Raw genomic sequence first — 42,569 nt, forward strand, 5'->3', positions numbered from 1 at the left:
TGTTACAATGGATAAATCTTTAAGATGTATGGCCATTCTTTTTAAAGTTTTTTCATTTCTATTTTTCTCAATATTTGCCATTAACGGGGAATGTTTGTTGGAACTTTTCATTTTTGCCACTGCATCGAATGGACTTTTATTTGTGGATATCACTCCGTATCCAAGTTTTGATAAATCATTAACATCATCTGAATATTCAATATCTTCTTTTTGGGGCTGTTTTAATAAGTCAATATCTAATGTCACTTTGGTATTTAATATTTCTTCAAGTATCATTGCAGTTTCTGTATTTGCACGAACAATTCCATTTTCATATTTGTACATTGTAGCACGAGATACATGTGCAAGAGTTGCTAAATCCTTCAGGGACATTGAATACTCTTCACGATATTGCTTAATGACATTTCCATCAATTTTAACAAAGTATCCTCCACGGTCTGCTAAGATTTCAGGGTATTCTCCATATAATATCATGTTTTTGAGAGTTTCAAAGCCAATTGTAGGAATATCATATCTTTCATAGATTACTCCATCTTCTAGAATGCCATTTCTTGATTTTTCACCAATTATGATGGGGGAAGCGAGGAATATGTTAGCTAATTGCTTCATTTCATGAGCGTTATGTTCATTAATACTATCAATGTTTTGAAATGTTTTTAGAAGGAGTATTAGTAGATTTTTCCTTGCTACAATATCAAAAGAACCTTGATCATAAATGTCTGAGGTTTTAAAACCCTGTGAAGTTAATAAATTTTCAATATTGTGCAATAGTTGACTTCGAGTTAACATTTTCAGCACCTCTGTTAAACTATTTATTAGTTTAACTTTAAATATATTTTAGTAGGTGATTTTGATTAAATATTTATATATTGGTGTAGATGATACCGACTCTCCTGATGGTATGTGTACAACTTATCTTGCAAGTCAGATTATTAATAAATTCAAAGATAATGGTATTGATTTAGTCGATTATCCTAGATTAATACGCTTAAATCCTTTTGCTCGTTTTAAAACACGTGGTAATGGAGGGGTGGCTTTGAAAATATTAAATGATTCAAAAGCCAGTTTAGCAAAAGAGATTGTTCTTGGTGAAGTTGAAAATCTATCCATGTTTGACTGTGACAATACAAATCCGGGCGTAATCTTTTATGATGGTGAAATTACAAAAGAAATGGAAGACTATGCATTTAAAGCAATTTATGAGTTTATAACAATCGAGGAAGCTGAAAAATTTGGCAGGTCTATTGGCTGTGAAATTCATAAATTTAAAAAAGGCAGAGGCATAATAGGTTCCATTGCTTCTATCAGCCTGCCTTTAAGTGATTATACTTATGAACTGTTGACTTACAGAGTGCCTGAAAATTTCGCCACTAAACGGCAGATTGATTATGATTCAGTTTATGAAATGGATAGAAATACTTTTCCAGACACTTTTGAAAATATTGATTATTCAGAAGACTACATTGCTATTGAGCCAAAAACACCATGTCCAGTTTTATATGGAATCAGATCAAACAGAGTTGATGCTTTAAAAATAGCTAAAGACCTTGTTAGAGTTTCAGAGCCAATTGGTGATTGGTGCATTTTTAAAACAAATCAACATACTGACATGCATATTCAACATGCTTCTAGAATTTCAGACATGAAGCAATTTGGATGTTATAAACTCACGGCAACTGTTAAAAACAAACCTACAATCATCAGTGGAGGGCACATGTTCTTTTACCTTGCTGATGAGTCTGGTAAGATTGAATGTGGAGCATATGAGCCAACTAAGAATTTCAGAAAAACAATCTCTTATTTAAGGCCAGGTGATGTCATTAAAGTTTATGGGGGGATTGGGAAGCATAATACTTTTAATATTGAGAAGTTTCAAGTAGTTAAATTAAATGATGTTGAGTATAAAAATCCGGTCTGCAAATGTGGTAAAAGAATGACCTCTGCAGGTAAAAATAAAGGTTTTAAATGTAAGAGATGTGGGAATAAAATCGAATCAAATAAAAAAGTTCCTACTATAATTTCACGTAATTTAAAAAATGCTCAATTTTATGAAACACCAGTTTCTGCAAGGCGGCATCTGTCAAAACCTCTTTGCCGTATGAATTTAGACTAGATTCATATGTTAGATTTCTTAATTTTTGATTTAACTCATTATTGTGGTTAATATTTTATTCTCATTTTGTGAAATAATTTTAAATTTTTTTCTATTTTTATTCATATTTTTAGAATTTTTGAGAAATAAATCATATGAATTTATATACTACAAATTTGAGAGTATACATTATTTAAGAAATTTTCATGTTACATTTGGAGAGGGTATTATAAATAATGATGAATTTACCACTGAAATCGAACACCCGTATCGTGAAAAAACGGATAAACGTATTTTAAAGAGAAATCCGTGGAGAGATTATGGATTACATTTTACGGTTCTTATTTTAGTTATTATTGCCGAATATATTGGGCCGATTCATATTAAGTTGGCTGAAGGAGTTACAGTTTCAATAATGCCTTTACTTTATACAATGGTTTTAGGTCTTACTTTTTATCTAGCAAAGTCCGTTACATGGATTAAAAGAAAACAAGCCCGTATTGCGGAGGGGGCAATGATGCTTTTTATAGGGGTTTTAATAGCTAAATTGGCGGTAGCTAGTGGTCAGTCTATACACTTATTATTCGAAATGGGTCCCGCTTTATTATTGCAGGAATTAGGGCACCTGGCAACAATTTTAATTGCACTTCCAGTTGCTTTGCTTTTAGGATTCAAACGTGAAGCTATTGGTATGACCAGTTCTATTGGACGTGAACCTGAAATTGCAGTTGTTGTTGATAAATATGGTTTTAATTCTCCTGAATCTAGGGGAATTTTTGCACTATTCATTGTTGGAACAATAATAGGTACAGTATTTATTAGTTTCCTGGCCAGTATTAGTGTTTCAATTTTGCCATTACATCCTTATGCTTTTGCCATGGCTAGTGGTGTAGGTAGTGCAAGTATGAATGCAGCTTCTTTAGGCCCTACTATTGCAGCATTTCCAGATTTAAAAACTCAAATTGAAGCTTTCGCTGGTTTCAGTAATTTACTGTCATTTTCTATAGGAATCTACATTGTAATTTTTATTGCATTGCCTCTAACAGAAAAATTGTATAAAATTTTAGAGCCTAAAATTGGTAAAAAATCCATTGTAGGAGAAAAGGGGGATGAATAATGCCTGATTTAATTGATGGATCTGAAAATGTATCTGTTCACGGTATTTTCAATTGGATTTTATTGTTGTTCATATTTTCAGTTATAACAGTAATTGGTAATTATGTTGGTTACCAACATCCTATAGCGGAATCTCTTGTTGGAATAGGCATATTGTCATTTATTACTCTTCTTGGTGTTTGGATGGAAAGATATCTGCCGTTTAATGTTTCATCTATTATTTACATAAGTGTCATAGGTATTGTTATTGCATATCCTTCAATGCCGACTTCTGATTTTGTTACATATTATGTTTCACACATTGAACTTCTATCTATTGTAACTGTATTCCTTGCCTATGTGGGAATAGGTATGGGTAAAAGTTGGAATGAGTTTAAAGCACTTGGTAGTAGGGCAGTTATTATTACAATACTGGTTATCGCTTCTACTTACTTTGGATCTGCAATTGTAGCTCATATTATTTTAATTATCACCGGCGTTCCAATATGAACCATTTTTTTATTTTTTGAAATTACTATTCTATTTTTTCTGATTTCATCTTCTTTTATTTTCTGCGGTTGCTGTAATATAAATTGTTTTAATGGGATTTGAAGCTGTTTAAATCAATTTTATAATTTCAATCTTAAATATTTAATACTACTTTTTACATATATTATATTTAGGTGTTTTATGTTTTTGCAAAATATTTCTAAATTTATTTCAAACTATCGCTATGAACAAGCAACGGTAGAGTCAGTTACTACTGTAAAAGCAGCATTTTTGGACTTTTTAGGAGTAACCTATCGGGGAGTAGGTGAACCGGCTTCCCAAATAGCTTGCAATACTATTAATGAAATATTTCATGGAAACTTAAATTTAAATTTAAAGGCATCTGTCATTGGCACCAATATTAAAACAGGCATATTGAATGCAGGATTAATAAATGGAATTTCTGCACATGCCATGGAATTGGATGACGGTCACAGAGGGGCTCAGATTCATTTAGGTTCAGTAATTTTTCCAACAGCTCTTGCAATAGCTGAAGCTTATGATTTAACTGGTAAAGAGTTTTTAGAAGGTGTTATCGTAGGCTATGAAGTTGGAATCCTTTTAGGTCAAATTGTCAATCCGGAACACAGAAATAAGGGATTTCATACGACGGGAACTGTGGGCACGTTTATTACCGGAGCAGTAGCATCTAAACTATTAAAATTAGATGATGGGCAGGTATTAAATGCTTTAGGATTGTGCGGAACTCAGGCAGCGGGATTGTTGGAATCAGACCATGGGGGGTCAATGGGAAAACCTCTTCATGTGGGGAAAGCAGTTTATAATGGAATTTTATCGGCATATCTTGCAAGAAACGGATTCACAGGCAGTATCACAATCTTTGAAGGTAATGAAGGATTTTTGAAGACAATGGTAGTTGATGGGGAGGAGTATAATATTGACGATTTCTCACTTGAAAATGTCTTAAAAGACATCGGTAAGGTAAGGGTTAGAGACATTTACTTTAAAAAATACCCCTTCTGCAGACACCTGCATTCATCAATAGACACTGCATTAAAACTAAAATCCAGTATTGGAGAGGAATATGATCATATTCAAAATGTAGCCATTAAAACATATTCTGTTGCAGCTGACCACAATAATTATAATCCTAAAAACATTGAAGAGTTAAGACAAAGCCTTCCTTATGCTGTTGCAATTGCACTTGTTGTTGGTGAAGTTAGTGCTGATGATGTTAATCAATTAATAGAATATGGGCTTTTAGATAATTATTCAACAGTTGATAAGGTGAATAGCATTAAAAATCTTGTTGATCATATGGTTATTGTTTGTGATGATAAATTGAATGAGTTGTATCCAGATAAGCGACCATCAAATGTCATTATTAAATTGGATTCCACATTTAGAAATGGGGTATTTCAAAATATCACATTCATTCCAAAAGGAGACTTTGAAAACCCCTTCCAGCTACGTGAACTGGTAGATAAATTCAAAGGATTAAATCCTCAATATGACATTAAAAATTTAACGGTAATTGATTCACTTGAAGATTATACAATGAAATATGTTGTTCAAAAATTAAACAGGTAGATAGTATGAACAATACAAAAAGATATCTTAAGCAAATTGGCATTGAAGATGTTTCTCCAGATTACACTTCACATAAAAGGTTCGGCGATGGAGGGCAGTTCCGTTTTGAAGTTCCAGGAATTCAATCTCCAAAAACAATGAATGCATTATTAGATGAAGCCGACAAAGACGACATTTTTATTCATCGTGTTACTCAAACAAAAGGTATAATGATGCTAACCGATGAAGAAATTAATGAAATGGTTAGCTTAGCTAAAAATTATGCCTGCGAATTATTCTTATCTGTAGGTCCAAGAGCAACATACGATACCTCAGCAACAGTTCATACAAAAGAGGGAACTAGAATCGGCTATAGATTAAGAGGTTATGACAATTTAGTTTATGGTATTGAAGATGTAAAAAGGGCATGCAGGCTAGGCGTTCGCGGAATTTTACTTTATGATGAAGGTTTGCTTTGGGTTTTAAATCAAATGCGCAGAGACAGTGAAATTCCAGAAAATGTCTGTTTCAAATTATCTGCTCATGCAGGCCATTCAAATCCTGCTTCAGCAAAATTACTTGAATCTCAAGGGTTAAATTCACTGAATCCTGTTCGTGACTTGCAAATCCCAATGATTGCAGCTATTAGGAGTGCAACTGATATGTCTTTGGATTTACATACTGAAAACCCTAAATCAACAGGGGGTTTTATAAGGCATTATGAAGTTCCGAAATTTGTTAGAGTAGCATCCCCGGTATACTTGAAAACAGGAGGTTCAGTTGCAGCTAATCATAATTGGGATACAACAGATGCTGAAGCTAAAGCTCGTATAAAACAAGTTAAACTTGTAAAAAGGATGATTGATGAGTATTATCCTGAAGCTATTGTTTCACCAGATAAATCTAGTGATTTGGCAGTTCCTGAGTGATTATATGGATATTTTAAATGATATTTCAGATTGCATAATTAAAGCTTCAACAACACTTTCAGATGATAAATATGCCGCTTTAAATAATGCTATTGTTATGGAAGATAATGACAATGCATGTTGGGCTTTAAATCAAATTTTAGAAAATTATCAAATTGCTCAAAAAACTAATTTTCCTTTATGCGATGATACCGGAATCCCTCATGTAATAATTGAAATAGGTGAAGAAAGAGAAATTTCCGGAGAACTGTTGAATCAAATTCATGAAGGTATTGCATTAGGCTTAAATAATCTTCCAGCAAGGCCGATGGCTGTAAAAGGTGGGGAAATTCAACGTATTGAGCAAAGTGAAGGTTTATTTGAAGAACCTGGAAAACTTCCCCCTGCATCTATATTAATAGACAGTGTTAATGATGAATCGACATATAAAAGAGATATTTCTCCAGATACTTTAAATATTCATTTTTTACTTGAAGGTGGAGGTCCTGAAATTCGGTCTAAAACATTTAGGGTTTATCATAAACGTTCTTTTGAAAATGTGATTGATGCTGCATGCGGATGGTTGGAATCATCCCTTCAGATGTTGGGCTGCACTCCATCAATTCCCTCAATTGGAATTGGAAGAACTCACTTTGAGGCAACGTCACTTTTACTTAAGGCAATTGCTTATGGAAACCTGAACAATCAAAGTGAATTTGAACAAGAAATCACAAATAGATTAAATAAAACAGGTATTGGGCCTTTAGGTTTAGGTGGTAAATCCACTGTTTTCGGTTGTTATTTAAATATCGGAAATCAAAGAGCCAGTGGAGTTAGAATAGTATCTATTAGGCCATCTTGTTTTGTTGAACCAAGAGTTGCTTTGTTAAAATTATAATGTTTATATATCATTTTAAATTATATTATATTATTAAGTTCAAAAGGTTTTAAAAATGCATGAAAATAATTTTAAAGTTAATCCCAAATCTTTAAAAACTGCTATTACTCGGGTTGAAGAAAATAAAATTGTAACTCGGGAATATAATCAAAGAGATTTAATTGAAAAAATAAGGTATAATGACCTAGTATTTTTACTTCTTAAAGGCAGATTACCTTCTATAAATGAAAGTAAGGTATTTAATCATGTTTTAGTTTCTTTTTGTGACCATGGCGTAACTCCACCAAGCACTCAAACAGCACGTTTAATAACTTCTTCAGGTTCACCTATGAACTCGGCAGTTGCAGGAGCATTGTTATCTTTTGGACATAAACATGCAGGAGCTATTGAAAAAACTATGGAGTTATATCAATCTAAAATTAATTCTACACATTTAATTGGAGACTCAGACATTGACAACAAGCAAATTGCAAGTTTGGCCATTGAAATTCACAATGAGTATGTCCTTAAAGACAAAAAAATCCCCGGTTTTGGCCATAGGTATCATAGAATTGATCCAAGGGCAGATAAATTAATAGATGTTGTTATTAATGCAGGATGTGTAGGTCCTCATATCAAATTGGCATTGGCGCTTCAGGACTTAGTATTTGAAAAGAAAAATATTCGTCTTAATGTTGATGGTGCAAATGCCGCAATATTGTCTGATTTAGGGTTTGAACCGGAATTGGGTTTAGGAGTGTTCATGATTGGAAGGCTTCCAGGATTAATTGCACATATTCATGAAGAAAACATGGAAGAAGAAGAGTTTAGAAGATTCTGTGACCTTGATGATGTAGAGTATATGGGATGATAAAATGGAATTTATTGATGTTATTAATGAAAGATACAGTGTAAGGGGATATTTGGATAAGCCTGTAGAGAAAGAAAAACTTGAATACGTCTTAAAAGCAGCTACAATAGCACCAACTGGTGTAAATGCACAAGCATTTAAAGTATATGTGGTTGATACTAAAAAGCATAAAGAGGATTTGTCTAAAATTTACGGTGCAAAATGGTTTGTTGAAGCCCCATATGTATTATGTGTTGTTGGAATTAAAAACGAAGCATGGACTAGACCGTGGGATATGAAAAATATTGCCGATATTGATGCAACTATTGTAATGGATCATATGATTCTTGCAGCAACTGATGTAGGTCTTGGAACATGTTATGTTGGAGCGTTTAAGAAAAATATGGCTCATCAATTCTTGAACCTAGAAGAAAATGAGGAGGCCATACTATTTTCGCCTTTAGGTTATGGAAATGCCGCTCCAAGAGATACTCCAAGAAAAGAATTAGATGAATTCGTAGTTTACATTGATTAAAATGAGTTTATTTATATTAAGTGCAGATAATTCAAAAGAAATGGAGAAAATTTCCAGGGAGTTATCTCAAAATAAATTTAAAACAATTGAAAAACAGGATAACTATATATTAATGAAAAAAAGAAGATACGGCAATCCATTAATACATGCAATTTGTCTAATCATCGCATTGTCAGTTTTCGGTATTTTAATTTTTGTTAATGTAATTTATTTTACCTATTCGTTTCTTTGGGCTTCGCCTAATGTTTTAATCACAACAGAAAAAGTTGGCGATGATGATGAACCTTTGAAATTCAATAATATGGATGAAATATTAAAACAGGCAACAGCTATTTTATAATTTCATCTACGCTATACTCTTCTATTTTTCTAATTAACAATGGGGTTTTACAACTGATATATTCGGATTCCTCACCAAGTTTAGCATCAATAAGGACTTCATTTACACTAGGTTCTGAAAATAATGCTAATAAATCTGAATTAAACTCATCGTAATCTTTTTGAACTTGTTCATTACTGAATCCTAAACGAGGAATCTCTTCTGTCCAGATATCATTGCCCGGTGAGAATTTTTTATCAATTACATTTCCATTTTTTATTTCACCATCTAATGTAAGTGAAAAATTTTTATTTAAAATTATCCAAACTGCTCGCTCCATATACATTAGTTGGTGTAAAATGATATAAATATTATGAAGTTTAAACTGTTATTATGGCTAATGTTAAAATGTTTAAATTATTAGGTGTAATGTTGGCTTTAATGTTAATTGTTTGGGCAATTTCTCCATTCTTGAGACATCAACCTATTACAAATGAAGTTTTGACCTCTGTAATTATATTAATTTTAATTGCTGCTGCATACTTGATAATATTATTTAATCCAAGTTGGACTAAAGCGGTGTTCTTTTTTGAAGGTATTGTTATTGGTGTAAGTGGTTATATGTTACTTGCCTATCCTTACAATTTGGAATTTGCAATAGTCGGTATAATCATCATTGTAATAGCAATTCTTGCTTACTTGCAAAAATTACCGCTTAGTATATTAAAATGGTTTTATAGATAATTTATTTATCTGTTATTCTTTTTTTTATTAACTATTTCTATCTAATTATTATCTTTTAATAACTTTTATTTATTTAAAATTAAATTTTACGAATTCTAAACAAAATGGATAGTAAAAGATATATATATTACTCAACAAAAATAGATATACCATGGTGATTAATTATGGCAGAGATATCAGACGCAATCGCAATGATAAAAAAAGCTGAATCCGATGCTGAACAACTTATTATTGATTCAGAAGCTCAATCTAAAAATATGATTGCTGAATCAGAAGTTAAAGCTGATGAAATTATTTCAACAGCCAAATTACAAGCTGAAGACGATGCTAAAGATACTGTTTTTGATGCAGAAGATAAAGCTAAAAAAGAAGCACAAACAATTGCTGAGCAGTCTAAAGTTGAGGTTAAGGCCTTAAAAGACAAAGCTATGGTAAATGTTAAAGAAGCGGCTTCTATTATTGTCAATAATATTATGTAGTGTGAGATTATATGTTCAAGACAGCTAGAATGCGCAAAATTAGAATTGTTACACTGGATAAGTATGTAGCGCCTACAGTGGATGCTCTCCACGAATCAGGACTTATACAAATCAGTGATATTTCTGACAGCATTCAGCAAGATCCTGAATTAGCGGAATTAGTAACTCCTGCTAAAGCTACTCCATACACTGGTAAATTATCTTCACTTCTCATGAAAACAAACGGTATATCTGAACTATTAGGAAATTCTTTATCAGAAGGCCATGGGTTAAAAGATACATTGATGTCTTTTATTAGTCCAGATTTACCTGTTCAAAAAGAAGTTGATAGGTTAGACACTGAAGCTTTTATTGAAAAAGCCGAAGACACTCTATCCCAGGTGGAAGCTAAAACAAATGTTATAGAAGGAAAACTTGCCGCACTCGACGCTGAAACAAGTGAACTCAAGTCTAATAAAAGTTTGGCTAAGCGTTTATATAATTTTGACATGGATTTAGCTGACTTAAAAGATTCAAAGTACACTTCTACTACTGTTGGAAGGATTAATGCTGAATCTGCTTCAGAAATCAAAAATGAATTAAGTAACTTGACAGATGAATTAGATATTTTTACTGTTCCTATGGATGATAAAGAAGGAGAAATTATCGTCGTAGTAACATTAAATGAATTTAGCGATGATGTTTATTCAATTCTTCGCAAATTCGACTTTGAGAGAATTGAAGTAGGTGATGTTGAAGGATATCCTCAACAAATTATTTCAAATGCTGATGCAAGGTTATTAACCATTGAATCTGAACGCAGCTCTATTAAAACTGAGTTAAGAGCAGTTGCAGAACAATGGGATGATGACATATTAGCACTCAAAGAACAATTAGAAAATGAAAAAGAAAAAAATGAAATACTTTCCTCATTTGTTCAAACTAAAGATGCTTACGTCCTTGAAGCATGGGTACCTATAAAAGATACTGTAAAAGTTGAACAATTAGTTGAAATAAGTTCCGATGGACATTGTGCCTTTGAAACAGTAGAGGTTGAAGGTACGGATGATGAAAGTGTCCCAGTTTTACAACAAAATGGATGGTATGCAAAACCTTTCGAATTCCTTGTAGATATGTACTCTCCAGTACGTTACAATGCAATGGATCCAACTATATTTGTTGCAATAACATTTCCATTTTTCTTCGGTTTCTGTTTAACCGATGCAGTTTATGGTTTAGTTGTATCTGCTCTTGGTGTAGTATTAATTAGGGGAATGGGTAAAGTTAAGGAATCTATGAACGCATTTGGTTGGATTTTAATCTGGTCTGGTCTGTGGGCCTGTGTACTGGGTTTGATAACTAATGGTTTCATTGGAGATTTTCCAGAAAGAATAGTTGGGTTCCGTTTACCAACAGTTTATGGTTCAGTTGAATCATTTGTACATCCAGATACTATTTTATTAATAGCTATTGCAGTTGGTCTGTTATACACCAACATCGGATTTATCTTAGGTGCTATTAACAACTTAAGATACGGAAATGTTAAAGAGGCAATAGGTTCTCAAATTTGTTGGTTTGTTTTCGAAGCTGGTATTATCTTACTTGCTTTAGGATTTATGATGCCTGGAATCGGTATGATATGCATGATTTTAGGTGGAATCTTAATACTTGCAACTATTGGAATGTTAGTATGGGCTAATGGTGCCTATGGTGTTATGGATATATTCGGTTATATGGGAGATATTTTATCCTACGCACGTCTTTTAGCATTATGTTTAGCTACTGGTGGTATTGCTATGACTGTAAACATCTTATCAGTTATGGTTAATAATATGGTTCCGTTTGCAGGAATTGTACTGGCAATAATCGTATTCATTGGTGGTCATATTGCAAACTTCGCTTTCCAGGTATTGGGTGCATTTATTAATGCTTTACGTCTTAACTATGTTGAGTTCTTTTCACAATTCTTTATGGAAGGTAAAGGTAAATTTGAAGCTTTCAAAGCAAATAGGACATTTACAAAACTTAAAAATTAAAAATTTTTCATTTATATCTTAAATTAAATTTAAAAATCAATATTATTTCAAAGGTGAATTAAATATGGTAGAAATTGCTTTAGGTACTGCTTTAGCAGCTATTGGTGCTGGAGTAGCAATTGGATTTGCTGGATTAGGTTCCGGTTTAGGGCAAGGTATGGCAGCTGCTGGTTCTGTAGGGGCAGTTGCAGAAGACAATGACATGTTTGCAAGAGGTATTATTTTCTCTGCATTACCAGAAACTCAGGCTATTTATGGGTTCTTGGTTGCAATCTTATTATTAGTATTTTCAGGATTATTAGGTCAAGGACAAGGATTAACAACCGAAGCAGGTATTGTAGCAATCGGTGTAGGTGCATCAATTGGTTTTGCTGGTTTAGGTTCAGGTATGGGTCAAGGTATAGCAGCAGCATCCTCTGTTGGCGCTATTGTAGAAGACAATGATATGTTTGCTCGTGGTATTATTTTCTCTGCATTACCAGAGACACAAGCTATTTATGGTTTCTTGATTGCTATTTTACTTATGGTATTCGGTGGAATCTTAGGCGCAGCTTAGGAGGCAATTTATATGAGCTCAGGCACAAGTAAAATTGTTGAAAGTATTATGTCTGAAGCCCAGGAGAAAGCTGATTTAATCATTCAAGATGCAAATGCTGAAGTTTCAGCTATTCAAGCAAAAGCAGAAAAAAGTGCTGAAGCTGAAAAAACTAAAATTTTAGAAAACGGTAAAAAACAATCTGACATGAGATATCAGCAAATTATCTCTGAAGCTAAGATGAATGCTCGTAGGGCAGAATTAGGCGCTAAAGAAGAAGTAATTGAAGCCGCATTCAATCAAGCTATTGGTGAGCTAAAAAGTAAAGCTTCTTCTGGTGATGATGAATACGAAGATTCATTAAGTAAAATGATTAAAGAAGCTGCTGAGGAAATCGGTAGTGATGATTTAATTATTCAATTAAATGAAGCGGATACAAATAAATTTAAAAAAGACTTATCTTCACAAGGTTCAGACTCTTTTGAATTAGAAGGTATCAAGTTTACATTAGGTGAACCTATTGATGCCATGGGTGGTGCTGTTTTAAAAACCATTAATGGAGATATAGAAGTAAATAACACAATTGAAGCAAGATTAGATAGATTTAAAAGTATCTTACGTAGTGAAGTTGCTGAAGTATTATTTAAATAATTAGGAGGATAAATTATGGCAGATGGAATTGCGACCTTAATAAGTTCTGTTGGACTTACACAAGAAACATTTCTTGTATTCTGTATTTTAGCAGTCCTTGTTGTTGGTGCAGTAGTTGTAATCATTACATCCAGACCAATTTTGGACATTTATCCTTATCTTAATCCAAGTGCAAGAGTAAGAGCTAGAAAAGGAAGATTATTTGATGAGAAACAGATTTCTGAACTCGTTGAAACCAACGACGTTGAAGAAGTTGAAAATTATCTCAAAGGCGTTTCTGAATATGCTGACGTTTTAGATGAATATCCACTTGACAAGGCATTAGACGTAGAACGTGCTAACACTTATGATTTTGTTGCAAGATTGGCTCCTAAAGATATTAAGGACCCTTTTGTTGTAATGTCTAAAAAAGCTGACATCGACAATATTAAAAGTCTTTTAACTTCTAAGGAAGTTGGTCTTACATCTGATGAGACAAGAGAATTGTTAATTCCTTGTGGATCATTATATGACGACTTAGAATCATTAGCTGATGCTGAAAGTGTAACTGACATTATATCCAGTTTAGATAATACTGAATATGCAGCAGTTTTAGAAGATGCTCTTCCACAATACGAAGATACTAATATGATTCTCCCATTAGAATCTGCTTTAGATAAATATTATTTAGGCAAATTATTACATTCTTCTGATGTTCCTTCAGACGAAAATAAACAGATTTTATATGCATATGTTGGAACTCAAGTTGATGTAACTAATCTTAAACTGATTATAAGGGCAAAACAAGATGACCTTGATTATGATGCGATTTCCCCTTATATATTAGAAGAAGGATACCAATTACGTGAATGGAAACTTAAAGATTTAATGGAATCTCCAGATGTTACAAATGTAGTTTCTGGTTTGGAAGGAACAAAATATGCAGAAGTATTATCTGATGTAATCCCAGTATATAACGAAACTGGTTCAGTTGCTGTATTTGAAAAAGCATTAGATGTTTACGCTTCTGAATACTCAAAATCTTTAGCTGTTAAAAAACCATTGGGTATTGGTCCAATTATTGGTTATTTAAATCAAAAAGAAAACGAAATTAAGAATTTAAAAATTATTGCAAGAGCAAAAAGAGAAGCGGACTTCCCAAATTCTAAAATAATGGAGATGTTAATATGAGTTCAGTCGCAGTTATGGGTGATATTGACACTGTTTCAGGATTTAGATTAAGTGGTGTCAAAAAAGCTGAAGTTGTTACTACTTCAGAAGAAGCTATTGTAGCTTTTGATAAATTTTTAGATGATGAAATTTCAATTATTATCATTACTCAATTAATGGCTAATGAAATAAGAGATCATATTAATAGAAAAATTGGTTCAAGTGTTTTACCAATGATAATTGAAATACCTGATAAAGATGGGTCCTCAGAAGGATCATCTGATCAAATTAACGACCTTATTAAAAGAGTTATCGGGGTAGAGATGGTTAAATGATTATTGAAGGAAATATTATTAAGATTGCTGGGCCTGTTATTGTCGCAGATGGTATGAGAGGGGCTCAGATGCTTGAGATGGTAATGGTAGGTAACGAAAAGCTTATCGGAGAAATCATCGAGCTTGAAGGTGACACCGCAACTATCCAAGTATATGAAGAAACAGCCGGTATTCAGCCGGGTGAAGTAGTTGAATGTACTGGTGGTCCATTATCAGTAGAACTCGCTCCAGGTGTAATGAGTTCTATTTTTGACGGAATTCAAAGGCCTTTAAGAATCATCAGAGAAGAATCTGGTGATTTCATTGCAAGAGGTATTGATGTAGATTCAGTAAACAAGGAGAAAAAATGGACATTCAAACCAGTAGCAAAAGTCGGAGACAAAGTAAAAGGCGGGGATGTTCTTGGTGAAGTACAAGAAACAACTGCTGTTTTACACAAAATTATGGTTCCGCCTTCATTAGATGGTGAAGTAACTGAAATTGCAGCTGAAGGCGAATATACTATTCTTGAAGACATCGCTGAAGTAGCTGGTCAAAAAGTTCAGATGCTCCAAAAATGGCCTGTTAAAAAAAGCCGTCCATATATTGAAAAATTAGATCCGGACGTACCATTAGTAACTGGTCAAAGAGCACAAGATACTTTCTTCTCAGTAGCTAAAGGAGGAGCAGCAGCTATTCCGGGTCCTTTCGGATCAGGTAAAACTGTTACCCAACAGCAATTAGCTAAATGGGCAGATGCAGATATCGTTGTATATATTGGATGTGGAGAACGTGGTAACGAAATGACTGAAGTACTTACTGAATTCCCATTCCTCGACGACCCTAAAACTGGTAATCCATTAATGGATAGAACAGTTCTTATTGCAAATACTTCAAACATGCCAGTAGCGGCTAGGGAAGCATGTGTATATACTGGAATTACTATTGCAGAATACTACCGTGACCAAGGTTACGATGTGGCACTTATGGCAGACTCAACTTCAAGATGGGCTGAAGCTATGAGGGAGATTTCTGGAAGATTAGAAGAAATGCCTGGGGAAGAAGGTTACCCAGCATACTTAGCATCCAGATTAGCTCAATTCTACGAAAGAGCTGGAAGAGTAAAGACTATCGGTACTGAACCACATGTAGCTTCTATTTCTGTAGTTGGTGCAGTATCACCTCCTGGTGGGGACCTATCCGAACCCGTTACTCAAAACACATTACGTATTTGTAAAGTGTTCTGGGCGTTAGACGCATCCCTTGCAGATAAACGTCACTTCCCTTCAATTGACTGGTTACAAAGTTACTCATTATATGTGGACAGTATTGAAGGATGGTGGGCTGAAAACATTGCAGCAGATTGGAGAGCAACTCGTGACCAAGCTATGGGATTATTACAAAAGGAATCTGAGTTACAAGAAATTGTACAATTAGTTGGTCCTGATGCATTACCTGAAACTGACCAAGCTACCTTAGAAACTACCCGTATGTTAAGAGAAGATTTCTTGCAGCAAAATGCATTTGATGATGTAGATACTTATTGTGCTCCTGACAAACAATACAAAATGTTAAAGACCATTTTATTATTCTACAAAGATTCTCTTGCAGCAGTTAACAGAGGAGTTCCAATTGTAAATATTGTAGCTTTACCTGTTAAAGAAGAAATCGGTAAAATGAAATACATCCCACAAGATGAATTCGATGCAAAAATTGAAGAGATTCAATCCGCAATTACCAAACAATGCAGTGAGGCTTAAAAATGAATACAAATATTAAAACAAGAGAATATACTACTGTATCTGAAGTCTCAGGTCCTTTAATGGTTGTTGAAGGAGTAGAAGGCGTTGGTTACAATGAAATTGTAGATATTGAAACACCAACTGGTGAAAAAAGAAGTGGACAGGTTCTTGAAGTAACTAAAGATGTTGCTGTTATCCAAGTATTCGAAGGAACTAATGATTTAAACACTAAAGATACTAAAACCAGATTCACTGGTCAAACCGCAAAAATCGGCGTATCCAGAGATATGATGGGTCGTATCTTTAACGGTATTGGCAAACCTATTGATGGCGGGCCGGAAATAATTCCTGATGAAGAATTAGATATTAATGGGGCTCCTATGAACCCTGCCTCTCGTGAATTCCCTGAAGAATTTATTCAAACTGGTATCTCTACCATTGACGGAATGAACACATTAGTAAGAGGACAAAAACTTCCTATTTTCTCAGGATCTGGTTTACCTCACAACGACTTAGCTGTACAAATTGCAAGACAAGCTAAAGTATTAGGTGCAGATGATGAGTTTGCAGTAATTTTTGCTGCTATGGGTATTACAAACGAAGAAGCTAACTTCTTTATGAGAGACTTTGAACGTACTGGAGCATTAGAAAAATTAACAGTATTCATGAACTTGGCAGACGATCCTGCTATTGAAAGAATCTTAACTCCAAAAATGGCTTTAACTACTGCTGAATACTATGCATTTACATTAGGTATGCAAGTATTAGTTATCTTAACTGATATGACTAACTACTGTGAAGCTTTAAGGGAAATTTCCGCAGCAAGGGAAGAAGTGCCTGGAAGAAGAGGTTATCCTGGATACATGTACACTGACCTTGCAGGTATCTATGAAAGAGCAGGACGTATTGATGGTAAAGAAGGTTCAATTACTCAAATGCCTATTTTAGTTATGCCTCAAGACGATATTACTCACCCAATTCCTGATTTAACCGGTTATATTACTGAAGGACAAATTGTATTAAGTAGGGAACTCTCAAGGAAGGGTATTTATCCTCCTGTAGATGTACTTCCTTCACTTTCCCGTTTGATGAGTGGTGGTATCGGAGGAGATAAAACTCGTGATGACCACAGTGGTGTATCTGACCAACTTTATTCTGCATATGCAGAAGGTCGTGAATTAAGAGACCTTGTTGCAGTTGTAGGGGAAGAGGCACTTACTGAAAGAGATCAAAAATTCTTAGAGTTTGCTCAAGCATTTGAAGATCAGTTTATTACTCAAAGTAAAGATGAAGATAGAACTATCTTTGAAACTCTTGACCTTGGTTGGAATTTACTTAAAATTTTACCTAAAACAGAACTCAAAAGGGTTAAAGAAGAATTCATTGAACAATACCTTCCAAAAGATGAATAATCTCATTACAGTAATGTAGGTGATTAAATGGCACAAGATATTATAGATGGAATTAATCCAACTCGTATGGAATTATTATCCCTTAAGAATAGAACTAAACTAGCTGTTAAAGGGCATGGTTTACTTAAAGAAAAAAGGGATGCTTTAATCAAAGAGTTTTTTGATATCTTGGATCGTGTCAAAGGTATTCGTGAAAATGCAGAATTAAGTCTTAAAGAAGCAAATGATGCTTTAGTTGAAGCTCAAATTGCTATGGGGGATTTAGCTGTAAGAAAAGCATCTTTATCAGTTAAAGAATCCATTGATGTAGATATTGCATCAAGAAGTGTTATGGGTGTAGCAGTACCTGTAACTAATGTTAAAATGGAAGAAAGATCCATTATTGACAGAGGTTATAGTTTTTCTGACACTACTATTCAATTAGATGAAGCTGCAAAGAAATTTGAGGAATCACTTAAGTATTTAATCGAACTTGGTGAAGTAGAAAAAACAATTTTCTTACTTGCTGAAGAAATCGAAGCTACTAAACGTAGGGTAAATGCTTTAGAACATATTATGATTCCAAGATTCAAAAATACTGAAAACTATATTGATATGAGACTCCAAGAAATGGAAAGGGAAAACTTTGTTCGATTGAAAATGATTAGATCAACTATTGAGAAAAATGAAAAAGCAGCAGCTGCAGCTAAAGAAGCTGAAGATGCATAAGCTTAAATTTTTCTTAATTTTCTTAATTTTCTTCATTTTCTTTTATTTTTTATTATTTTTTTATTTTAAGTTCTGATAATTTGTTATTTTTAAAAAAAGATTATTTTATTTAGTTATTGTAAAAAATTTTTTTTACTAGAAAATTCGATAAAGGTTTTATAAATGAAAAGAAATCCAATTGACCAATTTATGAATGACCCAGATAATAAAGCTAAATTATTCATGTGGATTACTTATGCAATGGTTGCAACTACTTTTTTAATAACAATTGGTGTAATATTGTTTATTCTTTATCTAGTTGGTATTTTATAGATGCTTCATTGACTATTTTACTTGTTAATTCTACTTTTTTATATAACTTTTCAAAATCAATATTTTTGTCAATTATTGTAAGCAATGGTTCATCTTTTTCTGTGATTGAACCTACATGGGGCAAGTCATAAATGTTGTCTAAATCAAGGGTGTAGTATTTCATTCTGGTTTTGCTGTAAATTATCTTTTTATAAGCATAATATTTAGCTTTTGGAATTTCAATAATTTCACCTTTACATGCTTTAATATGTGCTTCAAGCATATTTATTCCAAATGCTTTTTCAACACATTCAAAGGTGCCTTGAAGTCTCGGATTTACTTCAATAACATGCAATCCATTTTTATTAAGGATATAATCTATGCCATTTGATCCAATTAATTTAAATTTTTTAGCAATATTCTCTGAGGTATCTTCCATTTCTTCATTTAGTTTTTCAAAATTTTTAATTTCTCTCATTATTGACTTTTCACTTAAAGGTAAGATATTTCCTATGTATCTAAAATCATAATTGTTTTTAAAATCATTCATTGTAAGCAATCTGGTATTTGTAATTGTTTTTGAATCGTGTTTTGTAGATAAAACTGATGAACTTAAATTCACTCCAGAAACATATTCCTGCATGATGAATTTAGTCCAATTAAATTCGATATCCTTGCTGTTATTTAAAAGATTTATATCATACCCTCCATTTCCTTGAATGGGTTTTAAAATAAATTGAATATCTGGGTAATTTTTATTTATTTCAAAAGCTTCATCTATATCATTTATATTAAAAGTCAGCGGAGTCGAAAATTCATTTTTAATGGTATTGTAAAACTTGTATTTATTTTCAATATTTTCAACATCTTTAGTTCCCAGAATCTTTTTCTGATCTCTTTTTTTAAAATCAGCTGGAGATACGCCTGAAATTGGTATGATATAGTCAACTTCGTCAATGTAATCCTTTGATAACTCTATAATACTTTTGCCATTAAAGTTATCTTCAAAAATTCCACAGCTTTCACCATCATTTTCTTTTAAAATAATTTTTTGGTTTTTGGTTTTTGGTGTATCTGAAGTTGAAAAATAGCTAGTTGAGTAGATATCATAATCTAATTTTAATGCACTTTTAAGCATGCTTCTTGTATCAATTCCAATAAGTAATAGCTTTTCCATAAAAATATCCATAAAAAAAGTTTTTAGTAGTCCCGAGCGGAGTCGAACCGCCGTCTCCGGGTCCAAAGCCTAGAAGGATTACCACTACCCTACGGGACTATTAATATTGTACTGTATACAACATTTAATATGTATTTATTAGGTACTATTTAAATCTATCGGTTATTTGATTGGCAGATAAACTATGCCTCCGTCAAATCACGAACAATATAATCTTTATATTGGAAATCTGGATATTTGCCGTATGGTTAAGGAAGGCGGAATCAATTAAAACAAGCAAAAAATAGAATGAAAAAGAAGAAAAACCTTAAGTTTCTAGGAATGCTTATCTGATAATTTTTGATAAAATAAGCATTTTTCATGCCACATGCAATTAAAACAGATTTTAGAAACGCTTTCTTTTGTGTTATATATTTCATCTACTTTTTTAAATAATTCTACGGAATTATATTCTGTTCTGCTAATTTTTTTTAACACTTCTTCATCCATCTTGATAATTGTTTCATTTTGCACTTTATTTTCACATATGTCCTCTTTTAAATTCGGACAATGGGAACATAAATCATCTGCTTTATTTGTAAGCGAAACAGTTGTAGTGCTTAACTTTCTTTTAGAATTAACTTCAATCATATTCTTTACAAAGTTTTCATCATAGCCATAACCTTGAAAACCTTTAAGACATAATAGGTGATGTCCTCTTAAAGTTAATTTCATTTAAATCAAAAATAAAAAAAAGAAAAAGGTTTTAAACCTTTTTTTAGTCTTTTGGTAAAAATACTTTAGATACACTAGCAGCAGCTAATATTTTTACAATATCTCCTGCAATAAATGGAATGAGACCCATCATTAAAAGATCCATGAATCCAAAGGCCATTCCTTGTGAGGAAAGTGATAATGCAAGACCTGTTAAACCTGGAATGTAAATTAATACAAAGTTTGCAATTCCAATTGTAATGGCCATTTTTGTAAAATTACGTGCTTTTGCATATTTTTCAGTAATTGATCCAACAAAGTAAGCTGCAATTATAAATCCTATAAAGAATCCGCCAGTGGAACCTAAAGCCACTTCAAGTCCTCCAGCCATTCCTCCAAACCATGGAATAAATGCAATACCTAAAATTAAATAGAATACTTGGCTTAAACATCCATATCTCTTACCCAATATCAAACCAGAGCAAAGTACAGCGAATGTTTGACCAGTAATTGGAACAGGGGTCCATGGAAGAGGAATAATGATTTGAGCCATAATGCCTGTAAAACATGCCATCATTAAGGACATGAGTATTTTAGTAATTGTGCTAGCATCATGGATTCTTTCAAATGCATCTTTCCTAGTGCTGTAGTAGTTATCTATGTCTATATTCATTTTCATTCTCCATTTAATCAATAGTTATAAGTTTAACATCAAGTGGTTTTTTAACTATGTTCATTGATTTAAAAGCAACTAATTTTTTAATTCCTTTTTCAGATGCTACATCAACAAGTCTTTGTGAAATTACACCGTCAAATATAACTGTATCTGCGGTTTCTTCAATATTTCTAATTTCGTCGTAAATATTTTCTACTTCAACCTCTTTGGTCATATTTAATGCTTCATCCAAAATAGCTCCGCAACCAGTTCCTTCAAATTCTTTTAGCATATCCTTCATTAAGCTAACTTCATCATCTTCGATTTCAACTTCTTCCTTTACTTGGGGTTGTTGTTTTTCGTTGCGGTTGTATTTATGATTTTTTTTATTATTTCGGTTATTTTCTTTTTTGTGATTGTTATTAGAATCATTTAAAATGTTGGTTGTAGCTAAGAATTGTGCGGTAGGGACTTTATCTCTAAGTGCAACTAGCACTTCTTCTTTTTTGAGATCTTCTACTTCTTTTCCTCTGGGAGCACGGGTAATATAGTCTACTTTACCAATTTGGAGTAATTCTTTTAAGATAAGTTCTCCGCCTCTGTCACCATCAACAAATGCGGTGGTTGTTCTTTTTTTACTTAATTCTCCAATTGAATGAGGCACACTTACTCCTTCAACAGCTACGGTATTTTTGATTCCATATTTAAGTAAGTTTAAAACATCGCTGCGACCTTCCACAACAATAATTGCATCTGATGTGTTGATGCTGGGTCCAGCGGGTAGGCGATCTTCACCGTATTCGGATATTTCATGAATTCTCATCGCCTCTCTTACTTCTTCAATCATTCTCATGCTAGTTGAGCCAACACTTTCAACCATGTTTTTATAAATTTCTTTTGCACGGTTAACAACTTGTTCTCTTTTAACAGCCCTTACATCTTCAACCTTTGTTGTGCGTATTTCTGCTTCACAAGGGCCTACTCTATTGATAGTTTCGAGTGATGCAGCGAGAATGGCGGTTTCAACTCTATCTAAACTAGATGGAATCACGATTTCTCCTTTTGCTCTTCCACTGTTTGAGTGGATGTTAACTTGGATTCTTCCGATTCTTCCGGTTCTTTGAAGTTCTCTTAAATCTAAATCATTACTAAGTAAACCTTCAGTTTGCCCAAAGACAGCACCAACAACATCTGGTTTTTCAACAATACCATTAGCTGTAATTTGAGCGTGGATTAAATATTTTGTTGTTGTTAATTCTTCACCTTTTCCCATATTTAAGCCTCCTAAGCTTATTAATCGGGATAATTTATGTAATTGCTAAAAATTGAAATTATTTTTAGGTGATTAACTTGCATAAATTACACGATAATGTGGTCTTTTAACATTATATATACTAAAAAAGAGTTTATACATTTGTGAGAGTTTTAATATTAGGTTTTTACTGTATTTTTCTTATATTATTGTGTTATTTTAAATTATAACTTTTGTTTAAACCTTAAATTTTCCTAATAATAATTTTCTCCCTTTATTGAATAAATTAATTAATTATAATAATGAATAATATATGTAAACTCTATGAGTATATAATAATTTTTAAGTATTAAATTCAATACTTTACATAATATTTTGGTTAAACTAATATATATAATCTATGAAATGTATTTTAATCATGTTTGATATAGTATAGTATAGTGGTGAAGTCATGACAATAAGTCCGAAAGATGTTTTAAATAAAAATAAAAATTTAAACAAACGTGTGGATGTTAATAAAATTAACTTAAACAATATTTCAATTGATGATTTAAGATATAATGGTAAGAATTATGATGAATATATTAATTTAATGTCCTTGCTTGAAAATGTTTCCGCTTGTCAAGTTTCAGATGCATATAATGGCATTTCTAAAAGGTCAGGGACAATTCAATCTATCAGGCCGATTAATAATCAAAAGGTTTTCGGATCTATTTTCACAGCTGAAACCTCTAGTGATGACTGGGGGACTTCCGCACTGGCTATTGATGCTGCAAATCCTGGAGATATATTATTTTTTAAAGTTGACTTGGATGATAAAGCTATTTGGGGCGAACTTGCATCCACTTGTGCAAAAGATAATGGCATTAAAGCAACTGTGATTTATGGCTCAGCTAGAGATTTAGATGCACTTTTATATATTGATTATCCGGTATTTGCTTCTAATTTCTGTCCTAATGCAGGTTCTGCTTTAGGTTTGGGAACTTTAAATGAAAGTGTTGAAGTTGAAGGAGTTAAAATTAACCCTGGTGATTTCATTATAGCAGATGAGAGCGGTATTGTTGTCATTCCTCATGAATTATTTGTTCAAACAATGGTGGCTGTTTTGGGAGTTAAACTAAAGGAATCTAAGATTATTGATGATATTGCAGATGGAAAAACATTAGCCGAAATTGTCGGACTCAAATAGAAAAACATTTAAATAAAAATCAATGTTTGTATATAAGTATATCGATAGCTTTATATACTAGTTTTCTCTAAATATATAAATGATACAGATTTGACTTTAAGATTGATTTTATGAAATTTTTAGGAAACAGTTTGCATATTGCAAGTTCTGGAAAATTAATAGCAAGGTCCACTAAAACACCTTCGCCAGGAGGGATTGTTTTTGACAGTAATAAAAACAGAATAGGGAAGGTCAATTATGTTTTTGGACCTACTAAGAAACCATACATTTCTATTCGTCTGTTTAAATCTGCAAATAGAAGGAAAATAGAAAAAAATTGTGGCGAAAAATTATTTGTATCCAAACCAAAATCCAAAAAACCTAGAAAAAGGAGGATGAAATCATGACACAAAAAATAAAACAATCTCCTAAAACCGGAATTATCGATGATTTAAAGGATAAAAGACAAAGAGGAGTTTATGATGATTCAAAACAAACAATATGTCCTGAATGTGGTTCAGAAGAATTAATTGGTGACTATGAAAGGGCAGAAGTAGTATGTGCTCGTTGCGGGTTAGTCATTGATGAAAATCTTGTAGATATGGGTCCTGAATGGAGGGCATTTGACCATGAACAAAGAGATAAACGTACAAGAGTTGGGGCTCCAATTACTTACACTATTCATGATAAAGGTTTAAGTACAATGATCGACTGGAGAAACAAAGATATTTACGGTCGTGATATTCCTGCTAGAAACAGGGCTCAATGGTATAGGTTAAGGAAATGGCAAAGAAAAATCAGAATTTCCGGAGCTACTGAAAGGAATTTGGCATTTGCTTTAAGTGAGCTTGATCGTGATTCTTCAAGACTCGGGCTTCCAAGAAGCGTGCGGGAAGCTGCAAGTGTTGTTTATAGAAGTGCAGTAGACAATAAATTAATTAGGGGAAGAAGTATTGAAGGTGTAGTTGCTGCTTCTTTATATGCTGCATGCAGACGTTGCAATGTACCGCGTACTTTAGATGAAATTGCAGAAGTTTCTCGCGTAACTAAAAAAGAAGTTGGAAGAACTTATAGGTTCTTAACTCGTGAATTGAATATTAAACTGCCGCCAACTTCTCCTGTAGATTATGTGCCAAGGTTCGCATCAGAACTTGGACTTTCAGGTGAAGCCCAATCCAAAGCTATTGAAATCATCGAAAAAGCGATGGAAAAAGGATTGACTTCAGGAAGAGGACCTACCGGTGTAGCTGCAGCCGCATTATATATTGCATCTGTTTTGCTCGGTGAGAGAAAAACTCAAAGAGATGTGGCGGATATTGCAGGAGTTACTGAAGTTACAATCCGTAATAGATACAAAGAATTAACTGAACAATTAGAAATGGGTGTAACTTTATAATTTGCCTTGGATTAATGAATCTATTACTTTATTAATCTTTCTTTTTTTTATATTGGGGATTTCATAATGGATAAATCAAGTTTAGTGGTTCTCATTGTTGCAGTCCTACTTATCGTTGTTGGAGGATATTTAATCGTCTCAAATCAACCAGGTGGTGATGTTAGTGGGGATTCTTTAAAAATTCCTTTAAAAACACAGGACTTCACACTTTTCAATGCCGATGTCCCGGAAGGTTCTAATTTCACAGTTGAATACGAAGCCAATGGGATGAAATTTTATCGGAATACAGGCAAATATTCCAGTAATCTTTCTGGAATCATTATTAATAAAAATCTAACAGATGTATTGCTTGGAAATAATTCGATACCTATTTCAAATTCAACTGATGAGCATATTTATTCTTCAGTTGTTAAAAATGAAACTGTTTATAAATATGTCTCTAATCATGGGGATGTTGATTTTATCATTATCGGTGATGATATTAACTTATTAAAAGAAGTTTCAGATTCAATTAAGGTTAAAGATCTTTCTAATCTTTAATCATATTGAATATTTTTCTATTCTATAAATTAACTCTTTTACGATTCCATCATTATTTTTATTTTTAACTTTTGCAAGTCTCTTTTGATATGTTGGAAGCTTTCTCAAAAAGTTTTTAACTCTAGGAGCATTCATTACTTCATGGTATTCTCCATAACCTAAACGTTCTACATAATATCCATTAAGGGTCTGTTCAAAGTTTCCAATAGCCGGAACTGAATAGATTGGTTTTTTCAGTGAAATTGCTTCGGAAATAAATGTAAATCCGCCATTACAAATTACAGCTTTAGAAGACGCTAAATCGTCATAAAACTCATCTTCATTAAACTTCTTATAAGTTAAATTGCCATCAATTTTATCTTCATCAAATCCATATACAATGAATTGCTCATCCTTTAGAGCTTTTAGTCTACGAACAAGTTTAACGCTTTCTTTACTTGTTTGATATACGATTACATGATTGCCGTTTTTTGGTTTTAATTTAAGTATGTCCTCACGAATAACCGGGGGGTAAATCACAGCCTTCTTTTTAGACCTGACCGGCGGGTAAAAGAAGCTTGTTAAAATGTGCACTTTTGGCTTAACAACATATGCCTTAATTACACTTTTTGCTTTAAGCATTTCCATCCGTTTATTTGGAGGATAACTAATTTTGGCTTGTGTAATCATATGGATATTGTCTAAACTAATCAATGGAATGTCAAGTAATTTGGAAATCATTGTTGCATAAAGTTCAAAATCAGTAACAATAACATTGGGTCTTAATTCTCTTGCTTTTTTATATAAGTTTTCATAGCCTATTTTTATGTTTGTCGGATTTCTTTTAATTGCATTGGCCAATGTTTGAAGGTTATTAACTTTATTGTTAATATAAACAGTATTGAATCCTCCAATTTCATAAACATTCTCAAATTTGGATTTCAAATAATCATATGCCCTATCACTTGTGAATAGGTATACGTCATATTTTTCCTTAATTCTCTCAATTATAACGCTGCTTCGAATGGCATGGCCCATTCCTTCACCACAGACACAGTAGAAGACCACATTTTTTGACCTGTTCTTGCTTACTCTGAAACGGGCTCTTGCGTTGATTTTTTGAATTGATTCATCATATTCTACTTTGATTTTATTAATTTTTTCGCTAGCTTCACTTAATCTGTTGGCTTTATTTTCAGATATTCTTTCATGGCCATGATCAAAGTTATAATTAATCTCTTCAGCTTCTGTCCTTTTTCCTAGAAAGTCATTAACAGTACTTTTACCGTATTGTCTGATTAATGTTTCAATCCCTTCTTCCTCTAATCTTCTAGTTGAAACACCAATTTTAGCATTTCTCAATACTTTAAAGCGTTCTTTACTAGCTAATCTTTCGATGTAGTCAGTATCTTCTCCAAAGGTTAGCTCTTCATCAAAGCCATTACATGCATCATGCAGTTCTTTTTTTGCAATAATTCCGTAACAACCCGCTCCATGAGGTTTTATCTTTTCAACACTTATCATGAAATAATTAGCAAAATCATGGAATAATTTATCTTCAACTTTATTGGACATTGGAAGCATTTGGGTAATGGCTATTCCAGCTCGTTCCATTCTAAATTCATATATGACATTTCTTAAATAGTCATCAGTAAGTTTCAAATCAGAATCTAAAAATAATAGATATTCCCCTTTTGCTATTTTAGCACCATTGTTTCTACCTACTGCAGGCAATCCTCCTTCAGTTACTATGCATTCATAGGATTCGGCAATTTCTCTGGTTTTATCAGTTGAGTTGGCATCAGCAACTATAATTTCATAATCGTCAAAACTCTGTTTTTTAATACTTTCTAATAAAACTGGAAGGCATGCTTCTTCATTGTAGGTAGGTATGATAATGCTTAAAATCATATTTAAAATTTTATTTTCTAAATTAATAAATTTTTGTAAAATTATGCATTCCTAGAAACTTAATGTGTGTTATGGCCAATTTGTTTAATTATCATGATTTATATCAGTATTATGTTTACTTTAAATTTGAATTTTCGTAAGTTTTTTCATATTATCTGCCAATGTAGTCAACTTAATTTTTTCTGAAAATTACTGTTTTCTATTTTATTAGTAATATCCATAAAAAATTAGTTTTATCATATCTTAAGGTCAAAAGGTGGTTTTCCCACATTTGAAATTTTTCATTCAATCTTAAAGAAATTAAACGTACCATCCAACTATTCGGATGCAAGAGACATAAGTTGAAATTATTCTTCTATTTCACTAATTTCCCTAGTTTAAAATTGAACAGAAGCTAAAACTCAATAATTTTTGCCAACATTCAAAACAATCAAATATTTTAAAAAATCTATGATGAATCTATCAGAAGAATACATCAATTCACTTCCAATTAACTTAATCAGTAACTAAAAAACTTTAATCATCAATATTAATATTTTTAGTTAATAATATTTAAAATATACTATGTTTAATTATTAAAATTAATTATAGGTAAATTAAAACTATTTAATAAAATATCATAATAAGTGAAGGTAGTATAAATTAAGATAATTGAAAACTAAGCATTTTAGTAAAAAATTAAGAATAAACACATTAAGTTTCTAGGAATGTCTGTTTTTCAGGGACTGTCAATTGTTAGGACTTTTGATAACATCTAGTGTTTATTTTTTCAAAGTCTTTTTTCCAGCCTTCTTTTAATTTTTTACTTCTTAATTTTTCGTTAAATTTATATATTGGTTATGGTTTAGTTTTTTTTAGTTTTTATATTTTTTTATTTTTCATGAAATTATTTCGTTATATTATCGTTTAATTTTGATATATATTAACAATAATTTTTAAAATTAATTATTTATGATTATAAACTTTTTATAGTTTATTTTAAGTGTAATTAACTATTTATAGTATGGAAGACAAATAATTATATATGTACAGCAAAATTAAATGCCTTCCATATCTTAAATTGGTTGGCGAAGCTTATATATTTATCGGTGCATTTAAGGATCCAGTTCGAAATGGATTTTTGGTTGAAAAAGATTTTGATGAAAAAATTTATCCTCAATTAATTTTGCCTATTGGTGCTATTCTCGACGATGATTACTTTGTTAATAGTCAGGGTATTGTTGAAGAACGTGAACCTTATTGTAAACATTGTGGTGCTAAAAAATTTTCTAGAAAAGGATATAATTGGAGATTACTTTATTTGGATGATGGAACTCCTGTTAGAATTTTAAAGTTAAGCGATATAAATGTAAAAAATGTAAAAAGAAGTTCCAAGTTGAATTCACTGAATACTGGGGAAAATTCTGCAATTATTCCAATAAAATGAAAAACAAAGCAAAAACACTCCTACAACACGGATGGAAATCACTAAGAAACATTGGAAATGATTTTAAAACGTTATTGAACTTTAGTATTTCACATGAGTCAGTTAGAAAAGCTTTAAAAACTGATGACGGACTGTACTGGTTAAACGAAGAACTAGAACTCTCAGGATATTATGGATATGATGCCCAATGGGTCAGAAATGAAGGAAAATGGATATAACAGACTAGATATATTTGATATAATCAATAATATACCCGTAGCATGCCTAATATCCAAAAAAGAAACATCAAAAATAATTTACGATTTCATTGACATATCAATCCCTTTAAAACACCGCAAAGCAATAATAACTGACTTAAAAGAAGACTATGAACAAATAATGATAAAATTAGGCTTTGCACACCAACACTGCACATTCTACCTAATAAAAAACATGACAACCAACTTAAAACCAAAAATAAACGAAGAACTCGATAAATACGAAACAGAATTACGAAAAAACAACACAAAAATCTCAGAAAACAAAATCAAAAAAATGAGAAAAAAGAAAAAAGAAGAAATATCTGATAAAATAAAAATATATGTTGGATTATTTTACGAATTATTCCACCAACAATCATTTGAAAAAGCAATAAGTTACATAGAACTATTAAAATATGAATTAAAGAATTTTCCAAAGATGATGCAAGACTACTTAAATAAAAATTTCTTCCCAGTTTACAGAAAATATCTAATATTCCTTGAAAAAGACCATATTGGAAAATTAGATAGTACAAACAACAAAATAGAAAATTACTTCGGAAATACATTAGATAAACACACAAAAAGAATCTATAGAACTCCTGAGGGAATATTTGACTATATCATGACAAGAAAAGATGGGTGGATAGAAAATCAAAAAAAAGTCCTAACAAATTGACAGTCCCGTTTTTCATAAACTTTATATATTTATTATAAGAAAATACTACATAATTAATGTATTATTTATATTTTTTAAATAAAACTTGATTTTATGGGGATTAATAACTTTGAAGGTGGTGAAAAAATCAATAAGAAATTATGTAATTGTCTTATTATTATTTGTTTTATTTTATTCTCATTAAATATGGCATTTGCATCAAATGAAACACAAATTAATGTTGATTGTTTGAAAAACTCAGATGATGTTTTAAATATTGATGATTTAAACCAAAATTCTACGATTAATTATACAAAGAGCTCTAAAACAATTGAAATTACACAAGATAATTATGAAAATTATTTTAATATTAGAACAGGGAAAATTATTGATACATCAGGGATTTCTAAGGGAGATACTTTAAAAATTGGTAATATTTCTAATAGGGCCTTTGTTATAGATCGTCAACTTACATTAATGCCAATTTCTCCTAATGATAAGATTAGTAATGGTTTTATTCATCTTATTAAAGGAAGTGATGGGTCTACTGTAACAAATCTTACTATTAATAATACAAAAGGTACACTAAATATTTTAGGTGCAAATGTAGGCCAATTACATGGTATTTGGTTATCTCATTCTAATAATAATCTTATTTCATATAATACTATAAGAATTGCAAATGCTTTTGGTGTTTATGCAATGCCTATGGGTTGGTCTAGTAATAATAGAATTATTTACAATGATATGAAAACATATATTACTTGTAATATGGTTATGGGGTTATGTCATTATAATTTAATTTCACATAATAGTTTAGAAGTTTTAAGTTATTCCGATACATCTGTTACAAATTTAATTTATTTTAATCCTTTTGGACATGCGGATTATAGTGGTTCTGGATTATGTAAAGGTAATATAATTTCATTTAATGATTTTAAAGGTTTTTGTAATGGGCCTATGTCTATTTTATTACAATTTGTTTATGAAAATCATGATGGTACGGTTATTGCAAATAACACTTTTTCTAAAGGTTCATATGCTATTAATTTAGTTGGTAAGAATATTTCTGTTTATGGTAATAAAGTACATGATAGTGGTATTGGTATTTCTGTTTTTGGAAGTAATTTTTCTGTGCATGATAATGTTTTAAAAGGTAATAGCTTAGTATCAGGTATTAAGGCTGGAAGTATTGGAGATTCACTTTGTAATGTTTATAGGAATAATATTACTTTTATAGATATTTATAATGCAATATTTATTGGTAATCAAGTTAATGCTTATGATAATTATATAAATATTAAAGAATATGGTGTAGGAATAGCTATTGAAGGTGATTATTCAAATATTCATGATAATAGGATTAATAACAAACATGATACTGGTATATCAGTAGTAGGTAATAATAACATTATAAATAATAATATTATTAATACCAAAAATATAGGTATTGTCCTATCAGCTAGATCTACTAACTACCGTTATTATAATAATACATTTACCAATAATAAAATTACTAGTGAAAGTTATGGTATTTATATTGAAGGTTTAGTTTATAATAGTACAATATTGGATAATATTATTGAAACTAATGCTAGTGTTGGTATTTATAAAGATATAACTGATGAATTGTCTAATGTTGAAGAAGATAATATGGTTAATGGTGTTATTTTAGATTCAACATATATTATTGTCAATAATGATAATTATCATAAATATTTTGATAGATATGGACATTTAACATTTAAATTTGAAGAAAATAAAACTAAAATAATATTTTTAACATTTTTAACAAATAAAAACTTAATTTTTCAGGATAAAATCAATGTAATTAGTAATAAAATGAATAATTTATTGATTAATGTCACAATCACTTTTGAGGCCGATGCTAGTGGTTCATTAATCCGCGATTTTAATTTTATTAATCATGATAAAGAAACTATTATTCTAAATGGTGTTAACGATGTTACAGTCACTAAAAATAATATTACAAATTTATTTAGAAATTAGGTAGTTTATCTAATTCAACTATACTAATTCAAGATGTTTGTGAAAATATTATAATATCCTGTAATAACATATATGTAAATTCAAAAACACATTATGCATATGCAATTAATGCTCCTTCAGCTAATCCATTTACTCATAAAATGAATAAAAAATTATCTAAGGGAGTTAATATTTTAGATAATACAATAATTATGATTTCTTCTGGTAGTACAGAAGCTATTTACACTGATACGCTATCTGAAAGTAATTTTATTTCTAATAAAATCAACATTATTTCTAAAAATTATGGATATGGTATTGTATTTAATAATGTGATTGGAAGGTTATCTGACATTAATGTTTCAAATAATGAAATTGTTATTCATAGTGAGCAAATGACATATTTAATTGAACTTTGCCAAGTGGATAATTCAACAATTGAAAATAATAAGTTATATGGTAAAAGTAATGGAATTTATGCTATTGACATATATTGGTCTAACAATATTTCTGTTAATAATAATGCCATTTCAGTATTTGGTGGAAATTTATCTAAAATTTTAGGGATATCAGATTTATTAGGTATAGGAAATTCAGCTATAGCAATATTTAAGAATTCATCTAATATTTGTATTTCAACCAATATTATTTATGCTAATTTTTCAAAAACAATATTTGACAATACTACTGATGGATTCATAAATGCCTCTTTTAATTCATTTATTATTGATAATGAAAACTATAACTGTTATTTTAATGAGATTGGAGAATTATATTCAAATGTTATAACAAAAAATAGTACTTTGCTACTTCATAATTTAACAAAAAATCAATTATTGATTATAAATGATTTAGTTAAAATTTCTTCTTATGATTTAAATCTACCCTCTTCAATTTCTATAATTTTTAAAAATAATTCCTCGAATTCAATTATTTGCAATGCATCTTTTATTAATTCTTCAATTGATTTAATTAATGTTTCAAATATTAATATTATAAATAACGCTTTTAATTCTTCAAAAAAAGTCATATATTAAATATTAATGGCGGCGAAAAAAATTTATTTAGTAATAATGAGTTATTTATTAATTCTACTGATATTTCAGTTATTAATCTCAATAATACTTTATTAAATATTATAAAACATAATAATATTAAATTTAATACAACTAACTCTAAAATTATAACTATTAATAATTCTAACTTCACATTAATTAGTAATAATGCAATACTAGGTATATCTGATTCATTAATTTTCATTTGTTCTAATAGTTCAAGTTATGATAATATTTATAAAAATATATTAAATGCTAATGCTTCATCAATATGTGGATATTTAGCTTCTAATGCAAAATGGAGTAGTATTAGTTATAATAATATTCTAATTAATAAATCCACCAATCAATCAGCTATATATTATTGTAATAATTCATCCAATAATACAATTAATGAAAACTATATTATTTCATATTCACTAAATGATAATGACTATGCAGTTTCAGTAATTTCAAATAAGAATTTATCAAATTCGATAGTCAAAAACTATTTAATAAGTTCTAATGGTTTTAAACGAGCTAATTTTGCAGTATATGCTCCATTTGATTTGGTTAAAGATAATTCTCCATTTGATCTTTATGTAGCATATAATGGAAGTGATGTTGTTGGTAATGGTAGTATAAATAATCCTTATGCTACAATTAAAAAAGCTATTGAAAATAGTTTAAACTTATGTATTATATATGTATTTGATGGAAATTATAACGAATCTAATATTACTATTGATAAGAATTTAACAATCCTTGCTGTTAATTCAGGTAAGGCATTCATTGATGTTCAAGCTAATCAATTATTCAATATACTTGAAAATAATACTTTATCTGTTTCTGGTTTTTTAATTGCTAATGCTTATAATGTTGATGGGGGATCAGTATTTATTAATAATGGCAAATTATTCATAAATAATGTGACTATATTTAACTCTTCATCTTATTTTGATAATTCTCACCCAGTGTTCAACCAAAATATAACATATCATGAGGATAATTTAATTGATAAAGCACATACAATTGATTGTTCGAATATGGGTAAAGGAGGCGCAATTCTAAATAATGGAGAATTAATTATCAATTCTTCTGTATTTTTTAATAATTTTGGACATTGTGGTGGAGTCATAGCTGATTATGGTAAAACTATTATAGAGGCATCTATCTTTTATAATAACAGAGGAATTCATGGAGGAGTTATTTATTCAAATTCAAAAAATAATTTGTCTATAATTAATTCTATTTTTAATAATAACACAGCATTAATTTCAATAGACTTTTGTAAAATTTTAATGCATTCTGTTGGTTGGTCAATTGAAGAGAACTATTTTTATCATTATAAATCTGAATGTGATTCACCAATTGGGGCTGGCGGTGTAATTTATACAAAAAATACTTGCATATTAATCAAAAATTCGTCATTTATGGATAATTCAGCTAGTATTGGTGGAGTGATAGCTACTCAGTGTGATAGTTTCACACAACTATCGAATTTTATTTCTAATGTTGATTTATATATTGATAATTGTTATTTTTATAATAATAAAGCTAATGATACTAGGTTTAAAGATGATCCACTTTATTTAGATGATTATAAACATTTCAATGGTTATAATGGTGGTGTTATCTATGGAACTTATAATAAACTATATATAAATGCTTCTAAATTTTATTATAATAAAGCTATTAATAATGGAGGAGTTTTATATGCCAAATCCAATGATGGTAAGATAATAGACTCTGTTTTGAATAATAATCGTGCTGGAACTAGTGGTGGGGCTTTAGATATTTCAAAAAATTTCATTATCATGAGATCAATTATTTCACATAATTCTGCTAGATATGGTGGTGCTATTGAATATGATTCTTATACTCATTATGGTCATATTCAAGACAATTTTAACATTTATAATTCAACTATATCTAATAATAAAGCTTTGAATGCTGGTGGTGCTTTTAACATCGGCTCTGGAAATGTTTCTATTCATGATTCAAATATTCTAAATAATTTTGCACCTTCTGGAACTACAATACATTCTCATGGAATCAAATATGCTATTGATATGAGATATAACTATTGGGGGGTATTACCAAATGGTCATATTGGACCTGATGACTCGGTTTGGAATGTGTATCATAATTTATTTAAACCATGGTACAAAGAATGGGTAGATTGGAATCCAAAAGTTATTGAATCAAATAATTCTAGTTCTAACTCTAGTAATTATAATCCTTATATTAATCCTAATTCAAATAATAATGGGAGTAATTCTGGTAATTCAGCATCTACTGGAACTAGTTCATCTACTACAACTTCAATTGGTGGAAATAATGGAAATGATCAGGGTAATGGTAAATACTTTGGTTCAGGTGATGGGAATAATTTAGGTCCAGGTAGTGGTAATGGGGGTAATGATGGTTCTTATTCAACTCTTCCAGGTTATAATAAATATAATGGGCAAAATATAAATGGAAATACAAATTCAAATAAGTCATCTAATTCGATTAACTCTAAAATTCATGGAAATGTTGATTTAAATAGTATTAGTAGATTAAATAGTTCAAACTATAATCCTAATTTAATTTCCACAGGTTTTACTGCAAATGCTGCTTCATCTCCATCAAGTTCTCAAAGAGGTATGCAAGATGATAGTGAAGGTTCAAGTTCTTCAACGGATAATTCTTATGAAATTACTAAAAAAATTAAAGAATTGTATGATGATGATAGATCTTTAACGATCTTTATTGTATTTATAATTGTTATTTTAGCTTTATTAATTTTGGGATGCAAATATGGGGTTGGTAAATTTGAAGAATAATAATTATTCTTCTTTTTGGAGATTAATTTAATAGAGGTGTTCTCAATTTTAAATAATAGATTTATTTTAATATTGTCTGTGATATTTATATTATTTACTTCAATGGCTTTTGTTAGTGCTTATGATAATAATACAAGAAGTACCGAGGTATCATTCGATTCTGAATATAATTTAGGTGATATTAATGGAAATAATAATTCTTTAGAAAATCAAGAAATTTATGTCGATCCATTAGGTAGTGATGATGCTAATGGAAGTTTTCAAAATCCTGTTTCATCTATTCACTGTGCTGTTGACATGGCGAGAAATAATTCTAAGATCATTCTAATGGATGGGGAATATAAAGGTATAAATAATACTCTTATTTTAATTAATAAAAATTTAACAATTAAGTCATTTTCAAATAATGTTATTATTAATGGGGAAAATAAATATGCATTTTTTAAAATAACTTCCGATTCCTCTTTAATATTAAATAATATTAAATTTATTAATGGATATACAGATTCTTATTCTCAATTAGGTGTTATTAACAATCTTGGAACATTGTTAGTAACTAATTCTTCATTTAATAATATGAATTCTATAATGGGGGCATTTTTTAATGAAGGAAATTTAATAATTAAAAATACTAATGTTACTAATGCGGTTTCTTTAAACATGGCTCAAATATTAACAAATATTGGAAATACTACTATATTAAATTCTCAATTAATAAAAAAATCGGTTCATCATTCAAATATCAATAATGTTGTTTATAATTATAATAATATCAGTATTATTAACTCTCAAGTTGATAATTTATTTTCAAATAAGAAATATGATGAAAATTCATATAAGATAGCTTCAATTATTATTAATAATTCTAAGTTAGATGGCATTAATTTTGAAGATGCATTTGTTTGTATTTATAACTCTAAAATTACTTTTGAATCTATTTTTAATAGTTGCAATGTGTCTATTGATGAAAGTAAATTTCTTTATCATGATAATATTATTTCGATAATGCACGTAACAAATTCAAATTTCACAGCGATTCATTCAGTTTTTAATTCTCATATTTTAACTGAATGTTCGTATGTTAATATTACATATTCTGTAATTTTAAGATCCATATCTGGAAATGCCTATAAATGTCATCTTTATGCACCTTATAATTGGTGGGGTATTAATTCTGGTCCATCTTATAAATATTTTAAAGAGGTTAATGTTAGTTATTGGGCAGTATCTACTTTTGAATATGGGTCTGATTATATTCCTATTAATCCTAATTCAACTTTTACAACAACATTAAATAAATGGAGTGATGGAAATTCTACATTTGAATTTAGAACTGGGGAATATTTACCATACAGACATTTAAAATTCGAATCTCAAAATGGTAACTTTTTATATTCATCTGCAAATATTGATAAAATTTTTTCAAATTATTTAATTGGAAACAATCTTGATTGTCATGTTTATGTTATTGTAGACTTTCAAAGACTATCTCTTAAGATTGGGAAAGGTTTATCTAACTATAATTATTTTGTCTCACCAGAAGGGCATGATGGTTTAGGTAATGGTACTTTTGAAAATCCATTTAAGACAATAAGTTATGCTGTTTCTAAAGCAGGGAATGGAAATACTATTTGCTTATTAGAAGGAATTTATAAAAGTAATTGGAATTCTAATGTTAAAATTACAAAGAATATAAATATGGTTGGATTAGGAAATGTAACTTTATTAAGATCTAATGATTATAGTATATTTGATATTAAAGAATGGGGTGCTTTGTCGTTAAAAAATATTAAATTTTCTGTTGAGATAAGGGAATATGTAGTTCCATTAATTATTTTAAATGGCGGAAATTTATCTGTTATTAACTGTTCTTTTTCAAATATAACTTCATATTGTGTTATTGTTACACAAAACGGAATAGAACATAATGGAATTGTTAATATATATGATTCTTATTTTGTAGACATTTCAGGATCAATATTAAGAGGTTCTGCTAAAATAAATGTTAAAAATTCTTTATTTAAAAGAATTCAATGTTATAAGGCTATTAAAGGTTCTGAATATTATAATGCACTATTTCCAATTTTATCTTCAATAGAAATTTATAACTCTCGATTTCAAAATAATCTAATGGGCATTGTAAATTTATATCCATTTACTTATTCTTCTTCAAAACTTAGATATTCCCAATATAATGATCTATATTCCAGATATGCTTATATTAAAAACACAACATTTGAAAATAATGTATTTTTCGATAAAAATGATTATTATTCAAGTAATGGGATTGGATTAGATATTTATAATGAAAATGGACATTTTTATGGATTTATAGATAACTGTTCATTCATTAATAATAAAGGTCAATTAGCCATAGCTACTAGTGTTAATTCCTCGATATTTATGAATAATTTTGAATCTCGTTATGATAATAGTATGGTTTATGCTGATTTAATTAATAATTCAGTTTTTATTAAGAATAAAAATCTGTATAAAGATTATAATAATGTATTTATCGGTAATGGTATAGCTAGTGCTAGATGTATATTGGAATCTATTTTTATGTATAATGAAGCTGCTTTTGGTGGGGCTATTGCAGATACAAAAGAAGCCCATTATTGTGTTTTTGTAAATAACACTTCTAAATATGGAGGTAATGATATTTATTCTTATTCAGGTGATGTAGATTATTCTAGTAATTGGTGGGGGAATAATCAAAAACCAAACTCGGATAAAGTGTTTATTTTCCTTGGAACTTTAACTTTAAGTAATTGGGTCATAATGACATTTGAATCGGTTTCAAATTCTATTATTAAAGCTTCATTAGATTATCTTAATAATGATGAAGGTAATATTTGTAAAATTAACCACAATATGCCTTCTCGTATGGTGTATTTCAAAATTGACCAAGGAATCCTTTCTCCAGAAAATACTTTACTTATAAATAATTCTGCTTATACAAACATGACTTATGATTTAAATTTAGATTTTAAAGTCTATGCAAGAATTGATAATCAATTATTAGATTTAGATATTAGAAGTACTAAAACTCTTTTAATAATGGAAGATGTTATTTTTAAAGGTAAAAATAATAATTTTGTTGTTGATTTAATCAATATTAATGGTTATAAAATATTTAATCAAACATTAGTTGTTGAGATTATTGATGAAAATAATACACAGAAGATATTTACAATTCAAACTGATGATAATGGTCATGCAGAATTTAATGTAGATTATCCAGTTGGTATTTATCAGATAAATATTAATTATTTAGGCAATGGTTTTTTCGAAAAATGTAATTCTACTTCTATAATGAAAATAATAAAATCTAATACTTATTTAATTAGTTATAATCAAACATATTATGGTAAAAATAACTTGTTTAAAGTTATATTATTTGGTGAAGGAGATAAAAAATTAAGCAACATGCTGATAAAATTTACTATTATAGATTCTAAAGGTAATTTAAGAGAAATTTATTCTTTAACAAATCAGGAAGCTACTGGTGAAATTATTATAAATTTGGATGTAGGTGAATATACAATCAAATCTGAATTTTTAGGTGATTCATGGTATTCCTATTCAATTAGTATTTCCCATATATTAGTTAATCCTGTTAATTCTACAATTATTGTTCCTGATGTTACATTATATGGTGCTGGTGATGTTTATAATATTACTTTAAAAGATATTCATGGATCATTAATATGTGGTGAAAATATTATTGTCACAATAACTCAAGGAACATTGTGCGATAAATTTATATTAAAAACAGATAATAATGGTGTTGCAAAATTAACTATAAACTATTTACCTGGAATTTATAATATTAAAGCCCAGTTTGTAGGAGATAATATATATGCTTCTACAAGTGGTGAAGGAGTTATTAAAGTTGAAAAAATCTTTACTATAATTTCAGGATTTCATCATTGTATTTTACCATTAAATGGAATATACACGGTTGTTTTAAGTGATATGTATGGTCGGCGTGTTAATAATGAATCTGTAACCTTATCATTATATAAAGGTAACTTAATAAAAAAATACACAATTAACACTGATGCTAATGGCGAAGCTGATTTTGTTATAAACCTTGAGGAAGGAACTTACCTAACAACTCTTGATTATAGTGGAAATAAGTGGTATTGTGATGCAACTAATGCAGCAACTATTGTTATTAGTAAAAAAGTTACTTTATCTAATATTTATATAAATTCAACAGATTTAGTTCAGTACTATGGAGAGAATAAATATTTCATAATAAAATTTAATGATCCGAACGCATATAGTCAATATGGTAAGAAAATCACAGTTACAATATCTTCTGGTTTGTGGTCACAAGCTTATGAGATTTTCACTGATATTTTTGGTCTTGCACGCTTAAAAATAAATTTAAATCCCGGAGAATATAATATTACTTATAAATATTCAAATAGTCATTATAACATATTTGCTTCATCTTCAAATACTATATCTGTTTATAAAATGCCAACGGTTTTAATAGCCAATAATTTGGTAATGAAAAATAATGAAAAATATTTATATAAAATAAATCTTCGAGATATTAATAATAACCCTATTAAAAACATGCTTGTTAATATTGATATTGGTGGTGTAAAATATAATTCTACTACAAATGATGAGGGTATAGCTAAAATATTACTTAGTTTGAGTGTTGGAAAACATATTATTAGTTATAATTTTACCAATCCAAATTATTTGTCCTCAAATGAATCATCTGTTATTCTTGTTGTTGATAGTGATAAGATACCTTCAAATTTATATTCACTAGATATTAATGCATTTGATAATCAAATATTAAATTTCACCATAAGATTGTCAGATATGTTAAATAATAGTATAGTAAGTTCTGAAGTAATACTTAAGCTTTCTACATTTTATGGAGAATCAATTATTAATATTACCGGTATAACAGATTCTGATGGAAAAATTACTTTTAATTTAAATTTAGATTATGGAAAATATATAGCTAATTTACACTATAATGGGAATGCCTTGTATTTAGCCAGTTATTCAACTAATACTATTAATATTGAATCAGCTGATAATCGTACAAAAACTATTTTATTTAATGGAGAAACAAAATTAACTAATTCTAAAGAGTATTATGTTGTTTTGTCTGATATTAATGGAACTTTACTTGCTAATAAAGAAATTAAATTTATCATTGGAAATAAAACAATTACTAGTATAACAGATGAAAAAGGAAGAGCTTACTTAAGTTTAAACCTAGATCCTAATTATTATATTATAAAAGCTATTTTTAATGGTGATGATAATTACAAAGCAGTTTCTAGTTTGAAAAAGATATTTATTTCAGGTGAACTAACTCAATTATATGCTATACCATTAGTTAAATATTATAGAAATGGAACTCAATTTCATGCAAGACTTGTAAATTCTAATGGAATTCCTTTAATTAATAAAATATTATCTATTTTATTGGAAGGAGTTTATTATAATTGTACAACTGATGAAAATGGGTGGATTACTTTAAACATTGATTTAAAACCAGGATTTTATAATGTGGAATGTTATTATTATTCAAATAACACTAATGAAAATTCTTTTGATAAAACAAATATTACTGTATTATCTACTGTTTTAGGTCAAAGTGAAGTAAAATATTATGGAGATTATCCTTATTTAACAATTAAATTTTTAGATGGTGCAGGGAATATAATTAAAAACACAATTTTTGTTATTGATATTGATGGTAAAAAATACTCAGCACAAACTAATAATGAAGGTATTTTTAATTTTAATCTTAATTTAAATTCAGGACATCATGTTATTTCAGTTAACAATCCTTATGATGGTTTATTTGTAACTTATACATTAGATATTTTAACCACTATTTATGCAAATAATCTAGTTAAAGTTTTTAACAATGGTGTTTCATATACTGCACAATTATTAGATAACACTGGAAATCCATTAAAAAATAAAAATGTAAAAATAATTATTAATGGTGTTTTATATTATAAAAAAACCGATGTTAATGGTATTTTAGAGTTAAATATGGATTTTAATCCTAAAACTTATCTTGTAACAGTTTTTAATCCAGTTACTAATGAATATATTGAAAATACAGTTAGAGTATTACCAACACTTATTAATAACAATAATATAAACATGTATTTCTCTGATGGTGCTTTTTATAAAGTTCTTGTTGTTGGAATTGATGGTAAAATTGTTGGATCGGGTGTAGTTGTTAAAATTAAAGTTAATGGCAAAATTTACAAAATTAAAACAAATAAGTATGGTTATGCTTTGTTTAAAATAAATTTAAAACCTGGGAAATATATAATTACTGCAGAATACAATTCATACAAAGTATCAAATAAAATTAATGTAAAAGCATTGCTAACTGCTAAAAATATTTCTAAGAAAAAATCTAAAAAGATTAAATTTTCTTCTAAATTAGTCGATACTAAAGGAAAAGCATTAAATGGTAAAAAAATAACTTTTAAATTTAAGGGAAAAATCTACAAAGCTAAAACTAATAAAAATGGAATAGCTACAATTACGATTAAGAATTTAAAAATTGGAAAATATACTATAATGTCAATATGGAATAAATTCACGATAAAGAACACTATAAAAATTAAAAAATAAATATGCATGAGAATTATAAAAAAAGTATTTGGGTTAATTAATCATAGTATTATAATCAATTGATCTTTTGTTTATTTTATATTTTGATTGATAACTATTGTTTTATTTTAATCTCATTTTAGTTTTAATCATTTTTATATTTGATTACTATATTTTGCACATATTTAATCATGATTTCTCTGTTTTT

The 42,569-nt window shown here is 29.8% G+C and carries 38 protein-coding genes and 1 tRNA gene (1 of these 39 only partly in view); 31 read left to right on the top strand and 8 right to left on the bottom strand.

The annotated features are described in order from the left end of the window. A protein-coding gene (locus Q9969_RS10180; protein WP_305512701.1) for a transcriptional regulator crosses the window boundary here: on the bottom strand, positions 1 to 789 show its 5' portion. It extends 144 nt beyond the left edge of the window; only the first 789 of its 933 coding nucleotides appear in the window; its start codon is at positions 787 to 789; its stop codon lies off the left edge, out of view. Between the two features lie 55 nt (positions 790 to 844). Here Q9969_RS10180 and Q9969_RS10185 point away from each other — a divergent pair, with 55 nt between their 5' ends. The 9 genes from Q9969_RS10185 (at position 845) to Q9969_RS10225 (ending at position 8,776) form a co-directional block, all read left to right on the top strand. After that, on the top strand, positions 845 to 2,113 hold the full coding sequence (locus tag Q9969_RS10185; RefSeq protein WP_305512703.1) for a tRNA(Ile)(2)-agmatinylcytidine synthase: 1,269 nt from the start codon (positions 845 to 847) through the stop codon (positions 2,111 to 2,113). Positions 2,114 to 2,318: 205 nt separating this feature from the next. Continuing rightward, positions 2,319 to 3,209: a DUF3100 domain-containing protein gene (locus Q9969_RS10190; RefSeq protein WP_305557515.1), complete on the top strand. Its 891-nt coding sequence runs from the start codon at positions 2,319 to 2,321 to the stop codon at positions 3,207 to 3,209. Continuing rightward, entirely contained in the window at positions 3,209 to 3,697 is a 489-nt protein-coding gene (locus Q9969_RS10195) for a hypothetical protein (RefSeq protein WP_305512705.1), read from the top strand. Before Q9969_RS10190 ends, Q9969_RS10195 begins: the two co-directional genes overlap by 1 nt. Before the next feature lie 180 nt (positions 3,698 to 3,877). Beyond that, entirely contained in the window at positions 3,878 to 5,287 is a 1,410-nt protein-coding gene (locus Q9969_RS10200; RefSeq protein WP_305557425.1) for an MmgE/PrpD family protein, read from the top strand. Positions 5,288 to 5,292: 5 nt separating this feature from the next. Further along, positions 5,293 to 6,195 (top strand): peptidase, encoded by a 903-nt coding sequence (locus Q9969_RS10205; RefSeq protein WP_305557428.1) that lies wholly within the window; start codon positions 5,293 to 5,295, stop codon positions 6,193 to 6,195. 4 nt (positions 6,196 to 6,199) lie between these two features. After that, complete coding sequence (locus Q9969_RS10210; protein ID WP_305557431.1) at positions 6,200 to 7,072, top strand: fumarate hydratase; 873 nt, start codon at positions 6,200 to 6,202, stop codon at positions 7,070 to 7,072. A gap of 55 nt (positions 7,073 to 7,127) precedes the next feature. After that, entirely contained in the window at positions 7,128 to 7,922 is a 795-nt protein-coding gene (locus Q9969_RS10215; RefSeq protein WP_305512711.1) for a citryl-CoA lyase, read from the top strand. Between the two features lie 4 nt (positions 7,923 to 7,926). After that, positions 7,927 to 8,436 (top strand): nitroreductase family protein, encoded by a 510-nt coding sequence (locus Q9969_RS10220; RefSeq protein WP_305557434.1) that lies wholly within the window; start codon positions 7,927 to 7,929, stop codon positions 8,434 to 8,436. Position 8,437: 1 nt separating this feature from the next. Next, positions 8,438 to 8,776 (top strand): hypothetical protein, encoded by a 339-nt coding sequence (locus Q9969_RS10225; protein ID WP_305557437.1) that lies wholly within the window; start codon positions 8,438 to 8,440, stop codon positions 8,774 to 8,776. Here the strand turns inward: Q9969_RS10225 and Q9969_RS10230 are convergent. Then, the gene (locus Q9969_RS10230; protein ID WP_305557447.1) at positions 8,766 to 9,095 is read right to left on the bottom strand and encodes a hypothetical protein; all 330 of its coding nucleotides are present in this window, start codon (positions 9,093 to 9,095) and stop codon (positions 8,766 to 8,768) included. The genes Q9969_RS10225 and Q9969_RS10230 overlap by 11 nt on opposite strands. Positions 9,096 to 9,148: 53 nt before the next feature. On the opposite strand from Q9969_RS10230, the gene Q9969_RS10235 reads away from it, so the two are divergent. The 11 genes from Q9969_RS10235 to Q9969_RS10285 all read left to right on the top strand — a co-directional run bounded on the left by Q9969_RS10235 (position 9,149) and on the right by Q9969_RS10285 (position 18,816). Then, positions 9,149 to 9,499 carry a hypothetical protein gene (locus Q9969_RS10235; protein WP_305557450.1) on the top strand — a complete coding sequence of 117 codons (351 nt, stop codon included), beginning with the start codon at positions 9,149 to 9,151 and terminating at the stop codon, positions 9,497 to 9,499. A gap of 164 nt (positions 9,500 to 9,663) precedes the next feature. Next, the gene (locus Q9969_RS10240; RefSeq protein WP_305557453.1) at positions 9,664 to 9,978 is read left to right on the top strand and encodes a V-type ATP synthase subunit H; all 315 of its coding nucleotides are present in this window, start codon (positions 9,664 to 9,666) and stop codon (positions 9,976 to 9,978) included. 11 nt (positions 9,979 to 9,989) lie between these two features. Further along, positions 9,990 to 11,993 (top strand): V-type ATP synthase subunit I, encoded by a 2,004-nt coding sequence (locus Q9969_RS10245; protein WP_305515861.1) that lies wholly within the window; start codon positions 9,990 to 9,992, stop codon positions 11,991 to 11,993. 64 nt (positions 11,994 to 12,057) lie between these two features. Beyond that, positions 12,058 to 12,549, top strand: coding sequence for a V-type ATP synthase subunit K (locus Q9969_RS10250; protein WP_305515864.1), 492 nt, complete (start codon positions 12,058 to 12,060; stop codon positions 12,547 to 12,549). A gap of 12 nt (positions 12,550 to 12,561) precedes the next feature. Then, on the top strand, positions 12,562 to 13,179 hold the full coding sequence (locus tag Q9969_RS10255) for a V-type proton ATPase subunit E (RefSeq protein WP_305515866.1): 618 nt from the start codon (positions 12,562 to 12,564) through the stop codon (positions 13,177 to 13,179). A 15-nt stretch (positions 13,180 to 13,194) separates the two neighbouring features. Further along, positions 13,195 to 14,349, top strand: coding sequence for a V-type ATP synthase subunit C (locus Q9969_RS10260; protein WP_305557456.1), 1,155 nt, complete (start codon positions 13,195 to 13,197; stop codon positions 14,347 to 14,349). Further along, positions 14,346 to 14,663, top strand: a complete 318-nt coding sequence (locus Q9969_RS10265; RefSeq protein ID WP_305515869.1) for a V-type ATP synthase subunit F — start codon at positions 14,346 to 14,348, stop codon at positions 14,661 to 14,663. The genes Q9969_RS10260 and Q9969_RS10265 overlap by 4 nt, the downstream gene beginning before the upstream one ends. Continuing rightward, positions 14,660 to 16,402, top strand: a complete 1,743-nt coding sequence (locus tag Q9969_RS10270) for an ATP synthase subunit A (RefSeq protein WP_305557459.1) — start codon at positions 14,660 to 14,662, stop codon at positions 16,400 to 16,402. Before Q9969_RS10265 ends, Q9969_RS10270 begins: the two co-directional genes overlap by 4 nt. 2 nt (positions 16,403 to 16,404) lie before the next feature. Continuing rightward, a complete protein-coding gene (locus Q9969_RS10275; RefSeq protein WP_305512721.1) occupies positions 16,405 to 17,796 on the top strand; it encodes a V-type ATP synthase subunit B in 1,392 nt (463 codons plus the stop codon). A 27-nt stretch (positions 17,797 to 17,823) separates the two neighbouring features. Next, a complete protein-coding gene (locus Q9969_RS10280) occupies positions 17,824 to 18,504 on the top strand; it encodes a V-type ATP synthase subunit D (RefSeq protein WP_305557463.1) in 681 nt (226 codons plus the stop codon). A gap of 162 nt (positions 18,505 to 18,666) precedes the next feature. Then, a complete protein-coding gene (locus tag Q9969_RS10285; RefSeq protein ID WP_305512676.1) occupies positions 18,667 to 18,816 on the top strand; it encodes a hypothetical protein in 150 nt (49 codons plus the stop codon). Here Q9969_RS10285 and Q9969_RS10290 read toward each other — a convergent pair. From Q9969_RS10290 to dnaG, 5 genes are all read right to left on the bottom strand, one after another. Next, positions 18,788 to 19,972 carry an ATP-grasp domain-containing protein gene (locus Q9969_RS10290; protein WP_305557465.1) on the bottom strand — a complete coding sequence of 395 codons (1,185 nt, stop codon included), beginning with the start codon at positions 19,970 to 19,972 and terminating at the stop codon, positions 18,788 to 18,790. The genes Q9969_RS10285 and Q9969_RS10290 overlap by 29 nt on opposite strands. Before the next feature lie 27 nt (positions 19,973 to 19,999). Beyond that, a tRNA-Gln gene (locus tag Q9969_RS10295) sits at positions 20,000 to 20,071 on the bottom strand. A 216-nt stretch (positions 20,072 to 20,287) separates the two neighbouring features. Beyond that, positions 20,288 to 20,686: a DUF1284 domain-containing protein gene (locus Q9969_RS10300; protein ID WP_305512680.1), complete on the bottom strand. Its 399-nt coding sequence runs from the start codon at positions 20,684 to 20,686 to the stop codon at positions 20,288 to 20,290. Between the two features lie 43 nt (positions 20,687 to 20,729). After that, a complete protein-coding gene (locus tag Q9969_RS10305) occupies positions 20,730 to 21,332 on the bottom strand; it encodes a biotin transporter BioY (RefSeq protein ID WP_342765935.1) in 603 nt (200 codons plus the stop codon). Positions 21,333 to 21,351: 19 nt separating this feature from the next. Continuing rightward, positions 21,352 to 22,593 carry a DNA primase DnaG gene (gene dnaG / locus Q9969_RS10310; RefSeq protein WP_305557468.1) on the bottom strand — a complete coding sequence of 414 codons (1,242 nt, stop codon included), beginning with the start codon at positions 22,591 to 22,593 and terminating at the stop codon, positions 21,352 to 21,354. A gap of 430 nt (positions 22,594 to 23,023) precedes the next feature. Between dnaG and Q9969_RS10315 the strand changes: the two genes are divergently transcribed. The 4 genes from Q9969_RS10315 to Q9969_RS10330 all read left to right on the top strand — a co-directional run bounded on the left by Q9969_RS10315 (position 23,024) and on the right by Q9969_RS10330 (position 25,676). Further along, the gene (locus tag Q9969_RS10315; RefSeq protein ID WP_305557471.1) at positions 23,024 to 23,761 is read left to right on the top strand and encodes an RraA family protein; all 738 of its coding nucleotides are present in this window, start codon (positions 23,024 to 23,026) and stop codon (positions 23,759 to 23,761) included. Positions 23,762 to 23,871: 110 nt separating this feature from the next. Then, entirely contained in the window at positions 23,872 to 24,147 is a 276-nt protein-coding gene (locus Q9969_RS10320; protein WP_305557474.1) for a Gar1/Naf1 family protein, read from the top strand. Further along, positions 24,144 to 25,136 carry a transcription initiation factor IIB gene (locus Q9969_RS10325; RefSeq protein WP_305557477.1) on the top strand — a complete coding sequence of 331 codons (993 nt, stop codon included), beginning with the start codon at positions 24,144 to 24,146 and terminating at the stop codon, positions 25,134 to 25,136. The genes Q9969_RS10320 and Q9969_RS10325 overlap by 4 nt, the downstream gene beginning before the upstream one ends. Positions 25,137 to 25,202: 66 nt before the next feature. Then, positions 25,203 to 25,676, top strand: coding sequence for a hypothetical protein (locus Q9969_RS10330; RefSeq protein WP_305557480.1), 474 nt, complete (start codon positions 25,203 to 25,205; stop codon positions 25,674 to 25,676). Here Q9969_RS10330 and Q9969_RS10335 read toward each other — a convergent pair whose 3' ends face one another. After that, entirely contained in the window at positions 25,677 to 27,566 is a 1,890-nt protein-coding gene (locus Q9969_RS10335) for an MJ1255/VC2487 family glycosyltransferase (RefSeq protein WP_305557483.1), read from the bottom strand. It lies immediately after the preceding gene. 1,024 nt (positions 27,567 to 28,590) lie between these two features. Here Q9969_RS10335 and Q9969_RS10340 point away from each other — a divergent pair. From Q9969_RS10340 to Q9969_RS10370, 7 genes are all read left to right on the top strand, one after another. Continuing rightward, positions 28,591 to 28,992: a hypothetical protein gene (locus tag Q9969_RS10340; RefSeq protein ID WP_305557486.1), complete on the top strand. Its 402-nt coding sequence runs from the start codon at positions 28,591 to 28,593 to the stop codon at positions 28,990 to 28,992. Beyond that, positions 28,989 to 29,210, top strand: a complete 222-nt coding sequence (locus tag Q9969_RS10345) for a hypothetical protein (RefSeq protein WP_305557489.1) — start codon at positions 28,989 to 28,991, stop codon at positions 29,208 to 29,210. The genes Q9969_RS10340 and Q9969_RS10345 overlap by 4 nt, the downstream gene beginning before the upstream one ends. Further along, a complete protein-coding gene (locus Q9969_RS10350; RefSeq protein WP_305557493.1) occupies positions 29,191 to 29,910 on the top strand; it encodes a hypothetical protein in 720 nt (239 codons plus the stop codon). The genes Q9969_RS10345 and Q9969_RS10350 overlap by 20 nt, the downstream gene beginning before the upstream one ends. Before the next feature lie 93 nt (positions 29,911 to 30,003). Next, complete coding sequence (locus tag Q9969_RS10355) at positions 30,004 to 31,899, top strand: hypothetical protein (protein ID WP_305557496.1); 1,896 nt, start codon at positions 30,004 to 30,006, stop codon at positions 31,897 to 31,899. A 140-nt stretch (positions 31,900 to 32,039) separates the two neighbouring features. Beyond that, positions 32,040 to 32,915 carry a hypothetical protein gene (locus tag Q9969_RS10360; RefSeq protein WP_305557500.1) on the top strand — a complete coding sequence of 292 codons (876 nt, stop codon included), beginning with the start codon at positions 32,040 to 32,042 and terminating at the stop codon, positions 32,913 to 32,915. 566 nt (positions 32,916 to 33,481) lie between these two features. Beyond that, entirely contained in the window at positions 33,482 to 35,740 is a 2,259-nt protein-coding gene (locus tag Q9969_RS10365; protein WP_305557503.1) for a hypothetical protein, read from the top strand. Between the two features lie 102 nt (positions 35,741 to 35,842). After that, a complete protein-coding gene (locus Q9969_RS10370; protein WP_305557506.1) occupies positions 35,843 to 42,382 on the top strand; it encodes an Ig-like domain repeat protein in 6,540 nt (2,179 codons plus the stop codon). Positions 42,383 to 42,569: the final 187 nt, after the last annotated feature.

The organism is Methanobrevibacter sp. V74, assembly GCF_963082495.1.
Classification (GTDB): Archaea; Methanobacteriota; Methanobacteria; order Methanobacteriales; family Methanobacteriaceae; genus Methanocatella.

Excerpts from the sequence above, each read along its gene's own strand:
- Q9969_RS10270 (WP_305557459.1), top strand. The coding sequence starts at position 14,660 with ATGATTATTGAAGGAAATATTATTAAGATTGCTGGGCCTGTTATTGTC.
- dnaG (WP_305557468.1), bottom strand. The coding sequence starts at position 22,593 with ATGGGAAAAGGTGAAGAATTAACAACAACAAAATATTTAATCCACGCT.
- Q9969_RS10195 (WP_305512705.1), top strand. The coding sequence starts at position 3,209 with ATGCCTGATTTAATTGATGGATCTGAAAATGTATCTGTTCACGGTATT.
- Q9969_RS10255 (WP_305515866.1), top strand. The coding sequence starts at position 12,562 with ATGAGCTCAGGCACAAGTAAAATTGTTGAAAGTATTATGTCTGAAGCC.
- Q9969_RS10210 (WP_305557431.1), top strand. The coding sequence starts at position 6,200 with ATGGATATTTTAAATGATATTTCAGATTGCATAATTAAAGCTTCAACA.
- Q9969_RS10230 (WP_305557447.1), bottom strand. The coding sequence starts at position 9,095 with ATGGAGCGAGCAGTTTGGATAATTTTAAATAAAAATTTTTCACTTACA.
- Q9969_RS10275 (WP_305512721.1), top strand. The coding sequence starts at position 16,405 with ATGAATACAAATATTAAAACAAGAGAATATACTACTGTATCTGAAGTC.
- Q9969_RS10300 (WP_305512680.1), bottom strand. The coding sequence starts at position 20,686 with ATGAAATTAACTTTAAGAGGACATCACCTATTATGTCTTAAAGGTTTT.
- Q9969_RS10250 (WP_305515864.1), top strand. The coding sequence starts at position 12,058 with ATGGTAGAAATTGCTTTAGGTACTGCTTTAGCAGCTATTGGTGCTGGA.
- Q9969_RS10335 (WP_305557483.1), bottom strand. The coding sequence starts at position 27,566 with ATGATTTTAAGCATTATCATACCTACCTACAATGAAGAAGCATGCCTT.
- Q9969_RS10325 (WP_305557477.1), top strand. The coding sequence starts at position 24,144 with ATGACACAAAAAATAAAACAATCTCCTAAAACCGGAATTATCGATGAT.
- Q9969_RS10220 (WP_305557434.1), top strand. The coding sequence starts at position 7,927 with ATGGAATTTATTGATGTTATTAATGAAAGATACAGTGTAAGGGGATAT.
- Q9969_RS10235 (WP_305557450.1), top strand. The coding sequence starts at position 9,149 with ATGGCTAATGTTAAAATGTTTAAATTATTAGGTGTAATGTTGGCTTTA.
- Q9969_RS10290 (WP_305557465.1), bottom strand. The coding sequence starts at position 19,972 with ATGGAAAAGCTATTACTTATTGGAATTGATACAAGAAGCATGCTTAAA.
- Q9969_RS10245 (WP_305515861.1), top strand. The coding sequence starts at position 9,990 with ATGTTCAAGACAGCTAGAATGCGCAAAATTAGAATTGTTACACTGGAT.
- Q9969_RS10280 (WP_305557463.1), top strand. The coding sequence starts at position 17,824 with ATGGCACAAGATATTATAGATGGAATTAATCCAACTCGTATGGAATTA.
- Q9969_RS10260 (WP_305557456.1), top strand. The coding sequence starts at position 13,195 with ATGGCAGATGGAATTGCGACCTTAATAAGTTCTGTTGGACTTACACAA.
- Q9969_RS10320 (WP_305557474.1), top strand. The coding sequence starts at position 23,872 with ATGAAATTTTTAGGAAACAGTTTGCATATTGCAAGTTCTGGAAAATTA.
- Q9969_RS10285 (WP_305512676.1), top strand. The coding sequence starts at position 18,667 with ATGAAAAGAAATCCAATTGACCAATTTATGAATGACCCAGATAATAAA.
- Q9969_RS10360 (WP_305557500.1), top strand. The coding sequence starts at position 32,040 with ATGAATAAAAAATTATCTAAGGGAGTTAATATTTTAGATAATACAATA.
- Q9969_RS10315 (WP_305557471.1), top strand. The coding sequence starts at position 23,024 with ATGACAATAAGTCCGAAAGATGTTTTAAATAAAAATAAAAATTTAAAC.
- Q9969_RS10205 (WP_305557428.1), top strand. The coding sequence starts at position 5,293 with ATGAACAATACAAAAAGATATCTTAAGCAAATTGGCATTGAAGATGTT.
- Q9969_RS10200 (WP_305557425.1), top strand. The coding sequence starts at position 3,878 with ATGTTTTTGCAAAATATTTCTAAATTTATTTCAAACTATCGCTATGAA.
- Q9969_RS10330 (WP_305557480.1), top strand. The coding sequence starts at position 25,203 with ATGGATAAATCAAGTTTAGTGGTTCTCATTGTTGCAGTCCTACTTATC.
- Q9969_RS10370 (WP_305557506.1), top strand. The coding sequence starts at position 35,843 with ATGGCTTTTGTTAGTGCTTATGATAATAATACAAGAAGTACCGAGGTA.
- Q9969_RS10350 (WP_305557493.1), top strand. The coding sequence starts at position 29,191 with ATGAAGGAAAATGGATATAACAGACTAGATATATTTGATATAATCAAT.
- Q9969_RS10265 (WP_305515869.1), top strand. The coding sequence starts at position 14,346 with ATGAGTTCAGTCGCAGTTATGGGTGATATTGACACTGTTTCAGGATTT.
- Q9969_RS10225 (WP_305557437.1), top strand. The coding sequence starts at position 8,438 with ATGAGTTTATTTATATTAAGTGCAGATAATTCAAAAGAAATGGAGAAA.
- Q9969_RS10355 (WP_305557496.1), top strand. The coding sequence starts at position 30,004 with ATGGGGATTAATAACTTTGAAGGTGGTGAAAAAATCAATAAGAAATTA.
- Q9969_RS10215 (WP_305512711.1), top strand. The coding sequence starts at position 7,128 with ATGCATGAAAATAATTTTAAAGTTAATCCCAAATCTTTAAAAACTGCT.
- Q9969_RS10345 (WP_305557489.1), top strand. The coding sequence starts at position 28,989 with ATGAAAAACAAAGCAAAAACACTCCTACAACACGGATGGAAATCACTA.
- Q9969_RS10340 (WP_305557486.1), top strand. The coding sequence starts at position 28,591 with ATGTACAGCAAAATTAAATGCCTTCCATATCTTAAATTGGTTGGCGAA.
- Q9969_RS10240 (WP_305557453.1), top strand. The coding sequence starts at position 9,664 with ATGGCAGAGATATCAGACGCAATCGCAATGATAAAAAAAGCTGAATCC.